Source organism: Aureispira sp. CCB-E (assembly GCF_031326345.1).
Classification (GTDB): domain Bacteria; phylum Bacteroidota; class Bacteroidia; order Chitinophagales; family Saprospiraceae; genus Aureispira.
In genome coordinates this window covers 5,299,361-5,357,031 of sequence record NZ_CP133671.1, presented here as the reverse complement: position 1 = coordinate 5,357,031, position 57,671 = coordinate 5,299,361, and the positions used below count along the sequence as shown (strand labels likewise).

The 57,671-nt window shown below is 35.0% G+C and carries 49 protein-coding genes and 1 tRNA gene (2 of these 50 running past the window's edge); 27 read left to right on the top strand and 23 right to left on the bottom strand.

Annotated features, from left to right (window positions below; all coding sequences use genetic code 11):
- A protein-coding gene (locus tag QP953_RS20975; RefSeq protein ID WP_052599812.1) for a YbhB/YbcL family Raf kinase inhibitor-like protein crosses the window boundary here: on the bottom strand, positions 1 to 424 show its 5' portion. It extends 119 nt beyond the left edge of the window; only the first 424 of its 543 coding nucleotides appear in the window; it begins with the start codon at positions 422 to 424; the stop codon falls past the left edge of the window.
- A 138-nt stretch (positions 425 to 562) separates the two neighbouring features.
- Positions 563 to 1,411, bottom strand: coding sequence for an AraC family transcriptional regulator (locus QP953_RS20970; protein ID WP_309552863.1), 849 nt, complete (start codon positions 1,409 to 1,411; stop codon positions 563 to 565).
- Between the two features lie 143 nt (positions 1,412 to 1,554).
- Here QP953_RS20970 and QP953_RS20965 point away from each other — a divergent pair, with 143 nt between their 5' ends.
- On the top strand, positions 1,555 to 3,018 hold the full coding sequence (locus tag QP953_RS20965) for a hypothetical protein (RefSeq protein WP_309552862.1): 1,464 nt from the start codon (positions 1,555 to 1,557) through the stop codon (positions 3,016 to 3,018).
- 17 nt (positions 3,019 to 3,035) lie between these two features.
- Here QP953_RS20965 and QP953_RS20960 read toward each other — a convergent pair whose 3' ends face one another.
- Together QP953_RS20960 and QP953_RS20955 are read right to left on the bottom strand one after the other, a co-directional pair.
- Entirely contained in the window at positions 3,036 to 3,671 is a 636-nt protein-coding gene (locus tag QP953_RS20960) for an ElyC/SanA/YdcF family protein (RefSeq protein WP_309552861.1), read from the bottom strand.
- 253 nt (positions 3,672 to 3,924) lie between these two features.
- Entirely contained in the window at positions 3,925 to 4,461 is a 537-nt protein-coding gene (locus tag QP953_RS20955; RefSeq protein WP_309552860.1) for a GNAT family N-acetyltransferase, read from the bottom strand.
- Between the two features lie 405 nt (positions 4,462 to 4,866).
- Between QP953_RS20955 and arsS the strand changes: the two genes are divergently transcribed.
- From arsS to QP953_RS20910, 9 genes are all read left to right on the top strand, one after another.
- Positions 4,867 to 5,919, top strand: a complete 1,053-nt coding sequence (arsS, locus tag QP953_RS20950) for an arsenosugar biosynthesis radical SAM (seleno)protein ArsS (protein WP_052599817.1) — start codon at positions 4,867 to 4,869, stop codon at positions 5,917 to 5,919.
- A 383-nt stretch (positions 5,920 to 6,302) separates the two neighbouring features.
- Positions 6,303 to 6,713, top strand: a complete 411-nt coding sequence (locus QP953_RS20945; protein WP_052599818.1) for a hypothetical protein — start codon at positions 6,303 to 6,305, stop codon at positions 6,711 to 6,713.
- Positions 6,714 to 6,958: 245 nt separating this feature from the next.
- A complete protein-coding gene (locus tag QP953_RS20940; RefSeq protein WP_063833215.1) occupies positions 6,959 to 8,359 on the top strand; it encodes a TlpA disulfide reductase family protein in 1,401 nt (466 codons plus the stop codon).
- Positions 8,360 to 8,467: 108 nt separating this feature from the next.
- The gene (locus QP953_RS20935) at positions 8,468 to 9,385 is read left to right on the top strand and encodes a hypothetical protein (protein ID WP_309552859.1); all 918 of its coding nucleotides are present in this window, start codon (positions 8,468 to 8,470) and stop codon (positions 9,383 to 9,385) included.
- 148 nt (positions 9,386 to 9,533) lie between these two features.
- Complete coding sequence (locus tag QP953_RS20930; protein ID WP_052599821.1) at positions 9,534 to 10,181, top strand: ATP-binding cassette domain-containing protein; 648 nt, start codon at positions 9,534 to 9,536, stop codon at positions 10,179 to 10,181.
- A 14-nt stretch (positions 10,182 to 10,195) separates the two neighbouring features.
- Positions 10,196 to 12,121, top strand: a complete 1,926-nt coding sequence (locus tag QP953_RS20925) for a leucine-rich repeat domain-containing protein (protein WP_309552858.1) — start codon at positions 10,196 to 10,198, stop codon at positions 12,119 to 12,121.
- Positions 12,122 to 12,317: 196 nt separating this feature from the next.
- A complete protein-coding gene (locus QP953_RS20920) occupies positions 12,318 to 12,797 on the top strand; it encodes a RidA family protein (protein WP_052599823.1) in 480 nt (159 codons plus the stop codon).
- Positions 12,798 to 13,089: 292 nt separating this feature from the next.
- Positions 13,090 to 15,936, top strand: a complete 2,847-nt coding sequence (locus tag QP953_RS20915) for a CHAT domain-containing protein (RefSeq protein WP_052599824.1) — start codon at positions 13,090 to 13,092, stop codon at positions 15,934 to 15,936.
- 44 nt (positions 15,937 to 15,980) lie between these two features.
- A complete protein-coding gene (locus QP953_RS20910; RefSeq protein WP_309552857.1) occupies positions 15,981 to 16,559 on the top strand; it encodes a Crp/Fnr family transcriptional regulator in 579 nt (192 codons plus the stop codon).
- Between the two features lie 5 nt (positions 16,560 to 16,564).
- Here the strand turns inward: QP953_RS20910 and QP953_RS20905 are convergent, their stop codons facing one another.
- The 4 genes from QP953_RS20905 to QP953_RS20890 form a co-directional block, all read right to left on the bottom strand.
- Entirely contained in the window at positions 16,565 to 17,254 is a 690-nt protein-coding gene (locus QP953_RS20905) for a DUF4386 domain-containing protein (protein WP_309552856.1), read from the bottom strand.
- A gap of 139 nt (positions 17,255 to 17,393) precedes the next feature.
- Complete coding sequence (locus QP953_RS20900; RefSeq protein WP_052599826.1) at positions 17,394 to 17,687, bottom strand: hypothetical protein; 294 nt, start codon at positions 17,685 to 17,687, stop codon at positions 17,394 to 17,396.
- Positions 17,688 to 17,744: 57 nt separating this feature from the next.
- Positions 17,745 to 18,626, bottom strand: a complete 882-nt coding sequence (locus tag QP953_RS20895) for an Rpn family recombination-promoting nuclease/putative transposase (RefSeq protein WP_309552855.1) — start codon at positions 18,624 to 18,626, stop codon at positions 17,745 to 17,747.
- A 174-nt stretch (positions 18,627 to 18,800) separates the two neighbouring features.
- A complete protein-coding gene (locus QP953_RS20890; RefSeq protein WP_309552854.1) occupies positions 18,801 to 20,387 on the bottom strand; it encodes an NAD(P)/FAD-dependent oxidoreductase in 1,587 nt (528 codons plus the stop codon).
- 294 nt (positions 20,388 to 20,681) lie between these two features.
- On the opposite strand from QP953_RS20890, the gene QP953_RS20885 reads away from it, so the two are divergent.
- Together QP953_RS20885 and QP953_RS20880 are read left to right on the top strand one after the other, a co-directional pair.
- The gene (locus tag QP953_RS20885; RefSeq protein WP_309552853.1) at positions 20,682 to 21,314 is read left to right on the top strand and encodes a nitroreductase family protein; all 633 of its coding nucleotides are present in this window, start codon (positions 20,682 to 20,684) and stop codon (positions 21,312 to 21,314) included.
- Between the two features lie 246 nt (positions 21,315 to 21,560).
- Positions 21,561 to 22,496, top strand: coding sequence for a tetratricopeptide repeat protein (locus tag QP953_RS20880; RefSeq protein WP_052599830.1), 936 nt, complete (start codon positions 21,561 to 21,563; stop codon positions 22,494 to 22,496).
- Positions 22,497 to 22,599: 103 nt separating this feature from the next.
- On the opposite strand, the gene QP953_RS20875 is transcribed toward QP953_RS20880, so the two are convergent.
- Both QP953_RS20875 and QP953_RS20870 read right to left on the bottom strand, forming a co-directional pair.
- Entirely contained in the window at positions 22,600 to 23,481 is an 882-nt protein-coding gene (locus QP953_RS20875; protein ID WP_309552852.1) for an aspartyl protease family protein, read from the bottom strand.
- 84 nt (positions 23,482 to 23,565) lie between these two features.
- A complete protein-coding gene (locus QP953_RS20870) occupies positions 23,566 to 24,195 on the bottom strand; it encodes an FISUMP domain-containing protein (protein ID WP_309552851.1) in 630 nt (209 codons plus the stop codon).
- 186 nt (positions 24,196 to 24,381) lie between these two features.
- On the opposite strand from QP953_RS20870, the gene QP953_RS20865 reads away from it, so the two are divergent.
- On the top strand, positions 24,382 to 25,347 hold the full coding sequence (locus QP953_RS20865; protein WP_309552850.1) for a hypothetical protein: 966 nt from the start codon (positions 24,382 to 24,384) through the stop codon (positions 25,345 to 25,347).
- Between the two features lie 68 nt (positions 25,348 to 25,415).
- Here the strand turns inward: QP953_RS20865 and QP953_RS20860 are convergent, their stop codons facing one another.
- A complete protein-coding gene (locus tag QP953_RS20860) occupies positions 25,416 to 26,990 on the bottom strand; it encodes a hypothetical protein (protein ID WP_309552849.1) in 1,575 nt (524 codons plus the stop codon).
- Positions 26,991 to 27,838: 848 nt separating this feature from the next.
- Between QP953_RS20860 and QP953_RS20855 the strand changes: the two genes are divergently transcribed.
- The 7 genes from QP953_RS20855 (at position 27,839) to QP953_RS20825 (ending at position 32,838) form a co-directional block, all read left to right on the top strand.
- Positions 27,839 to 28,375, top strand: coding sequence for a hypothetical protein (locus QP953_RS20855; RefSeq protein WP_052599835.1), 537 nt, complete (start codon positions 27,839 to 27,841; stop codon positions 28,373 to 28,375).
- 11 nt (positions 28,376 to 28,386) lie between these two features.
- Positions 28,387 to 29,436 (top strand): ankyrin repeat domain-containing protein, encoded by a 1,050-nt coding sequence (locus QP953_RS20850; RefSeq protein ID WP_309552848.1) that lies wholly within the window; start codon positions 28,387 to 28,389, stop codon positions 29,434 to 29,436.
- An 87-nt stretch (positions 29,437 to 29,523) separates the two neighbouring features.
- Positions 29,524 to 30,003 carry a hypothetical protein gene (locus QP953_RS20845; RefSeq protein WP_309552847.1) on the top strand — a complete coding sequence of 160 codons (480 nt, stop codon included), beginning with the start codon at positions 29,524 to 29,526 and terminating at the stop codon, positions 30,001 to 30,003.
- Positions 30,004 to 30,080: 77 nt separating this feature from the next.
- The gene (locus QP953_RS20840) at positions 30,081 to 30,494 is read left to right on the top strand and encodes a hypothetical protein (RefSeq protein ID WP_052599838.1); all 414 of its coding nucleotides are present in this window, start codon (positions 30,081 to 30,083) and stop codon (positions 30,492 to 30,494) included.
- Between the two features lie 145 nt (positions 30,495 to 30,639).
- Entirely contained in the window at positions 30,640 to 31,590 is a 951-nt protein-coding gene (locus QP953_RS20835) for an energy transducer TonB (protein ID WP_052599839.1), read from the top strand.
- A gap of 24 nt (positions 31,591 to 31,614) precedes the next feature.
- On the top strand, positions 31,615 to 31,938 hold the full coding sequence (locus QP953_RS20830) for a hypothetical protein (RefSeq protein WP_197043943.1): 324 nt from the start codon (positions 31,615 to 31,617) through the stop codon (positions 31,936 to 31,938).
- Between the two features lie 162 nt (positions 31,939 to 32,100).
- Positions 32,101 to 32,838, top strand: a complete 738-nt coding sequence (locus tag QP953_RS20825) for a hypothetical protein (RefSeq protein WP_309552846.1) — start codon at positions 32,101 to 32,103, stop codon at positions 32,836 to 32,838.
- 632 nt (positions 32,839 to 33,470) lie between these two features.
- On the opposite strand, the gene QP953_RS20820 is transcribed toward QP953_RS20825, so the two are convergent.
- The gene (locus tag QP953_RS20820; protein ID WP_309552845.1) at positions 33,471 to 33,908 is read right to left on the bottom strand and encodes a hypothetical protein; all 438 of its coding nucleotides are present in this window, start codon (positions 33,906 to 33,908) and stop codon (positions 33,471 to 33,473) included.
- Positions 33,909 to 34,763: 855 nt separating this feature from the next.
- Here QP953_RS20820 and QP953_RS20815 point away from each other — a divergent pair.
- Positions 34,764 to 36,281 carry a hypothetical protein gene (locus QP953_RS20815; protein ID WP_052599844.1) on the top strand — a complete coding sequence of 506 codons (1,518 nt, stop codon included), beginning with the start codon at positions 34,764 to 34,766 and terminating at the stop codon, positions 36,279 to 36,281.
- 107 nt (positions 36,282 to 36,388) lie between these two features.
- On the opposite strand, the gene QP953_RS20810 is transcribed toward QP953_RS20815, so the two are convergent.
- From QP953_RS20810 to QP953_RS20790, 5 genes are all read right to left on the bottom strand, one after another.
- Complete coding sequence (locus QP953_RS20810; protein ID WP_052599845.1) at positions 36,389 to 36,697, bottom strand: helix-turn-helix transcriptional regulator; 309 nt, start codon at positions 36,695 to 36,697, stop codon at positions 36,389 to 36,391.
- A gap of 77 nt (positions 36,698 to 36,774) precedes the next feature.
- Positions 36,775 to 37,113, bottom strand: coding sequence for a helix-turn-helix transcriptional regulator (locus QP953_RS20805; protein WP_052599846.1), 339 nt, complete (start codon positions 37,111 to 37,113; stop codon positions 36,775 to 36,777).
- A gap of 511 nt (positions 37,114 to 37,624) precedes the next feature.
- Positions 37,625 to 39,046, bottom strand: a complete 1,422-nt coding sequence (gene tig / locus QP953_RS20800) for a trigger factor (RefSeq protein ID WP_309552844.1) — start codon at positions 39,044 to 39,046, stop codon at positions 37,625 to 37,627.
- 97 nt (positions 39,047 to 39,143) lie between these two features.
- Positions 39,144 to 39,228, bottom strand: a tRNA-Leu gene (locus QP953_RS20795).
- Between the two features lie 112 nt (positions 39,229 to 39,340).
- A complete protein-coding gene (locus tag QP953_RS20790) occupies positions 39,341 to 40,042 on the bottom strand; it encodes a C40 family peptidase (RefSeq protein ID WP_309552843.1) in 702 nt (233 codons plus the stop codon).
- Between the two features lie 326 nt (positions 40,043 to 40,368).
- Here QP953_RS20790 and QP953_RS20785 point away from each other — a divergent pair, with 326 nt between their 5' ends.
- Complete coding sequence (locus tag QP953_RS20785; RefSeq protein ID WP_197043944.1) at positions 40,369 to 41,628, top strand: multidrug effflux MFS transporter; 1,260 nt, start codon at positions 40,369 to 40,371, stop codon at positions 41,626 to 41,628.
- On the opposite strand, the gene QP953_RS20780 is transcribed toward QP953_RS20785, so the two are convergent.
- The 4 genes from QP953_RS20780 to surE all read right to left on the bottom strand — a co-directional run bounded on the left by QP953_RS20780 (position 41,625) and on the right by surE (position 44,829).
- Positions 41,625 to 42,377, bottom strand: a complete 753-nt coding sequence (locus QP953_RS20780; RefSeq protein WP_309552842.1) for a hypothetical protein — start codon at positions 42,375 to 42,377, stop codon at positions 41,625 to 41,627. The genes QP953_RS20785 and QP953_RS20780 overlap by 4 nt on opposite strands.
- A gap of 130 nt (positions 42,378 to 42,507) precedes the next feature.
- Positions 42,508 to 43,497, bottom strand: a complete 990-nt coding sequence (gene hemB / locus QP953_RS20775) for a porphobilinogen synthase (protein WP_309552841.1) — start codon at positions 43,495 to 43,497, stop codon at positions 42,508 to 42,510.
- Positions 43,498 to 43,610: 113 nt separating this feature from the next.
- Positions 43,611 to 43,919, bottom strand: coding sequence for a hypothetical protein (locus tag QP953_RS20770; RefSeq protein WP_052599851.1), 309 nt, complete (start codon positions 43,917 to 43,919; stop codon positions 43,611 to 43,613).
- Positions 43,920 to 44,052: 133 nt separating this feature from the next.
- On the bottom strand, positions 44,053 to 44,829 hold the full coding sequence (gene surE / locus QP953_RS20765; RefSeq protein ID WP_052599852.1) for a 5'/3'-nucleotidase SurE: 777 nt from the start codon (positions 44,827 to 44,829) through the stop codon (positions 44,053 to 44,055).
- A gap of 362 nt (positions 44,830 to 45,191) precedes the next feature.
- Here surE and QP953_RS20760 point away from each other — a divergent pair, with 362 nt between their 5' ends.
- The 4 genes from QP953_RS20760 to QP953_RS20745 all read left to right on the top strand — a co-directional run bounded on the left by QP953_RS20760 (position 45,192) and on the right by QP953_RS20745 (position 48,128).
- The gene (locus QP953_RS20760) at positions 45,192 to 46,061 is read left to right on the top strand and encodes a DUF6089 family protein (RefSeq protein WP_309552840.1); all 870 of its coding nucleotides are present in this window, start codon (positions 45,192 to 45,194) and stop codon (positions 46,059 to 46,061) included.
- Positions 46,062 to 46,089: 28 nt separating this feature from the next.
- Positions 46,090 to 46,947 (top strand): endonuclease/exonuclease/phosphatase family protein, encoded by an 858-nt coding sequence (locus tag QP953_RS20755; protein WP_309552839.1) that lies wholly within the window; start codon positions 46,090 to 46,092, stop codon positions 46,945 to 46,947.
- A gap of 78 nt (positions 46,948 to 47,025) precedes the next feature.
- Complete coding sequence (locus tag QP953_RS20750) at positions 47,026 to 47,580, top strand: STM3941 family protein (protein ID WP_309552837.1); 555 nt, start codon at positions 47,026 to 47,028, stop codon at positions 47,578 to 47,580.
- 23 nt (positions 47,581 to 47,603) lie between these two features.
- Positions 47,604 to 48,128 (top strand): hypothetical protein, encoded by a 525-nt coding sequence (locus QP953_RS20745; RefSeq protein WP_309552835.1) that lies wholly within the window; start codon positions 47,604 to 47,606, stop codon positions 48,126 to 48,128.
- A 43-nt stretch (positions 48,129 to 48,171) separates the two neighbouring features.
- On the opposite strand, the gene QP953_RS20740 is transcribed toward QP953_RS20745, so the two are convergent.
- Together QP953_RS20740 and QP953_RS20735 are read right to left on the bottom strand one after the other, a co-directional pair.
- Positions 48,172 to 49,467 carry a DEAD/DEAH box helicase gene (locus QP953_RS20740; protein WP_052599862.1) on the bottom strand — a complete coding sequence of 432 codons (1,296 nt, stop codon included), beginning with the start codon at positions 49,465 to 49,467 and terminating at the stop codon, positions 48,172 to 48,174.
- Positions 49,468 to 50,602: 1,135 nt separating this feature from the next.
- Positions 50,603 to 51,883, bottom strand: a complete 1,281-nt coding sequence (locus QP953_RS20735; protein ID WP_309552833.1) for a transposase — start codon at positions 51,881 to 51,883, stop codon at positions 50,603 to 50,605.
- Between the two features lie 132 nt (positions 51,884 to 52,015).
- Here QP953_RS20735 and QP953_RS20730 point away from each other — a divergent pair, with 132 nt between their 5' ends.
- Positions 52,016 to 57,671 carry the 5' portion of a cadherin-like domain-containing protein gene (locus tag QP953_RS20730; RefSeq protein ID WP_309552831.1) on the top strand. It continues 830 nt past the right edge of the window, so only the first 5,656 of its 6,486 coding nucleotides appear in the window; its start codon is at positions 52,016 to 52,018; its stop codon lies off the right edge, out of view.

Below are 57,671 nucleotides of genomic sequence, written 5' to 3'. Positions count from 1 at the left end.
AAACAGTAAGAATATAGGTGTGAAAACCGTGACCTTCTGGCGGGCAAGGACCTCCGTAACCAATAGTTCCATAGTCTGTTAAGCTTTGAATTACTCCTGTTGGCAGCAGGTCGCTTTGAGCTTTTCCTGCTCCACTTTTTAGCTCTTTAGTCGTACTAGGAATATCAAAAGCTAGCCAATGCCACCAGCCACTACCTGTTGGCGCATCAGGATCGTACATTGTAATGGCAAAACTTTTGGTGCCTTTAGGGGCATTTTTCCATGATAATTGTGGTGAAATATTTTCTCCTGTGCAGCCAAAGCCGTTAAAAACTTGTTGGAGGGTAGCTTGTCCTCCTAAGTCGTTGCTTTCCAAAGTAAATGTTTGAGCTTTTAGATTGAATGAAAATAAAAAGATAGAGATGAATACTAAAAATTGATACATAAGATAAAAGTTTTAATGGTGCAACGTTTTGCAAACAGCATACAAGAGGTCTACAATGTTTGTTGCTAAATATTTTAACTAAGTACAAAAGTATTCTATAAGAAGATACTAAAAAGGTCAACAGGTATGCTAAAAAGCTCATTTGTTGGAAATACTCCTAGAAGGGAGCTGTTCACTGGGTAGTTGACCAAAATGTTTTTTGTAAGCTCTAGTGAAACTAGAAAGGGTTTTGTATCCCAAGTCAGTAAAAATTTCAGAAGGCCGTTTGCCTTGTTGCAACAATTGAAAGGCATTATTCATCCGTTGGTTTGTCATCCATTTGTGGGGTGAAGTGCGATAAAATTTGGCAAAATAACGCTTAAAAGTAGAGGTACTCATGTTGCATAAAAATGCCAATTCATCCAAACTCAAGTTGGAGTAAATATTGTTTTCAACACTATATCTAAAATGTGTTTCTATGTTTGTATGTCGTTGAGAAAGAAAAGAATCTAAGATTTGGGGCTCTCTGTGCAACAAATAGAGCATGATCTCTTGAAATTTGATGGTTAGAATTTCTTGAGATAATTGTTGATGGGGTAAAATTTCTAAAGAACGACGAAAATTTTGAGTGTAATTGTCATAGCTAAATTTTAAGACATTTTTGCAAAGCTTCTCAGAAGGAAGAGGTGTAATGGCATATTTTTGTTGAAAATCGTGCAAAATCTTGTCATTAAATGTCAACAAACAGCTTTCATAACTATTAGAATCCAGTCCCTTTTTTTCTGTCATCAAACAAACTGGGTTCGTAATGAGCGTAAATTCGTTGTTGTTGATGGATAAAATCCCATCGGTGTTGTGGATTTGTTTCTGACCCTCAATTAGAAAACTAAATACATATTGAGAGAAAGCTACTTTACTTTTTATTAACTCTGTCTTACTTTTGTAATGGATTAAATTAATATCCTGTGTATTGGTAAGTATGTCATTGGGAACAGATACTTGTTTCATCTGGTTGTAATCTTGTAAAGTTGATAAAAGGAAGCGACAGACGACGGATTTCTAATAGCTAGAAAGATAATTGAAAATTGAGTGTTTTACAAAATGACCAACTAAAAAAGCTTTTTTAGGTTAATCTTTTTTAAGAAAACTTTATGAAGACAGATTTATTGCAAGAATTGATACAGAGTTTGTCTAGTGCCGAGAAGCGGTATTTCACCCTGTATGCTACTCGACATATTACAGAAGAACCGAATCCGTATGTTTTGCTATTTCGTTTATTGGACAAGCGGAAAGCGATTAATCAAGCAGACTTTGAGAAAGAATATCAAGCAAAGGTTGGACTAAAAAAGTTCAAGAACATAAAAAGCTATTTGGGGAAATTGGTATTAGAGAGCCTAGAGGGGTTTTACAAAGAAAACGATATTGAGATCAAATTGGGTTCTTATTATAACCAAGCTAAGATAATGATCAAAAAAGGCTTGTACAACCAGTCAAGTACGTTGATCCAAAAAGGGAGTACATTGGCACAAAAACATGGCTACAATAATTATGTTGCTATGTTCCAATTTTTGCAGCTGAAGTATTTTTCACTCATTAAAATCAATTTTAACAAAAACAAGTTAATTGAAAATACAGAAAAATTATACGAAAGTATTCATCAATATTTAGACATTCAAAAAGAAGAGATAGATGTGTATGTTTGGTTGAACAAACTCTACCATTATGCTAGAAGCAAACCAAAGATTAGGGCGCAACTAGACTTTCCAACATTGACAGAACTCCAAAATAAGTTTGACCGTTTTGAATGTTATACAGTTGCAGGACAGATTGTTCACAGCGAGCTATTGGCTATTAGAAATAATCAAGAGGGGCGTATTGAAGATGGTTATAAGATTCGAGAACAAATGCATCAAAAATTAAAGCCATTAAAAATAAAAGGAGATGATAAAAATACATACTGTAATTTCTTACTCAATTTCGCTGCTGCTGCATTAATGTTGCAGCAATATCAACGATTTAATGAGTTATTGGATGAACTCTATGTTTTTTTTCAAGCAAATTACACCTCTGATTTAAGTATTTCAAAAGATATATTACTAAGGTTTTTTATTCTAAAGCTAGAACATTTAATCGTTATAGAAAAATTGATAGAACTAGAAAAATTACTTCAAGAAGCGGTTGACTATACGAGTAAATATATTGCGGCATTAAACCCTGTACTCTTAAAGGTGGTTCAGCTCTCAATAATAGAATCCTATCTAAAACTCAAAGATTACAATGCTTGTTTGAATAGCATCAATGCTTATTGGGATTGTTACAAAGATGATGCTAATATAGCAAGTCGGATTAAAGTAGATTTTATGATGATTACTTGTCATTATGAACTAGAAAACTTTCAATTCTTAGAAAATTATATCAAGACATTGAAACGAAAAAAATACAATGATGCTAATTTCTCAACCTTTTTAAATGCGATTCAGAAAGCATGCAAAAGTCCTAGTCGAACGGAGCGAAAACAGGTTTTTATCAATCTTAGAGCACATTTTATAGAAGCCTATAAGAATAGCCCATACGAACTCAACAAGCTTTTGACTTGGGTGGATAAGTACACCTAAAGTAGGGATTATCGCTTTTACCGAATTTCGATTTGTTTCCCTAGATATTTAGGTTGAACCCCAAACAAAACGTCAATCAAAACTTTGACTCGGGCTAGTTTTTCTCGAATTTGGACTTTCAAACCTGCTCGAATGGAAACATCTTTGGCTTCGAAGCCAATCGCATTGATGTGTTTGTGGTTGGCAATGAAGACCGCACGCTCATTGTGAAATTTTTGGGAAATAATGGTAATGTTTTTTTGTCCAAATATAACGTTGCTACGAACGACAGAATCTAAAGTTCTAAAACCTGCATAATCTAGAAAAATCTTGTGCTCAGGAATGCCTTTTTTTATTAAGTCTTCTTTCATGTCCGTAGGCTCATCATATCCTTTTCGGCTGTTGTCACCACTAACTAAAATAAAGTCAATTTTCCCAGCTTTGAATAGTGCTGCCGCAGCTTCTATCCGATATTTGTAATAGCGATTCAAATTTCCATTTTGAAGCAACTTTACAGTGCCAAGGACTAGCCCTACTTTATTGTAAGGAATGGTCTCAATATTCTTGTATAATTTGTTTTGAACAGAGGATTGAACATAATAATCTGCTCCAAGAATAAGTACAACAAGGAAAAAGAATGAAGAAAGTAGAATGGACATTAATTTTTTTTTCATAAGGTTTTAGTGTTCTTTTAAAATCTGCCTTCATCTATAGTATTAATTTATTGAAACGACACCATAGCAGCGAACCTAGTTTGCTAGCTCATGACCACAAGGAATAATAAAATTAACTAAAAACAAAGCGCTCACGGAGTACGACACAGCGTAGTAAAACTAATCAATGAATTACTACTATAATAGACAATATATTACGAATACTTATATTCAGAGCGTAGTAGAAGAAAAGAGTTTTAGTGTTTGGTTGATTTTATGATTGATTGGCTTTGTACAAAACATGTAGGGCTAATGGACTATCTTTTTCGAGAAGTGGATGGAGAAATGTATCGACTTTTTTGAGACCAATTTTCTGCATAACTCGTTCTGACGGTTTGTTAATTTCGGCGGTAAACGAATAGATTTCTTGAAAGCCTAAGGTGCCAAAACCATACTCTAAACAAGCCAATGCGCCCTCTGTTGCCAAGCCTTGATTCCAAACACTAGGATCCAACCGCCAACCTATTTCAACACAAGGAGTAAAATAACTCTCAAAACTAGGGCGCATAAAACCAATATACCCAATGAATCGTTTGTCTTTTAATAAATCCACAGCATAAACCGAAAAACCGTAATCGGCATATTGTTGCTGAATACGAGCAAGCATTTTTTGGGTAGCAGCTTTATCCAATGTGTTTGGGTAGAATTGCATTGCTTGAGAATCAGCATTAATTTTTGCAAAAGGTTCTAAATCACTTTCCTGCCAAGTCCTTAAACCAAGTCGAGGCGTTTCTAATAGGTATTTGCTCATAATTGAATGTTTTGATATAGCCAAACAACCAAAATAAAGAAAGGAGTGCTAAACAAAAATCTTTTTATTGTAATTTTTTAAGAATTTTTATTGTAGAGCAAATCAAAGCACAAAACCTTTTGAACAAATCGTTGTTTTATAGCTTTATTAATATTAAATTTGGTTAAATTGTATCAAATAGGCACGTATCTTAAACGTAGTTCATGTAACAAGGAATTGGTATAGCTATAGTTTCTTGTCAAGAGGCAACCTTATAGTATAGATGATGGACACCATCTAATACGCTGATTGAGTAGATGAATAGCATGAATTACAAATAACGTATTGAGGCAAACATTGAAACTGACAAAATAAAATCAATGCCCTTGTTTTTTTATCAAAAATTTTGTCAAATAACAAGCATACATGAAATTACAAACGCTAAAAAAACGTGGTAGTAAATTAGCTACTCCAAATGTTCAAATTGCTATCTTGGAAGAAACAACTCCTAAAATAACAAAGTTTGAACAAAAATTACAAGATATTAACTTGATGCCTTTCAAGCCTACTCAATTAGAAATCTTTCAGGTGAATATCGGCTATATGTGCAATATGACTTGTGAGCATTGTCATGTCGATGCGGGACCAACTCGTACCGAAATTATGACAAAGGAAACAATGCAATACTGCCTAAATGCCATCAAAGCAGCTAATACGACAACAATTGATATAACAGGAGGAGCTCCAGAAATGAATCCTAATTTTAAGTGGTTCATTGAAGAAATTCGTGCTATTAGTAAAGATATTGAGATTATTGTTCGAAGCAATTTGACCATTTTGGTTTCTAATAAGGAGTACAGAACTTATCCAGAGTTTTTCAAAAAACACAAATTAACAGTTATTGCTTCTTTGCCTTGTTATACAGCAGAAAATACAGACAAACAAAGAGGAGATAAGACTTTTGTGCGCTCTATTGAAGCCTTACGTGTATTGAATGATTTGGGATATGGAAAAGAAGGAACTGACTTAAAATTGCATTTGGTATTTAATCCTGGAGGCGCTAGTTTGCCAGGCAATCAAATGAGCTTGGAAGCAGATTATAAGCGTGTTTTAAAAACAGAGTACGATATCGAGTTTAATAATTTGTATACCATTACGAATCTACCTATTAGTCGTTTCTTGGACTTTTTGTTGAAGGAAGATAAATTTGACGACTATATGCAGTTGTTGCTAGAATCGTTTAATCCAGCAGCAGCAGAAGGTGTGATGTGCCGCAATACATTGTCTGTTTCATGGGATGGATATTTGTATGATTGTGACTTCAACCAAATGTTGCAACTACAGGTAGAAAAATCAGTTCCTCAACACATCGAAGATTTTGATTTGTCGGCAATGGAACAGCGCAACATTATGCTGGGACAGCATTGTTACGGCTGTACCGCAGGAGCAGGGTCTAGCTGCCAAGGAATTGTAAGCTAAACGATGAATGATGGTCACAAAATATAGTTCCTATAATAGTAAAGTTGCATAGCTTGCTGTGTGACTTTTTCTTTATTTGTTTGTTAACAGTAGTACTTCGTGGATTTTTTAGCTTTTTTGTGAAAAACTAAAAAAGCATCTTTGCATCAATTTACCGTGTGAGGGCTTCGCCGTTGATTATCAACCCTTTAAGAAATTAAGTAGCAAAAGTATACTCTATTGATAATCAAACTGATGCGATTTTCCCACGAAGTAATGTAACAGGCAAGTCGTATGTTGTTGAGTGATCGGTTAAGACGAATCACTTCATCTTATAGTCAATACAAGTGTAAGCAATGTTATCGTTGAAAATGCTGAGCGATTACTTAGATTCAATTAAAATTATGGAAAATATAAAGAAGAAAAATATCATGCCTCCAATGGTTCAAGCAGCAATATTTGGAGGAAGTGCCCTTGTAGGAATGTTAGGAGCAGCTATTGTAGCGCAAGAATCGTTGACTGTATGGATGATTGGTACTTCTTGTTTGTTGTTGTATTCTATTATGAATAATGGGATGAGTATGTTTGCTGAAGATTATAAGAAATATTTGGTCCATTCTATTTATGGATTTATGTTTATCATGATAGGGGTGATTGCATTGGCAACTCTTTTTTCGAAACTTAGTGTTTTTGAGGCAGGAGGGTACCGAATGATTTTGACAATTATTTTGATTGCGAACTTTATTTTTATAGCCATGATTATTACGGTTAAAGGCTTACTAAGCTTGATAGCAGAAAAAGATAAAAAACTATAAAAAAAAGATTGTAGTAATATTTTACGTTCTCTAAATGTCAAAGAAGAAACAGATATTTTTAATAGTTTTAACAACTTCATAAAGTTTTGTTTTCATCCAAGACTTTACCGCAAAAAATGTATCTTTGAACTCTCAAAGAACCTTATTAAAAAGACTTTAAAAGAGCGCAATAATTGGGGAAAAGTTCCTTTTTATTGACTGGTTCGCCAACTCTACTAAAAGTATATTTATAATTCCAAAAAGAAATGATGCGTACTTGGACAATTTTAACCTTGGGGTGTATACTAGCTTGGGCTTGTAACGATTCCAAAAAAACAACAACAAAATTACCTAAATCAATTACCTTAGAAGTAAAGGTTTCGGATACGACCAATGTAGTAGATAGCCTTCGTGTTTATGCATGGAAAGGCATTCAAGCAGAAGAAGTAGTCACCAAAGCCGTAACAAAAACAGATGCAGGATTTGGCTGTACTTTCGACTTAGGGCAAGTACCTAGAGGAATGTATTATGTTGGCGCTAGTTTAAGAGATTTGAAACCTGTTTTGTTGGGAACAGAAAAAGCAGTGATTCTGGAAGGTGTAACACCAAAATTAGCTGACTTGAAGGTTATCAATAGTCCCTTGAACAAAGAGTATGATCAACTAATGAAGCGAATTCAAGGTTATAACCAAACTTTTATGACTTTGATGACCGATTATAAAAATGGACAGGGAGATAATGCCACCTTGGAAAAGGTTAAGAAAAAAATGGCTAAAGAAGACAAAGAAAAAATGATGTTGTTGGATTCTTTGCGCCAAAAAAACTCTGAATTAGCTCGTATTATGGCTTTTAATACCTTTCAGAGTTATCAAAATAATGGAAAATCTGGGCAAGTAGAAGGAGCTTACTTTGCGGAGTCATTTTTTGATTATGTAGATTTTGAAGACTCTGTATATGCTAGATTGCCATTTTACTATGAGAATGTAAAAAATTATGCGACAGCACTTTCAACGGTAGGGTTAAAGAGTCCCGAACAAAAAGCAGTACTTGATAGTTTATTTGCAAAAGTTCCAGAAACGAGCCAACTACACCAACCTACTTTGGTAGCAGTTACTTTTGGAATGATGGGAAGAAACAATGAGGTATTTATGAAGTACAGCAAAGCTTATATGGATAAGTACACTGGAGATTACCCTATGTTAGATAAGTTTATGAAAGAACAATACGCCAAGCTGAAAGGTGCTGCTGGTGTAGGAGAAGCAGCTGCTAATATTACAGGGGCAACACCTGAAGGTAAAACGCTATCATTGACGGATTTGAGAGGTAAATACGTGTTGATTGATTTCTGGGCAAGTTGGTGTGGTCCTTGTCGTCGTGAAAATCCGAATGTAGTTCGTTTGTACAATAAATATAAGGACAAAGGTTTTGATATTTTAGGAGTTTCTTTGGATACTAATAAAGATAAATGGGTCGATGCAATCAAAAAAGATAAATTAACTTGGCATCATGTCAGTGATTTAAAAGGTTGGAGTTCTCAATTGTCTAAACCTTATGGCGTGCGTGGTATTCCGTATACTGTCTTGGTTGATAAAGAAGGTAATATTGTTGCCAAACGCCTTAGAGGAGCTACGTTGGAGGCAAAACTACGAGAGATATTTGGCTCTTAAATATTAATTGAAGTATAAAATGTTGTAATACAAGTCATTCAGTTTATGGATGACTTGTGTTTTTTTTGATCTATGAGTTGTATTGGCAAAAACTAACTACAAAATAAAATGAGATACGCAATATTAACACTATTACTTGGGCTATTATGGGGAGATAGTTATGCTGGTGGACCTTGGGCAAAAAAAAAGGGAGAAGGCTATGTACAATTTGCAGCGTATGCCATTCCGCCTATTAATAGACTTTCGATCAATGCGTATAGAACCAAGTTTTTGAATCGGTCTATTTTTGACGCTACAGCAGAGTTGTATGCAGAATATGGTTTGACAAAACGCTTCACCCTTTCTGCTTCATTACCTCTAAAAATTGTTTCATCTGGGCAAGAGGTGCAAACTGTTGACCCGAATCAATTGGGAACTAATGCTTTTGGTCCTCCAAGCATGGTATTGGATGCAGGAACTCTAGTCGACTTAGGAAATGCTCGATTAGGAGGAAAGTATAATTTTTTTAGTAAAACCATCCATTTAGCAGCTCATGCTTTGATTTCGGCACCAACTGCTATACAAGCTTATAATCCTAATACAGGGTTGAGAACAGCTTATCCTTGTTGGGGATTTCAACCTTCTTTATCTATAGGATATGGCAAAGAGAAAATGTATACGTATTTGGAAAGTGGTATGAATTTTAGAACCCACGACTACAGTCACCAGTGGGTTGCGAATTTTGAAATAGGATGGCGAGTAGGGAAGCGTACCTATTTAGCAGTAGCTTTGGATGCGATTGTTTGTTTGCCAGGGCAGTCGGATATTCCAAACTCAACCCAAGAAGTACAAACAGGTTTGTATGTTAACAATCAAAATTTTGTAGCATTCACTTTGAAGGCGATTGTACCTGTTTCGGATTACGTTGGTATGAATTTTTCTTTGTCGGGTGGTTTATGGGCAAATAATGTACAACAGGGACCCAATATTGGTATTGGGGTTTATTACAAATGGAAGAAAAAGAAAAAGTCAAGCGCTGTTGAGTAGTTCTTGGCTCTAACTTTGGCTGAAAATCAGCTTATAAAACCAAGTGAATCTACGGACTTAATTGTATATTGATGACAGTTGTTTGTTCAATAAGCTAGTTATTGGTGAACACGGCACTACATTTTAATTCTTAAATTATTTTCTATTCATGTTTTCTTTTAACAACCTAGTTCCTATTCCTTTGAGCGATCAATTAGAAACCTCTGATATTTGGGGGACTACATTTGCTTTTGATGCCGCTACTCGATATTTTGTAGAAGCGCCATCTGGTAAAGGAAAAACGACATTTCAACACATTTTGTATGGTTTGAGAAAAGACTATACTGGAGATGTCCGTATCAATGCATTGGGAGGGGAGTATGCTTTGACAGAATTGAGTTTGGATCAGTGGGCAGACATTCGCCAACGAGAATTGTCGGTTGTCTTTCAAGATTTACGCTTGTTTTTGGAATTGACAGCTTTAGAAAATATACAATTGAAAAATAACCTAACCAATCATCAACCCGAGTCGGCTATTGTCGCGATGGCGACAGAGTTGGGAGTAGAGCATTTGTTGGAGAAAAAATGCGGTCAAATGTCTTATGGGCAACGTCAACGTATTGCTATTATTCGTGCGCTTTGCCAACCGTTTAGATTCTTAATTATGGACGAACCTTTTTCGCATTTGGATAAAAATAATATTGAGAAATGTTGCCAATTAATTAGTCGAGAATGTCAAAAACAGGGCGCAGGTTTTGCGATTGCCTCTTTAGAAGAACGCTACTTTTTTGATTACGATCAAGAAGTTAAAATCTAGATAATGTATTTGAGATGGAAGTATACGACTTTAGCAATATAAAAGGAAATGAGGCAAAAATTGTTTCTGCACGGTTTAGAAAACTTGACCGTCTTCCTAAAGCAATATTTGCTTGTTCTAAATTAAAGTCGTTAGTTCTTATAAAATGCGATGTTAAACGTATTCCTCAAGCAATTACGAACTTTCAGCATTTAGAAACACTAGTCATTCGAGATTGTGGACTAGAACAGTTGCCAGAGTACTTGGCAGATTTAAAGCAGTTAACTTATCTAGAAATTACAGGTAATGCTTTGGAGGTTGTTCCGAAATCACTAGCATTTGGGGAACGAGATTTACAACTTCATTTGACAGGAAATAAAATCCAATCTATTTCCAAAGACTTTTTCGCACTCAATACACGTATTACCCAGTTAAGTTTGACGAATAATGCGTTGTCTGAATTGCCTGAATTGGACGAAGATTGTTTGCATTTAAGGGAATTGAGAATTGCGGGTAATCGACTAGAATCCTTGTCGCCAAATTTTATCAAAAAACTAAAAGCACTCACTTTTCTAGATATTAGAAACAATCCTTACAAACAATTGCCCTTAGCCATTCTTAACTTGGATTTAAATTCTAATGGCTGTCGTTTGTATGCCCAAGATTTGGGTTTGGATGAGGATTGGTTAAAAGGAACTTCCTTTTCTATTTTATTAAAAGCTTTCAAAGCCGTTTCTTTAGATTTTGAAGGTAGAAAAGTGGCTTATCAGTTATTAACTCAATCTTCAAAAAGAACGTTTGAACAAGACAGCTTACTAAAGTGCTTGACTCTAAAACATCAAGAGATTGGTGAACGAGCATTAGAGCAGCTATTGCTACAACAGCAAGAAGCATTGGCTAACAATCCACTAGATGAAAAAAGTGAACTGGCAATTTGGGGTAAAACGAATCTACCTAAGAAGTCGCTCAAAGAAAAAATAAAAGAAAAAGGAATTCAATATGTTACCAAAATAAAAGCTACAACAACGCATGTCGTATTAGCACCACCCATCAAACTACCTTCAATAAATAATGTTGAGCAATTGGTGTTCATCGACGAAGCAACTTTGTTGAATTTTTTAGAAATTGAAAAAGGAAGATATCTAAAAACAGAGGAAACGAGTCCAACAGATATAGAACATTTGACGACCTTGCTTTATCACAAAGATATTGAAAATAGAACCTTGGCATTGACTATTATGAAGGAAGGAGGGGTGCCGAAAGTCTTGTTAACAGATTTGTTTTTGATTTGGAGAGATACAAAAAATGATGCCTCTTTTCGAAAAAAGGTATTGAGTTTGTTAAAACAAAACGCAAGCAAAACGCTGCAATCTAAATTGGCGGCTAAGGTTCGTCCCATTATGCGTGCCACCTTAGATGAGTACACGTTGGAGGATAATTTACAGCATTATACCAAAGGGACGGAGTTGGATGCTTGGAGGATTGGTCGTTATGTTTTTAGGAATTTTAAGAATGGTTTGCGTTTTTGGTTACAGCATTTGTCAACAGAAGAAAAAAATACCTTAATTAATTTCTTGATAGACAAACGACCTGATTTCGTTTTGAAAAATTGTTACTTCCAAGCACTAGAGGAATTGTTTTTGTATAAAAATGCCAAACGAGTGGCTATCGAAAAAGCTAATCTAACGTCTTTTCCAAAAAAGTTACTAGATTTTCAGCAAATGTGGTATTTGTCTTTAGGCAACAATGAAATTTGCCAATTGCCAGATGATTTGGAGCGTCTACAAGGTTTGCGTACGTTAAATTTAAAAGGAAATAAATTAGAGGAATTTCCTGCCGTATGTAAACGAATGAACCGATTAAAAGTAATTGTCTTAGCAATGAATCCTTTGGTTTGGAATAAGAAATTTGTGGATACTGCACTGTATTCCTACGATGAGGTTGTAGCCAAACGGAAATAAATTTTAATACTTACCACAACTCATTTTTTAGCCCTTCTACAGAACAAAAATTAGCGAATTATTATTATATTATTGTTTACTATGAAACTTAAGCAAGGAAGACTAAGGAGCAATATATTTATTTCTCTTATCCTACTTGGTTCATGGTGAGTTGCCTTGAATAAAGAATATCTTATAAAACCTATTTTATTAACGTATGAACAGGAATTTAGTAGAAGAAAAACTGCGAGAATTAAAATTAAGTTTACCTAATGTGTCATTGCCAGGAGGGTCTTATGTCTCTGTCAATATACGTGGGGCAATAGCTTATGTGGCTATCCAATTTCCAATTATTAATCAAGCTCATTTTTATCAAGGTCGTTTAGGCGTAGAAATTTCTACCGAGGACGGTTACAAAGCGATGCAATTATGTGCTTTGAATGTCCTAGCTCAAATAAAAGCAAAAGTAGGTTTTGATAAAGTGCTTGGGTTGAACCACATTGATGCGTATTATCAATCTGGAGAACATTGGGACGAAGGACCCTCTATTGTCAATGGAGCCTCTGATTTGTTTGTCAATATTTTAGGTGAAAAAGGAAAACACTCTAGGGCTATTTTTGGAGTGCATAAGTTGCCTCGAAATTTTAGTGTAGGGCTAACGGCTACTTTTACATTGATTACGGATATGCCATCTTAAATAAATGAAATTTTAAATTGGAAAAATTCAATAATGTTATAACAAGTTCCTAATTAAAATTGATTACTTTATGGTACTTTTAGGAATAAAGTAATATGCTTTATGATATGTTATAACACTGCACTCACGCGCATTTTATTGGGTAGAATGAACTGCTGTTAGAGTCAGTTGAACGAACTATTGTGACAAGCATAAACAGTAGAATGAAAATTAATTAAAAATTAATCGGTCATCTCATAATAGAGTATATTTTGTTCTACTGTATCTCAATGATAAACTCAGGAACATTCATATGCCATATTTACTCTACATAATTTTATTTTGGGGATACTCAACGCTTACCTTTGGACAAAAAGATTGTGACAAAAGCATCTATCAGGTAGCTGAATCGGGTTGGATTAGCTGCTCGGTAACCTTAGACGCTAAAACCAATCAAGACTATTCAATTCGCTTTGTAAGTTCGATCAAAGGCTTAACAGCAACAATTACTAGTACATATTCTGGAGCAATCTTATCAAAAGGCGATTATTGGATTTTTATTACTAATAATGGACTTAAACGGGCTTTTTTGTGTCAAGATAAAACACGTGTTGTTTCTTTAGAAGGTAAGCAACAGTATGTGACAACGATTGTTGTCAACTGGAAAGGGTTAGAGTGGCTTGCTCAGCATAAAATTCATAGTTTTGGGGCAATGAATCAAGCTATGAAAAGTAGTCGATTATCAGAGGTGAAGTTATCTAGCCTTGCGGCACGAACATTTTGGAATCTCTCAAAATGTTTTTATTACTCTGTTGATCAGCAAATGACAACTCTTATAGAAGAACCAATTGTTGATAACAAAAAATTAGAACAAGTAGAATTATCTGCAACTAGCACGAATTCGGTGGAGTTTAGCAATATAGATATCAATGCGAATAAAAACCCTATTCGATATAGTGGCGTTGATCAACCCAATTATGCGAAAGGGTTGAGTCAAATGGCAGAATTATATCAAGCCGCAAATGATCCTGTTAAAGCAGAGCAGTATTATCTAGAAGCACAACAGAGTATTGTTCAGTTTTCGGGAATAGACTATGCGGATTATCCAGATTTATTAAATGATTTGGGCGCTTTTTATCAACAGGTAGGAGATGTGCAGAAAGCAAAACAGCATTATTTAGATGCTAAGGATTTGATTGAAAAAATATTTGGCAATCACCATCCCCAATATCCAATCACATTGAACAGTTTAGGAGCACTACATCTGTCGGTTGATGAATTGGAGAACTCTGAAGAGTACCATCAACAAGCTAAGGCATTATTGGAAGATGAATTTAGTGTCAGCCATCCAGAATATACAACTACTTTAGGCCACTTATCTAATTTTTATTTGGTTAAAAGAGATTATAAAAAAGCACTGGAAGTATTAATGGATTTGGCAAAGAATTTAATCCATCAATTATACAGTTATTATCCTAGTTTGAATGAAGCGGAGCGGTTGAAATTTTTAAAGAATTTAAATCAAACAGTTCATCAATTTTACTCCTCAGCAATACAACTATTGCCCAATATGCCTGAATTGAGTAATGAAATTGCGAACATCAATTTAGCAATAAAAGGTTTGGCTTTGGAGGGCAGTATTGCGACAAGGGCTAGCTTGTTAACGGCAGGGGATAGTTTATTGAGAAACCAATACTACAATTGGCTGGGAGTACGCCGCCAATTGGCACAAGCGGCGGTAATGCCCAAATTGGAGCGAGATATGTTGGGTATAAATTTGGAAGACTTGGATCAACGTGCTTTGGGGTTAGAGAAACAATTGAGTGCTGCTTCTGGAGCTTTATCCAATCAGTTTAAGTTACGCCGTCAACAGCTGACCGTAGATAGCATACGAGAACGTCTAAAGGCGGGAGAAGTAGCCATAGATTTTATTCATTTTAACTATCATAATGGCAAAGATTGGGAAGATTCCATTCTCTACTATGCGATGGTTATCCAAAAAGGAAAAAAGACGACTCAAATGATTTCGTTGAGCAATCATAAGGAGTTGCAGGCTATATTAAATATTAATATCACTAAAAATAGCCAAAGCTACATCAATAGCTCTTTAACCAATAAGGAACTTTATGAATTGATTTGGAAACCATTAGAACCGGAGTTGACCAGAGTTAAGCGAATTTATATATCTCCAACTGGATTGTTACATCAAATAGCATTTGCTGCGCTTCGAGACAAAAATGGAAAATTTCTTTTAGATTCTTATGAGGTGGTACAATATGGTTCTTTTAGAGACTTTGTATACCCTACCAATACCCAAAATATAAGGAAAGATATTGTCTTGGTTGGTGGGGCTAAATTTAGCGTAGATTCTGCTAAGTTGGTCAATTTGGTTAAAAAGATAAAAGATTCTACACAGGTTTTAACAACTTATGATTTATATGCTTATGCGAATACTGCGTTGCCGTTGAGTCGAGCATTGGCTAATAATTTTTCTAGAGGAAATCTATTTTTTAACTACTTGGTTGGAACGAAAGAAGAAGTAGAAACGATTGATGTGCTGTTTAATCAGAAGAATTGGCAGACGCATAAGTACGTAGGAGAGGAGGCTTTGGAAGATAAAGTAAAATTGCATTCTAGAAAAGCAGCACCTTATATTTTACACATCGCCACACATGGCTATTTTTTCAGACCTTTGACTCCAAGCCCTGTCGGTTCCAAGGAATTTTACAAACAAATTATTTATGCACAAAATCCTTTGATGCGCTCTGGTTTGATTTTGACAGGAGCCAACCGAGTGTGGCAAGGCAAACGCCCAATAGAAGGCTTAGACGATGGGGTTTTGACCGCCTATGAGATATCAAATTTGGACTTGTATAAAACAGACTTAGTAGTTTTATCTTCTTGTGAGACTGGACTGGGCGATGTATATGATAGCGAAGGTATTTTTGGCTTACAGAGAGCTTTAAAATCGGCAGGTGTACGCCAAATGTTGGTGACGTTATGGCGAATCCCCGACAAAGAAACAGCAGAATTGATGGGCGTTTTTTATGAGCATTATTTACAAACAGGCTCTGCTAAACAAGCGTTGAAATTGGCGCAAAAGGAAATGCAAGAAAAGTATAGCCCTTTTTACTGGGCAGGTTTTGTTTTGATTGAGTAACTTAGTAAACTGTATCTAGTTGTTTCAACAAAATTCTGGTAAAAATGAAGGAGAAAATTATAGAATACATGGCTCAATTTGAGTTTTTTACAACAACAGAAATGGAGGAAATCGCTGCACAACTTCATATAGAGGCTTTCCCTAAAGGCACATTGTTGTTAAAAGAGGGCGAAATTGCAGACAAATGTTTTTTTGTGTTAGAAGGCTGCATTCGCCAATATTACCTAGTAGATGGGGAAGAAAAGACGACTGCTTTTTATACAGAAAAACAAGCCGCCGTTTCTTTTACAAGTTACGCAGAACAAAGTCCTTCAACGCATTATTTAGTCTGTGTAGAAGCTTGTATCTTACTAGTTGGTAATCCAACACAAGAACAGGCAATGTATCAGCAACATCCTAAATTAGAAGCATTTATTCGACTGTTGTTGGAGCAAGGATTTGGTAAAACTCAAGAACAATTTGCAAACTTTATAAGTTCCTCACCCGAAAAACGTTACTGCGATTTGTTAAAAAATCAACCAGACTTGTTGCATCGAGTCCCACAGCATCAAATTGCAAGTTATTTGGGGGTGACACCAGAGTCTTTGAGTCGAATTCGAAAAAGGGTTGCTTCTAAGAAATAGCGCATCTAGCTTTTTTTATTGTTTTGAACAATAAGCCAAATACCGAGCCCAAGCTCCCCAAAAATCATTGGTAAACTAAAAATCATTTCTACAATTGGCTTGTAGTGTAGATAATGGTCGCTACTCAAACTGGCAATATTATTAAATAGATAACCAACAGCAGCAATTAACAAAAGCCAACTGATTGTTTTGGGTACAGGAGTTTCTCGTAGAGCAATAAATCCCAAAAAAAGCAAATGAAGACCAAAGATGATTAACCCAAATGACCATATGGTATAGAAGTTCTGAATTTGATCCAAGACCTCAGAAGCCGATAAGGTTGAATTTGGGAGGTGGGGCAGGATTAAAACCAAAGTTGTAATGGCAATTCCTAGAATGATCGTATAAACCAATCTAAATCCAGCCATCCACTTGGACCTAGTTTCGTCGAATCGCTTAAAATATCCCCATAGCCCCCAAGAGGCAAGTAAATCGCAAATGAAGATAAGGATTAATCCTATTATCCCTAATACAAATAGGCTTATGTCTTGTTGAATGTTATTCATGGTCATAATCGCATCTTCCAAGATAATTAATTGACCAAAGGCATAACCAATAGAAAAAATAGCAAGGATTGCCATGGTTATAATGGAAAGACCAGCTGTTAAGGCAGCAGAACGTTGTTGGGGTAAAGGCATTTTTAGTGCAAGTGTCATAATAAGCTTTGTTTGTAGTTTTTGATTGTTTTAAGGTTTATACAACAAAGTTAAATGACAGGACGGTCTTATTCATTGACTAAAGATAAGAAATGCTTTCAAGCCTCTTAAAAATGGGTAAGAAATATTTATGACTGTATTATAGACTTTCTGAAGGACCGAACCAAGACCATAATTCCCCGTCTTCGCTGAAGGTAGCAGAACAGGTAAAACATTCAAATTTATAAGTAGTTTGCCCTGACCAAACTTTTTGGGAGCTGGGTTTTCCTAAAATTCGGAGGACATTTTCTTGTGACATTCCCTTTTCTAAACTTGCCCATTTTTCACTACGAGTCATCTTACTTAGTGCTTCATCACTAGGACCTTGTGGCGATAGATCGCAGCTATGAAGGAATAGGAATAATAGAAATATAAAATAGATGGGTTGTTTCATTTGGTATGGAGTTTAGTTAAAAATAATATTTGGGGATATAACACCACAAGGAGGCTTTTATAGTTTTTGGATTTCCTCAATTGAGAGACCTGTATATCGGGCTATTTTTTCTAAGGAAAAACCATCTGCTTTCATTTCTTTGGCTACTTCTTTTCTACCTGTCTTGATTCCTGTCTTGATTCCTTCTTTAATACCCTTTTCTCTGCCCTCCTTAATTCCCTCTTCTTTAGAAGAATCAACAACATTTTTCAAATCGCGATAATATTTTAAACTTTCCTCGTATTGTTCTTTTTCTTTGGGAGTAAATTTAGCGATTTCAGCTGCTTCAAAGAGTTTTTTAAAAATTCTTTCTTGAAGCACAACAGGGCGGTTTTGCAGGTTGGCTAGATGTCTAAAAACATACAACCATTTATCAAACTTAGATTGCAACTCGTTATCGGACTTAGTGAATTTAGGAAGCTCAATATAGATGTAGGTTAGTTTATTATAAAATACATTGCCATTTTGATCTTTTAGTTTAACAGTATGTAATAACTCATTTTGAGTTTTGTGTTCATCAAAAATAAAGTCTAAGATACCAATTGTATAAACAGCTGCTAATTTAAAATTCCAATCCCCTTTTTTTGCTTGTTCCTGTATGGGGAAAGTAGAGTAATAGACCGATCTATCTTTAAAGAAATTTTGTTTAGCTTTTTGCACTTCTACAATAAATTTTTCGCCAGATTCACTCTCACAATACAAATCAAAGATGGCTTTTCTTTCATATTCACTGCTCCCTAAGTGCTCATTTTTAGTATAAGTAAGGTTTTTAATCTGATGGATAGAGGGGAGCAATTGATTGAGAAAATCAATTAAAAGCTCTTTATTAGGTTCAACTCCAAAAAGTTTTTTGAAACCAAAATCTGTAAGAGGATTTATATATTTATCTTTTAAAGTCATTTTTAATATTTTAGGCAATAAGAGCGTATCTTTTTAATAATCAAAATGATGTGATTTGGTCATGCAGCAAAGTATAAATATAACTATTTTTTAGTTCGTATAGTTTCTGAAGTTTGCTTTTTTTGAATGAGTTGTATTGTTTGAAAAGAAAAATCCAGCCTTAATTTTTTAGTCTCAAGACATCAATTCTTTTGCAATATTATCACCAGTAATAGTAGAAGCAGTTAACAGACCAGCAAAGGCTGCTCCACCAATGCCCGCTGTAGTGATATCTTGCCCTGTCAAGTAAAAGTTTTTGATAGGCGTTCTTGGGCGTAGAAACTTTTGTTCAAATCGTTCTGGAGTATGTTCCAAACCATATAACTCACCTTTTTCATAATTGACAAAATGCTTTGTTGTTAATGGACTAGACAACTCATAGTAATCGACTTTTCCTTTTAGTTGAGGTTCTTTCTTGTATAGTATCTCTAAGAGGCGTTGTGCAATTTTTTCCTTGCGTGCTTCATAGTCTTCACCTCGTTTTTTCCATCGTTTTCCATCCCAATTTTCAAATGTTTCATAAGGAACGAGTGTGATAATATCAATTGTACTTTTACCAGGATAGCGATTGTTCCAATCAGGATCTTTTGCGGCAGGAAAAGAAATATAAACAACAGGAAAAGGCTCGTTATGATCCTTTAAATAATTCTCAACACATTCATCATGACTCAGTTTGTCAGGGTAGAGCCAGTAGTTGGCTTTGGGCAACTGCAATTCTTCAGGGCTTCCATCTAAACCAATATAGAGACAAGCATGAGCTACAGAATGTTGTACTTTGTTAAGTTGTTGTTGCAAACGATGTTTTTGCACGATAGGAGCAGGAAGCAAAGTTTTGTAAGTAGTGTATAGCCCCGCATTGCTGATAATGTGTTTTGCTTTGAATACTTTTCCATCTTTCATTCGAACACCAACAGCCGTATTCTTTTCTATAACTACTTGGTCAACTTCAGCACTAATAAGAATAGTAGATCCCAAACGTTCTAATACGGGAGCAATCGTTTCTACAATTTGAGAAGATCCACCAATAGGAAAAAAGCCCCCTGAAAAATAGTGTCTGACCAAAGAGGCATGCATGGCAAAACTACTTTGTTTGGGCGGTAGACCATAGTCTCCATATTGACCTGCCAATACTTTGATTAATTCTTGATTTTGGGTTAGAGAACCGAGTACGTCATGGGTGCTTTTTCTAGCATATTCGAGATAGGGCTTTCGCAAGAACCATCCCAATAATTTGCTCCAAATTGGAGACATTGTTTTTTCAACAAAAAAATTGCGACTGGTAGCACTAACCTTAAAAATTAAATCTACGTATGCTCGAATTGCTTTTTCTTCGTCAGGGAAATAGCCAATCATTTTTTCTGTCCAGTTACCAACACCTTTGACGTAATCATAAGTTTTATCCCCAATGACAATGCGATCGTATACCGCTCCCATATCTGCCCATTTTAGTTGTTGGTCAGTGATAGAGTCAAATATTTTTTTGAGAATGCTAGATTCTTTTTCCATACTACCCACATAATGAATTCCAACATCCCATTCATAACCTTTGCGCTTGAAAATATGGGTAAAACCACCTGCTGTATAGTGACGCTCCAACACCAAGACCTTTTGACCTTTCTGAGCTAATAAAACAGCAGTAGTTAAACCACCTATCCCCGAACCTATAATGATAGTATCGTACGATGCAGCAAGTTTGTGTTTCTTTTTGTAAGACTGAACCATAGTAGCGTAGTATTTAAAATAGATTGAATAGTTATTCTACAATATACAATTTTAATATAAAAAAATGGCTAAGATTTAACAAAGTTCTATTTGTTGTAAGATCTTTCATGGTTTAGCCTCTTATCTAAGAATGGAAAAATTAGATAGATAATGGAGGTGTTATGGGGAATGGCAACAGGAAATATGAGTTAATAAAATGTTAAGTCTTTGTGCAAAATAATTTTTCTAGAACCAATTTAAGTTTTGCTTGTTTCGGAGTATTATAATTTAATCATTAAAGAACAAACAATAAAAATGGAATTATTAGACAAGTTAAATTGGCGTTATGCTACCAAAGCAATGAATGGTAAAAAGGTACCTCAAGAGAAAATTGATACCATTATAGAGGCCGCCAATTTGGCTCCAACTTCTAGTGGATTACAACCTTTCGAAATTATTATAGTTACCAACCAAGAGGTAAAAGAAAAAATCAAGGCAATTGCTTGGAATCAATCTGTTGTATCGGATTGTTCTCACTTATTGGTTTTTGCTGCTTGGGATACGTATACAGAAGATCGAATTAATAAAATGTTTGACTTGGTCAATGAAGTACGTGGATTTAAGAACGAAGGATGGGAGAATTATCGCCAGCAATTATTAAATATTTATCCTCAGAGAGATGCTGAAGAAAACTTTAATCATGCTGCAAGACAAGCCTATATTGCATTGATGGCAGCATTGACGGCAGCAGCTTTTGAAGAAGTAGATAGTACTCCGATGGAGGGATTTGATCCTGCTAAACTGGATGAAATTTTAGATTTGAGATCCAAAGGGCTTAGAAGCTGTGTGATGATGACAGTTGGATATAGAGATACTGAGAAAGACTGGTTGGTAAACCTAGAAAAAGTGCGCAAGAGTAAAGATGACTTGGTTACGATTGTAGACTAATAAAGACTACAAGCAGGATAACATTACTCCGTTGAAAAATCGTATTAGTTTGATTATCAGTAAGATGTATTTTTATTAACCTTTGCACTAAAAGACTGGTAATCAAACTAATACAAGATGCTTTTTTACGTTTTTCGTAGAAAAAATAAAAAATCAACGGAGTATTAGGATAAAAAATCCAAAAACTATTCTGAGTTTTTGGATTTTTGTCTTATTATAAGGAATTATCAAACTAAAACTAAAACAATGAAAACATTACTTTGTCTTTTTTACGTATTGCTTGCCAATATTGCTTTTTCTCAGACGGCAGCCGATTATTTTGAAAAAGCATTAGAACTTTATGATAAAGAGAACTACAAAGCTGCGTTAACTGAAATTGAACAAGCTCTTAAATTAGATCCTAACCAAGCCGATTATTATGCGGTTTGGGCAGAGTTAAAAACTCAGTTAAAAGCCTATCAAGAGGCTTATGCAATTTATGGTGTGGCATTAGAAAAATTTCCAGAAGAAGCACTGTTATACAACGACCGAGCTAATTTGTTGTTGCATTTGAGAGGCTTTGAAGATGCGATTAAAGATTATACAGAAGCCATTCGACTGGCAAAAACAGAAGAAATGCGAGTTAGTTATTTGTCGAACCGAGCAGGGGCAAAAACTAGAATTATGAACTATGAAGGGGCTTACCAAGATTTAATGGAAGCTTACGCACTAGATTCTACTAACTTAGCCGTTTTGACCAATTTGGGAATGGTAGCTGATGAAGTTGGGAAAGGGGAGGAAACCTTAAGGTATCTAATTAAGGTAGTTGAAATTGATAGCTTGTATTTTCCTGCATACATTAATATTGGCTTTAAATACCAAGGATTGAACAGACACAAAGAGGCTGTAGAGTACTTTGATCAAGCTCTCAAAATTTCACCCAATGAGCCTTTAGGGTATAGCAATCGGAGTTTTAGTAAATTAAAATTAGGGCAACTAAATGCAGCTATGAAAGATATTGATAAATCAATTAAACTCTTTCCTGGCAATCCTTATGCATATAAAATTAGAGCATTGATTTGGATTGAGAAGAAAAAAATAGCTAAAGCCTGTGAGGATTTAGACAATGCGCTCAAACAGGGATATACTGATATGTATGGCGATGAAGTTTTGCAACTGCAAGTAAAACATTGCCAAAAATAAAAATCAATTGATTACTGGGCAAACAACTTTTGTGAAACGAACATTAGATAGAATCTTCTTAAAGACTCTATCTAATGTATAGGTATATAAGGCTTAAGAAGGTCTATTGTTCAAATAGATGATTAGGTTTTAAATACACCAAGCTGTTTTCTATATCTAAGATCATATTATAGTGTTTCAATAACCCATTGCCAAGAACGCTTATTTTTTGCCGTCCAATGGAACCTTCAAAAAAGCTAATTGGGAGTGCTTTAAACTTAGTACGCCCAATCTTGAATGAGGGTAAGACGGCTTTTTTAGTTGTTAAGGTATTGCCATAAGCATCTTTTAGCGTACTTTCATTGGTAATCTTTAAGAGACGCCCTAATTGATGTTTTTGAGCAAAGGCATCGTCCAGTAAAATTGTTCCTCCATAGCCTGTGTGAATCATAAATTTTTGTTGCAACCTTTGTCGCCCAATGTTTAATTTTCCTTCAATAAATAACAAGCCTTTTTCTTGTGTTAATCGAAACTTTTGAAACTGTTTTAAATGTTGTTTTGGCGGGACACTTTCATAGATAACAAAATTTTTATCATGGTAGTTAATTTCAATCATTTTTCCCTTAAAAAGAAGTGGTCCAAACTTACCATCGGTTAGTTGTCCTGAATGTTTGTCCACCCATACGACTAGACTATCGAAACGATGATTCCCAATAGAGAATGTGTTGTTTTTAAAAAATTTAGCAGTCCCTTTTCCGCCCCAACTATTGGCTTCTGTACTGGTAGCATTTTTTTTAATAGCGATCTTGTTAAATACTTCTTCAATGATGGAGACACCACTCTCTCCTGTGTGAAACATCATTTTTAGACTATCTTTTTGATTTAAAAGAGCAGGAATATAAATATTGTTAAAAGAGGTCAATACAAATGAGATAGTATCTATTTGTTGCGCTTTTAGGTGTAAGCAAGTAGATAGAATAAAACAGGTCAGTGTGAATCGAAACATGTGTGTTGATATTGTTAGGTTACTTCGTGAGCGCTTTGCTTTTAGTTAGTTACGCTGCTATTCCGAAGTAATGATAAAAGTAGTTTAATTTTTTAAACAGCGACACGAATAGGCGAAATTCACATTATCTCTATAACGTGCAATTTGCTGTGTGTTATGAAAGAAAACTCTAGAGTAAGCAGTATTGGCGCCAGAACTTGTGTGGGACCAAAAACGGGCATTGTCCCCTAAGTTTTGAAAATTACCATTGTTATTAGAACCTGCTGGAAACGCATTAAAGCCAAAGTCATTCGTGCCATTCAAATCAGACCATCTAGAAGTAGATTTTAATAAGGCAGCTTCGTTATTGCCTCTATTAGAACCAACAAAATCAGCTTCTGTCTTAGACATTCCTAAAAAGCGTTCTAAGGCAATCCACTCTTCATCTGAAGGCAAGTGCCAACCATCAGGACAAACATTTAAGGCTTGATTGTACGTATACAATCTGCCATATTGGTTTGTCGGATTCATAGGGTTGATTAAGTCGCCCGTCATTTCAAAACGCATATTTTCTGTCATCCAACATTGTAGACCGATTATAGCTGTAGTATAAACTTTGCCATCTCTGGGGTCTGTAAAAGAACCAATGCAATCAGGATTGGTACTATTGTCTTTATTGCACGCCCAGCCCAAGCAACTAAGGAAGAGTAATCCTAAAATTTTAAATTGTTTCATGCTTTTCATTCTTTTTTGATTGTTGATAATGATATGCTTAGGTTCAAGCACAAGTTTATTAGACTTTTAAAATAGCAACTTTTTTCATTTAGTAAAAGTAAAAACTTAAGTTGTTGAAAATTCGAGAAATTATGAGTTCAAATTTAAGAAAGTGAAGAGGCGACAAAACAATAAAATCCAAAATTTATGATGAGTATTACTTGTAAAGGGGGACTACTTTTATTTTTATCAATCTTTATTTTTTCATGCAATCAGAATTCGGAAAAAAGTACGGAACAAGAGTCCAATTATTCGATAAAAGTAACTCCAAAAGAGGTGATTAAAGAGGAGCGTATTGAAGAAGTTATGGGGAAAGCTATTTGGGGATATCGTTTTAAAATTAGTGGTGATTTTGATGGAGATGGTAAGATAGATACTCTGACAGAAAAATTCGTCAGTCTTAAAACAAGAAAAGAAACCAATAAATTTTACGAAAATATCCCTGTTGGTAGTTATGCTTATTTTAGACATGAAATTGGCGAAAACTATTCATTTTTAGTAGATAACGCTTCTTTAGTTGATACCTTAAAAAATATTGGCGATTTTGGTCTTGCTTGGCTAGAAAAAATTGGAGATATGGATGGCAATGGAACTGATGAAATTGGTTTTGTTTGTTACCATGATGATAATTCTAGTATAAATACTTTTCAAATTTATACTTTCAATAAAAAATGGGAGAAAATGTATTCTTTTGAGATCAGAGATTGGGCTTTGCCTAAACTGCCTCAAGTCAATATCAAAAATAATCTACAAGGAGTCGATGAGGGAGTACCTTTAGATATTATAACGATTGAAAAGCTTGAAAAAGAAATTGAAAAAACAAGCTTAGTGAAATTACTTGGACAAAAAACTATATCTTATAAGGGAATATACAATGCCCCTTGTAGCGAAAAATATATTGGTCTGAAAGATCGAAGTGAAAAACAAGAATTTATTTGGGTAAAAAGTATAGGAGGAGGGGAGTCCTCAAAAGTAAGAGATAAGTGGTTAAAAGTTGAATTAAGTCGTTATCATAAAGAGAAAGCACAACAAGTAATTTCTGATGCCCTAAAAGGAACTCTTGAAATATGTGATCCAGGAATGACTTATGATTATCAGGTAGTTTTTAAGTAATGCATACTTTGATTTTGTTAAACAAGAAAGCCATCCAAGGAAATAATTCCTAGAATGGCTCTTTGTTTTTAATGTACTAAAAGAAGTTCGTCCCCTGTTAGCTTAAATTTTTGATCTCCGATTTTTATAGTGTTGCCTCCTTCTAGTTCGGATAAGGCTTCGAAATCATCGTTCATCGTATAAATGGCACCTTTGGTTTTTATGGCAATTTTTAGATAATCCGCATGAATTCGACCTCCAGAGCGTTCCACACCACAAAGAATAATTTGGATAGGAATATCAATTTTGGATAATAATTTAATATCTTTTACAGGCGCAAAATTGTCTGCAATCATAACAATGCCTTCATTGTCAGGGTATTTTTTTAAAGCCTTAATCACAGCTTCTAAATTGTTTTCTGGCGCATCTCGACCAGAACCTTTGCGCATGGTACTATAACAAACTTCTTCAACAACTTCGATATTATCGTCTTGAATATCGTAAATGCCTTTAATGTTACCAATGTGTTCATAACCATTAGGACCAGTGTCCCCATCGTTAAAAAAGACAAATGGAGGAGCGTTTAAACGCTCAAAGTTGTTGCGTCTCCAAATAAAAGTTTGTGCAATATAAGGATACATACTCCCTGTAACATCTTCCACAATAATATGATTTTCCCAACGAGTTTTTCGCTTTTCTAAAACCCTTAGTACAACAGTATCTTGCAAATGTTGGCGATAACTACTTCTGCCGGGGGACCAGCCACCAGAATATCCGCTTTTAGAAAGAGTACTAATTATAGACCGTGTTGTAGAGCCTTCTTCATAAATCTCTGATTCTGTAAAGGTAGTATCATAAACAGTTTTATCCAAAGCAGGATCTGGATCTAAAGACTCTTTTTTTCGAAGCTTGAATAGACCAGGTCTTTTAAATCGTTTGCCTTTTTCTAGCAAACGTTTATTTCTAGGGAGATAAAGCCCTGTGAAACGTCGAGTTGTATTTTTAATAACACGTTCACTAATAAGGGTATCTATTTTGATAATGGTTTTGGGAGCTTCATATGTTCCCCCTCCACCAGATAGCGGCGACTCACTTGCAAAAGTACCACTAGAGGAGCCAAAAGCTTCTTCGAGTATCTTCTTAATAATGACAATTTCTTCTTCTGTAGAAAGTTTCGAGCGACCATTGCTAGATTCAGAGATGGTTGATGAATTGGGTGCTGAAACTTCAGCAGGTTCAGTAGTATACACCATAAATCCATGAAATAAATCTTCTGCCATTTGATAATCGGTCGTTTGTTGTTCGATAAAATTCCACTGAATTAGGTTGTTATCAAATACAATGGGAAAGTGGCGCTTTAAGGTTTGAATTCTTTGCCGATTAAGGGAGTGTTGTTCAAACTTATTGGAACGTTTGTAGGCAGTGTAAATTAAATCAATTCTTGTAATGGTTTTTCGCTTAAGTTTTGTGATGATGTCAAGATTTTTAATCTGAGCACTTCCATAATGCATCGAAATGGGATACTGGTTTTTGGCTAGTGGAGTATTGGAAATAGGAGCAACCAGTTGGGGGACTGTCTCCATAAGGTAGTCTATACGTACTATTTGAGCATGGGGTTTTTCTAAAAATAGAAAGAAAATCAGGAGGCATAGAATGTATTTCATAAATTAAAGTGGGTTAATTTGTTCATCACTCCGTTGAAGCTACGAAGTAGCACCGTAGGTAGTCAACGGAATATTATTTGTTATAGAAATTTAATTATTCTTCCTGTTAATGCCTTAGGAGTAAAAAAGTAACCTTTTAATATTTGAAGAAATGATCAGAATGGGGATTGGCTTTTGAAAAATCATCAATTGGATTTAAAGGTTTTTTACAAACAATAAATAATCGTTTATAAAAATTTATAGGCAAAATAGAATCCTTTTTGCACTGTTCTTCATCAAAAAATCTCGTTTTAGCCCGCTACCACGAAGTAGCACCGCAGGTAAAACTTCAATTCTTTTCTTTGAACAGCACTAAAAACAATTACATTTTTAACTATATTTTTTCCTGTCCACTTACTTATAATTTATTAAACAGTATACCTAGTTGTTTTGATAATTTGGAGAAAGGTTATATATTAATCCTTGTTAAGGATAGCGTTGTATTATTCACGATAAGTAATCGTTTAAAAAAATAATAAGTACTATGTAGTAGTAGCACAACTAACTAAACAAAGCGATCTCACGAAGTAAACAGCCTTTTGTACTCTTTATCAGAAAAGCTTGTTTTAACCTGCTTGATTACTTAATTGTATTATTGAAATAGCAACAACATTTATTGAAGAGACTTATTATATTCCATTACTCCGTTGAAAAATCGTATTAGTTTGATTATCAGCAAGATGTATCTTTGTTGGCTTTTATACTAAAAGATTGATAATCAAACTAATGCAAGATGCTTTTTTACGTTTTTCGTAAGAAAACTAAAAAATCAACGGAGTATTAATATTCATAACCATAAAATTAAAGATATGCTAGAGCCTATTGATCCCAACACTGAATTTATCGGGCAATCTGCATTTAATCCTATTTTCGCCAAACCTAATTTTATTAAGAAAAACCTCCTAAAAATGCTCGAAGAGGAGGGGATTGCGGACCCTAAACTAGAGGAGTGGTATAAGCTAGATATTTTAATTCGATTTTATAAAAGAATTGAAAGAGAGTATGGTGTAAATACCATTTTTGAGCTAGGCAAATCTGCGGCAGATGAAATTGTAACGCCCGAAGGCTTGGAGACATTGGATAAGTTTTTAGAGGTATTAGGTCCAATGTATGATATGAATCATAGAAATGGATACGCAGGTTATTTCAAGTGTATAGAACACAACAAAGAAGAGAAAAAAGTAATTATAGAAACCTATACGCCTTATGTCAATGATGGTCTTAGAGGGCTTTTTATATCATTTATTCGTTTGTATAAAACTGGGGTAAGAGTGGTTCGAGATGAAGAAAAATCTACGATTGTGAATGGAGTGGAAAATAACTGGTATATTGTCTCTTACCATTAACGAATCACAATATGGCAAGAAAAAGAAAAACGCTTCCTAAAAATTTTGAGACACTCTTAAAAGAAGCAAGTATAGAGGAGTTAATCAAGGTATTTGATAAATGTGAATTGGATGCATATAGAGGTTATGGTAAAAAAACAGCACTGGCGTTTGACCAATGTCCACATGAGTTAGCGAAGTGGTTGGTCGAGCATGGTGCGAATTTAAAAGCAAGAGATACTTGGGGAAATACGCCACTTCATAATAGAGCTAAAAGTCGTTTAGGAAATATTGAAAGTTTATTAGAACTTGGGGCAGATATTCATGATAATGGAAGTTCAATAGGGACTCCTTTGCACGCAGCAGTTTCTTCACACCATGTAAAAAATACCCAAATATTAGTAGAAAGGGGAGCTTCAATTGATGCTTTGAATAGAGATAACTTAACTCCTTTAGAGTTGACCTTAAGGTTTTGTCAGAATGTTACTATCATTCGTGTACTTGAAATTGCTAAAATTCTTATCAATGCAAAAGCAACATTAAGCCCATTGACTAAAAAAATGGTTAGAGAAATCGGAGAACAATTTGAGTTTCACAGAAATAACTTTAATCAAGATCTTGTTGATGAGGTAAGCAATGCTCTCGACGAGCTATATATTTTATTTGATGTTACTCCTGTAAAAAGAAGAAGAATACATGACGGAAAATCACCTATTTCTGTACAAGCAACAACTTGGCAGCAACAGCATCAAGAGCTTTGGAATTTCTTAGTTCCCTCTAGTGGACCAGCTCAAACAATTCAAGGAGAAGTAATTCGAATTTCTGGTCGAATTGCCAATGAATTGGATGGAAATGGTGGCATAAATTGGGATAGTGATTATAAAAGAATGGCAGATGCTTTCTACGAGTTTGTTCAGTTTGGGCAAGAAATTGAACAAGATATTTTGAAAGAACTTACAGGACTGATTAAAGAGATTAAACGAAAATCGGGGAGCACAGCAAGGTTGTGTGAAGTTGCTGTGAAGTGGATTCGTTTAAATCCTACTCCAATTCAGCTGGAAACCATCAATTACGACCGATAGAACCCTTATAAAAGGATTAAGAGAGATATTGTAAATTCTTATTGGCGATAACATATTAATATCGAATGATCAAAGAATCATGATTTTATGAACGCAATTATAAAAAAAACTAGTTACGAAATAGATATAGTAGTAGAACGAACGCTAGCAGATGTTTTTAGTTTTTTTAGTGATTTGCAAAATCATGTGTATTTGCACCCTTTGCTCAAAAGTGTAAGAATTGCACAACAGTTTCGGGATGAAGAAGGGCAAAATGTGACGATATTTGAAATTCAAGAACGGGTAAAAGTATGGAAATCTATTTTTATCCCTAAAACTTATTTGGCACATCGCGTTTTATTAGAAGAAGAAAATACATGCATTTTTACAGTAAGAAGCTTTCCTAGTATTTCCCTATCTTGCACTTATCAATTCACAGCAAGTAATACTAATCATACTCATATCTTAGAACAAGTAACGATAAACGCCCCCTTAGGTCTATCAAGTTTTGTTACCAAAACCGCACGAAACGCTCATCTCACCTTGTTAAGACAATTAAAACAATACCTAGAAAAAAAGAATAACTGATCATCTCTTAAGGAGGTTTTCAGCTTTTTAAAACTAAGCTTGTGTTCACTAAGAGTCAAGCTACTAAAAAGTATTGTATGAAACGCAGAACTTGTTCTTATCAGCAATCTCGTATTGCTATGGCTGTATTTGGTGGTATGGCATTTATATTAGGCATAACAACGATATTTCACCCTAGTTATATGGTAGAGCGTTTGAACCTATTTTCGGTTGATACAACTGAGTTGAGATCAATTATTGTTTTGAGTGGTATTGCTTCAACAAATATGGGAGCTTACTATTTATACATGGCTTACCATAGAGTGATTATTTTTTTTAAGATAACCATTGTTTTTAGGTTATTGATCACAGTACCTGTATTGGTCTATTGGTGTGTCGTTCAGGATCAAGATGCACTTTTGTTAATCGCTTTGTGGGAAGGATTTGGGGCTTTATGGGTTTTATTGGCTTTGATTTATGATAACAATCGTCTGTTAACAAAAGGGAGCTAAGTGCCAATCGTTTCAAGAAGCAGGCTAAATACATGTTTTGTTGATAAATTAAAGGGCATAATTATTATCTTTGTCACTTTGTACTGACTTGTTGTCGGCACAAAACGATCTCTATTTTACTGAAACCAAAACTAAATCAAACAACATGAAACAATTAATGGCATTAATTGCTCTTTCTATTTTAGTTGTCAATTGTAATTCGACTCAGAAAGCAACTAAAACAACTGCTGAAAAAAATCCCTATGAAAATGCTTACGACGACTTTTTAGAACCAACGGAGACAAAAGTATATGCGTGGTATTTGGGGATAAATTCTGTCAGGGGAGAAGAAGCGTATATTGTAAGAAGTATTTACCCTGAAAAAAGGCAAATTACCTCTTTAAGTACATATAAATATGAGGATAGGGACGTTTTGCATGGTTCGTATATGAGTTGGTCAGATGATGGACTTAAAACTTCGGAAGGGAATTATAAGAACAATTACAAAGAAGGTATCTGGAAATTCTACAGTTATGGAAAGCTTTATTCTGAAGGAATATATACCAAAGGAGAAAAACAAGGACTTTGGAAGTATTATTACCAAAATGGAAAGGTGGAAAGTGAACTTTATTGGAAGGATGATTTGCGGGAAGGTGCTTTTGTGGAATACGATACGTTGGGGATGGTAGTGAATGAAGGTATGTATAAAGCAGACTCTATCATTCAACAAACATTGGAAGTAGAGGAAGCAGAATTGAGTGAGAATGATGTTATTGTAGATGAAATGCCACGATTCCCTGGTTGTGAAGCAGAAGAGGGCGACCATAAGGCTAAGAAAAAGTGTGCCGATCAAAAGCTATTGAAGTTTATTTATAGCAATATTCAATATCCTTCATTTGCTCGTGAAAATGCTGCGGAGGGTATGGTTGTGATTAGTTTTACGGTTATGGAGGATGGAAGGATTGTCGATGTTCGTGCGATTAGAGGAATCTGTGAACCATTGGAAAAAGAGTGTCTTCGGTTAGTTCGTCTGATGCCGCAATGGATTCCTGGGCGACAGAATGGGAAAGAGGTTCGTGTCAAGTATAATTTGCCTGTTCGCTTTAAGCTAAATTAGTCTTAAAATGTAACTAAGAGAATTATGAATATAGAACTGTTATATGTTCTTATTGCCATACTAATCTGGACTGTTGGCTATTGTCACACAGGACGATTTGTACGCCCCAAATGGAAGATACCTGGAAAGTTTATTTTTTATGTAAGTATTTCTTTTCTTCTGGCAAATTGGATTGGACACTGGAGTTTTTTATTTATCATAGGACATCCTTTGATTGGATTGTTGTTTCACATTAAAGTATGCAAAGCGAATAACATTGATTGGGTAACTTGTCATCCTCAAGAAAAATATCTTCAATTGCAAGAGCAATGGGCAAAAGGAGATTTTAGTAAATCGAAAAAACAATAGAATTCGTCGTATATATATATATATAGTTGTTTTGTTCCTGTTGAAACAGAAAAGTTGCTACATTTAGTCATAGCTAGAATAGCTTAAAAAATGAAGCCAAATTGGCTTTGTTAGAATAAATTGTCAACATCTAATTGCACATTGGAATAAAATAGTTAATCAATGAAATACACATTCTACGTTTGGCTAATCGTGATAGGTGCTTGTAGCCCTGCTTTTAGTCAAAAAACTCCTTTAAGTCCTTTGTATAATCCTGCCAAAAAGAACTTGATACAATCTGAGACATCTGAAATGGATTGGTTTATGCTCAATGATTCTCTAAAAATACCGATAGGAAACATTCAAACTAAAATTCAAAAAGACAACGAAAAGATACAGATTATCAAAACAATAAGCATGAAGCAATCCCCTGTACAATGGATCGATAGTACGGTTGTTGGGGTATTGAACTTTGAGCCCATTTATCATTCTTCTTTTAATGCTCAAAGAGATATGGTTTTGAATTTTGGAGAAAAGGTAACAGGGTATTATTTAGACAAAAAAACAGCCATTAAAACTCCTATTTCTGAGAAAACAAACGCCTCTTTTTTTGATAGTAATTTTTATCCTGAACTCGTAAGATTGTTGCCACTTAAAAACGGTTATTCTAATACCATATCGATTTTTGATTATAACCCTACTGCAAAAATTGGGGTTGTTAGAGCTACAATTAGAAGTGTGAAAAAAATGACGATTTCTTTTAAAGGAAAGAAAAAACAAGTTTGGGTCGTAGAAACAACAGATGATATTTCTAATAACTCAACAGTAAGCACGTATTATATCGATAGAACTTCAAGAAAAATACTGAAACAAGAAATAGATTTAGGGGGTAGAAAAATGGTCATGGAATCAGTTGAATAAGAAAATAGGGAGCATTGCTCCCTATTTTCTTACTATGAATTTGTTATAGATGCAAAAAGACAAGCATTACTTCTTTAGAGCAACTGGACAACCAACATCTAGAATAACTAATCGGTCTTTTTCTAATTTTAAGATAACCATTCTATCGGGTCTCGGACGGCCATGCTCCAAAATACTTAGTTCAATGTAATAACCTTGTTTTAGGATCGTGTCAAAGTCTGAGTGTTGTTTGAATTGTTCTAGCTTTTCGGGAGGAAGGTCTTTTTTCTTCAGACTCCAAGAAAATTTATTTTTCGTAGTTTTTTTTGCTAGAAGGGTCTGTTTCCCAGGTAATTAGAATGTTATTTTTTCTAAATTTGAATATGGTGTTCCATTTTTTGAGTGTTTTAATATAGCTTGCATTTTTCTTTTGACTACATAGACTTAGTGCTTGAGTTGCTTCGTAGTCAACAACCCATTTGCCAAGTATTGAATGAGCAATCTTACTAAGATCTTGCGCTTTGGAGGAATAAGAACCGATTAAAAGTAGTGTTAAAAATAGGAGGGAACGTGCAAAAAAAGTATTCATTAGAATTGATTTGTGAGAATAAAATGAGTGATTAATAATATCTATTATGGATTGCTTATGATTGCTATTTTGAGTCCATTAAAAAATCATCTAGAAGATCATCGTCTGGCAGAGCTCGTGTTTCAATATAAGAGGGGGAACGGATGATTTTTATGGTTTGATAATACGTGTAAATTCCAGCCAAAATATAAGGATATCCAACAAAAACAGCTCCTTCTTCTGGAAGAATTGCGGTGGTTAATATAGTTGTTCCTATAATTAAGCCTCCATTGACTAAAAACAAAAAAAACTTAAGGATTGTCCAAACAATATTGGGAGATCGAAGTGATGCCGAAGCAATGATATAGCCCATCGTTATTGGAACTGCTGCTATTAGGGCGAGTGTAAGAATAATGATAATGGCTTCTCCTTGAATACGTTTTGTGGTACTTGTATATGCAATGCCCGAAATAGCAAGTGCGACTAAAGTTAGTATAAAGGTATTGATTAATACTTTTCTCATAGAGTTCTTAAAATTTGAATGCCCTGTAGCAAAAATTAAAAGTAAGTAGACAAGAAAAATGATAATAAAAATAAGTCTATTTTTAGCTATATTTTTTTTCTAAACACTTGCTTCTTAAAAAACTATTTATAATCAATGTTGTCAGAGTATAACATTTTTACATGTACAGTTCAAAGAGGAAATAAAGGATTATAATAGTAATTTAGAAAATAACCATCAATTGTAGTATTTAATAATGAAGTTGTTTAAAACTGCGTCTTTTTTAATATGAGTATACCCCTAAAAGTAGCTATTTGACAAAATCCAACGCAAAGTAGGACAGAAAGTGATTTCATATTTGATTATTACTTAATTTTAAACAACTTCAAAACGAAAGACGTTCTATACTATTGCTAAGAAAGTATGTAAGGTTGATATCACCCATAGAATAATGGTTCAACCTTGTGGGGAAGGTTGAACCAGAGAAGAACTCACTCAATAATATTTGGAGGTTGATGTATTTTAATGATTTTGCTAAAAAACAAAATTTTGAGAAATTTGCTTTGTCTTGGATAGTGGCACTATCAACATAATAAAGATGAAATGAGCAGCACGGATAAAAGGCTCACTTAAAAATTATTAGATAATAATTTCACAGAGCACTAAGGTCGATATTTAGAAATATAGAAACAAATCTCTATTTGTATTTAATAAGTTTTCTTTTAAAGGTTATTTTTTATTAATTAATTGACTATTATTTAGTTAAAAGCATATTTTTTAGTTTCTTAACATGATAATTGAAGATGTTACTACTTCGTAATTTGGACGAACTATATTAGTAAAGAGGTTTTCGTAAAAAAGCATAGTATAAAATATATGAAGAAACTAGTTGACTTGATTCAATCTTTGTCTAAATCCGAAAAACGCTATTTCACACTAATGGCGGGCTTGCAAAAAGGAGAAAAAAATTACTTGGAATTGATGAATGCTATTTCAAAACAATCAATTTATAACGAAGCTCAGTTAATAAAAAAATTTAAAGGGAGGGCTTTTATGAAGAATTTTGGAGTGGCAAAAAGTGATCTATATAAGTTGATTCTGAAAAGTTTACGTCAATATCATAGTCAAAACTCTACCACAAGCCAGTTGGCAGATATGTTAAAAGATATTGAAATATTGTATCAAAAAGGGTTGTATGAACAATGTCAGGGAGTTATTCAAAAAGGAATTAACTTAGCACATAAATCCGACAAGTTTTTATTTAAATCGTTGTTTATTTTTTGGGAACGAACCTTGAATCAAACACATTATTATAGTTTTGATGAAAAAATCATTGAACAAAGTTGGGCAGAAGTAGAAGGAGCGTTGCAACAAGCTGCTAGTTATAACAATTATTGGAGAGTATCTAGCCTTTGTTTTCTGTATTATAAGAAATATAGTTTGTCTGGAGATAAATTATCAAAAAGAAAACTGGAACAGATGCAGTTGAATCCTTTGCTTCAAAAAGAGCAAGCAACTTCTTTTTTGGCTAGACAGCTTTTTTATAATACGCATATTTTTTTTTCACAAGTAGAAGGAAACTTAGATGACTCTTTGGTTTTTGCCAAGCAAATTGTCGACTTATTTGAGGCCAACCCAATTATTCTAAAAGACAATCTAAAATCCTATATTATTGTTTATCACAATTACATCAGTATCTTAATTGATGTAGGAGCATACCAAGAAGCAGAAGAAAAAATTGATTGGTTACCACAGATCTTTCAAAAATACGCCAAGCAAGCACCGAAAACCATTAAAATGTTAGTGTTTCGGTATGAGGCTTATTTAGAATTGACAATTGCCAACCGAACTTGCCAATTTGGTCGAGTCAAAGAGAAATTAGCTCGATTTCATGAGCAGTTAGAAGTATTTCGTGACGATATTGGTGCATTTGGCATTATGAAGATATACTATCAACTTTCTTATCTATATTTTTTGATGGAAGACTACAACAAATCACAAGATTGTTGTTATAAAATTCTTCAGAATCAAAACTTAGATTGGAACAAAGAATCGTTTCATATCAACTTACTTTATTTATTAGCCCATTATGAATTAGGGAATGTTGATTTACAAGAAAGCATCGCAAGACGATTGCATCGGATGTTGCGGACGGAGAAAAATTTTTCAGAATTTGAAGCAATTCTATCGAATTTCGTGCGAAAGTTGCCACTAGTTTACAAGGATCAAGCACTAGAAAAACTATACAAAGAAACGTACGAACAACTTGATCAACTACCAGAAGAAGCTAGGAATAAAATCACGTTGGACAACTTCAATATTTTAATTTGGCTCCAAAGTAAAATAGAGCAAAAAAGCTTTGCACAGATGATACAACAGAATACAGAATTGTAATCAGAGGATATACTTATTCGATTGTTTAGAAAGCAACAAGTATCGTAACGTAAAAAGCGACAGCCCAAAGGGGTGCCGCTTTTTGTATCCGTTTGCAATGATTGCAATTAAATTTTTGAAAGAAAAACACTGATGTCTCCTACGATATTATTAATGTAATCATAATTAACACTGTAAAAAATTTGTTTTCCTTTTCTTTCGTGTGTTACGATATTGGCTAGACGCAAAATACGCAAGTGTTGCGAAGTAATTGACTGTTCTAAACCAAGAGTATTGTAAATTTTATTAACGTTGATATTCTTATTCTTGTCAATAAAAGAAAGGATTTGTAATCTTAAATCATGCGTTAAGGCGCGCATAACTTCAGCTGCGAATTCCAGCTTATCCTCGTCTATGATAACGGTTTGTGACTCCATTGTAAGGGGATATGTTTTGATAAAATTAAAAAAAATTGTTTAATGCTGTTATAATAAATTTGTGGGACAACAAATTTCTAGGCAGCAAGTTGTTCTACTAAGACAGATACCTCAGCCAAACGCTCATTGTTTAGCGTATAGTAAATGAATTTTCCGTTGCGCTTGGTTAGGACGATACCAGCTTTTCGTAAAATAGCCAAATGTTGAGAAGCAACAGATTGTTCGATACGTAGTTTTACATAAATATCAGTAACATTCATTGTTTCGTTCTCACGAAGAAGATCAACGATTTTCTTGCGCAAGTCATGACCAATTGCACGAAGTATCAATACCACTTTGCGTAATTCAGGGTAAATAAGTTTGATTTCTTGTTTACCATTTTTGAGGGTAAAAACCTCCATTTTTGATTTTGCCATACGGTAAAGTATTTAAATAAGGTTAACAACTAAAACGTTCATTCACAATAATAAAAAGTAAATAAAACTGTTCAAATATAAATAAAATATTTTCAATTATCAATCAAGGATAATTTAAATGAGGGGATTCGTTGTTCCATTTGGGATTGTTATAGGACGTTAATCTATTTTGGGATGGGTGTTTCTCAGAATTAAAAAAAGGGAAATTATTTTAATAATTCCTAAAATATAATGCCAAAATTAATTTATGGTTAAGTATCAAGAATACTTTCATTAACATGGTATATATTTGAAGCTCTAAGATATGAAAAAAAACTGACTAAGTATAAAAATTATGTTTTATTTTTATACATTTTTTTTGCTGAATGTTAGATTCAAAACGTAATAAATTTAACTATATATATCAAAAAGCTCGAAAAATTGGAGGATACAAAAATAAAAAGGCGTTTCACAATTAACGTGAAACGCCTTTATAATATTTTAACATTGAGAAAATCTTTTATAAGATTTTTTATGCTTCAACTTCTGTTTCTGTATTTTCTTCTACAGGAGCGGGATTTTTGCTTGCTTGATAATCTTTCAAGATTTCTTCAAACTCCTCTCTAGAAACATCTTTCATTTCTTTACCCATATCTTCAGATGTTTTTTCTAGGATTCTTTCATCCATAATTGCCTCGAAGCGACGATTAACCTCTTTTCTATCCGACAATATTTTTTGTAACATATTGTCCATCATTTCACCATAAGGAGGGATTTGGTAGTTGAAATAGCGCAAGATTTCGCCACGAGTAGCATCTTCTACATCTTGGTAATTCACCTCAACCTTATATTTTTCAGCTAGTTTGTCGCGCAACAACGACCAGTTTGTATTCTTGATAAATGCCTCAAATTCTTTTCCTTCAAAGAATTCATCTGTAATACCTTCATTGGTTTCTTTCAACCATTTTTTCAAGAACTCAACAGGCAAGTCTAACTTGTTTTCTTCTAATAAAAAGTCAAAAACTAAGTTGCTAAAGTGATTTAAAGAGCTTTGTTTGTACCCTTTGTAGATTTCTGATTTTACTTTTTCTCTAAAGGCTTCTTCAGAATCAATTTCCTCGTTAGGGAATAACTGTTTGAAGAATTCTTCGTTCAATTCAGCTTTGTCAACACGTTTGATTTCTTTGATCGTCAAACGGAACATTTTATTGATTTCTTGATCTTCTTCAATCCCCAATACATGTTTGCGGATGTAAGTTTCATCTTTGTCCTCGATAGTGAAAACATCGATATCAAAAGAATCACTTAGAGTAGCACTCAACAAGTTATCTTTAAGTTCCTCATTGGCAATATCTCTCAAAGCCAAGAATGTTTCTTCTTTAACAACACCACCTTCTTTGATGTCACCGTTCTCGTTCAATTCTTCTAAGCTGATGGCCAACATGTCATCTTCTTGTACATCATTAATTCCTTCTTGGAATCCTTTGCTGTATTTTTTGCGAACGTTGTCAATTTCAGCCTCTAATTCTTCTTCGCTAACGCTAAGGTCGTAGAATGGAAGCTGATTATCAGTAGAAAGACCTTTGATCTCAAACTCAGGAGCCAAACCTAATTCAAACTTAAATGTATAATCAGAAGGTTTGTGGATACTCAATTTTAGATTTTTATCTTCAATTGCTAATGGTTGCCCCAAAACTCTAAGATTGTTATCCTTAAAATATTGGTTTAAGTTTTCACCAATTGCCTCGTTTACTTCTTCTACCAAAACAGTAGTACCAAATTTACGTTTGATCATGCCCATTGGTACTTTACCTGGACGGAAACCTTTGATTTGTGCTTTTTGGCGATATTCTTTTAGCTTAGAATTAACTTTAGGCAAGTAATCGTCTTGAGAAAGCTCAATAGTTACAATAGCATTCAGCTCATCAACATTCTCATGCGTTATTGTTGGCATAACTTGATTTTTTTTTTGATAAAAAGTAAAAGTGCAAGCTGAGAATCATGATGCTAATTCAGCGATTCGGCAACTTGCACTTTCCTGCGTATTCTGTTGGTGCGGGTGGAGGGACTCGAACCCACACACCTTGCGGCACTAGATCCTAAGTCTAGCGTGTCTACCAATTTCACCACACCCGCTTTGTTTAATGCGATGCAAATATACGAAGGAATTATTCATATCTGCAAATTTTTTGAACAAAAAAAACAATTTTTTTTGAAAGTTTTTTCCAACAGCTTTGTTATTAGATAATTAGCGCATACGTTTTATTAAAGATAATTCATGAGTGCAGATATTTTGATGAAAAATACCTACTGAATCAATTTTGTCAATACGTACCCAAGCCGAAGCGTGTAGTATGGTATCTGGACTCAAAAGCAATCCAACATGGGTGATTTTTCCTGTCTTGTCTTTAAAAAAGGCTACATCTCCTCGCTGGCGATCTTCCCAAGCAACTTTTTTTCCGACTTTGGCTTGTTGAGAGGCATCTCTAGGTAGCAAGATATTGCCCATTCTAAACGCAACTTGAACCAAACCAGAGCAATCAACCCCTGCACCTGTGCGCCCGCCCCAAAGATAGGGACTATTCAAAAATTGCTTGGCAGCATTGCAAACTCGTTCTATAGGAGGTACAATACTAGGAGCAAGATCATAAAAAGGGCTACCCATAAATAAATTGAGTTCCAATTGTTGGTCCCACTCAATTAAATCGGGGTTATATCGTTTGAATGGCGTGTCAAAGATTTCTTGAGAAATATAGTGCACTTGATTTTCAGCTATCCAACCTTTATAGCCGTCGTGCAAACATTCAATGTACAGCCAATCCTCTTCTTGTTTTAAGATGGTGTACGTTTCATTGTATAATAATTGGCTGACCATTTCGCTACTATGACTAGCATTGGCTCGAATAGGGATGATAGAAAGTCTAGCTTGACCGTAAACTGTTTTTTGCATTTACTTTAATTTTTTAGTTCTGAGAAATGATAGTCGACTAACTTGTTTGATAAACAAAATTTTTGACTACTTACTTCTTATAAGCAGACGGTGTAGGTGTATTACATTAGTCAATAATTAAAAGAAACTTTATGATGAAAAAACAGGGGACAGCTTTTTGAGGAATCATTAGATACAATAAATGTAATAAAAATAAAAATAAAGAGCATATTCCAAACTTTATTCAATTGAATAGTGTTTCTTCCATATCTTTCAGTAGTCGGTTCAAAATATGTTGTAACAGCGTAACTAACTACTAAATCTTTATAACAAACAAAATAATTTTAGTGGAATCTCAAATAACAACCGAACAAAAAACAGCAAAATCCTCAACTATCCCTAACACAACTCAAAAAATGAATTTTGGAGAGTTTATAGTTTTAATGGCCATGATGATGTCGTTGACAGCGTTGTCTATAGATGCCATGCTTCCTGCTTTATCTACTATAGGAGCCGATTTGGGCGTCACCAATCCTAATAGCAATCAACTAACCATATCTGCCTTGTTTTTTGGTCTAGCAATAGGGCAATTGATATATGGACCTATTTCGGATAGTACTGGTCGAAAACTTCCTTTGTATGGAGGATTAATCATTTTTGTGATAGGAAGTTTGATCTCTATTTGGGCAACTAATTTGACAACAATGATTATCGGAAGAGGCATACAAGGTTTGGGCTTGGCTAGCCCAAGAACTGTGAGCTTAGCAATGATCAGAGATCAATTCAAAGGTCGAGAAATGGCAAAAGTAATGTCTTTTGTTATGATGATTTTTATTTTAGTTCCAACCGTAGCACCAGGAGTAGGGCAATTGATTCTATTAGTGGCAAGTTGGAAAGCCATTTTTATATTTATTATGGCAATGGCTTTACTTATTTTGCTTTGGTTTGGTAGTAGAATGCACGAAACATTAGCCGTTGAAAATCGAATTCCTTTTTCATTCAAACGAATAGGAAGTTCATTGATAGAGATTTTTTCGAGCAAAGTAGCCTTAGGATATACCATTACAGCAGGATTGGTTTCGAGCGCTTTTATTGGGTTTCTCAATTCAGCACAGCAAATCTTTCAAGATCAGTATCATTTGGGCGATCAGTTTCCAATTTACTTTGGCATATTGGCGATGTCTATTGGTTTTGCCTCTTTTTTTAATAGCAAAATGGTGATGCGTTATGGCTCGCAAATGATGGTAAAAACAGCGATTAGTACTTTAGTCTTGATTGCAATAACTTTTGCGATTCTTGTGCCTAATTTAGGGACAGCAATGCCCTTATGGTTGACAATGGTTTATTTGATAACAACCTTGTTTTGCATCGGGATTCTTTTTGGAAACCTAAACAGCATGGCAATGGAACCTTTGGGGCATATTGCGGGAATAGGCTCAGCTATTGTCGGATCAGTATCTACCTTCGTAGCAGTTGTTATTGGAACCTTGATTGGGTTGCGTTATGATGGAACTCTTTTGCCAATTATTCATGGCTTTATGCTGTCAGGAGGATTAAGTTTGATTTTAATCTTTGCCGTAAGCTCCTTTCAAGAGAAAGCAACTTAATCCGTTTCGGAAGGAATGACCAAACCGCTTTTTTTTATATTGTTGAGTAATTTTTTATGAGTGTCTTCACTCATAAAAGGAGCGTAAATAGGGCGGTAAGGAAAATCGTTTGCTATGAGTTGTTGTAAGTCTTCATTTTGGACGGGTGTTCTTTGAAAATGACTCTGTTTTACAATGTTTAAATAGCTGTTTTCACGATGTATTAAATGTACCTCTTCAGAAGCATTTTTGTATTCGTACTTGTCGTAATAACTACGTGTTAGAATATCTAATTGATGGTTATTATCTAAATCAAGTATCCAGCTTTGAGTTGCGCCACTGCCACCTTCGGCTTGATAGTCGTGTGCTAATAAAATGCTTTCCCTGATGGTTTGTGTTGAGGTATTGTAAATGAGATTGTGTATTGTGTTGGATTGCATTTCTTGATCGTATACCCTAAGTATTAACCCTTCAATTTGAGGTGCAATGGAGTATCGAAAAATGGCAAAGCAATCATTGGTATGATCGACTTTAAGTACCTTTTTTAGAAGGGGAGGAGGGTTTATTTTCTTTCCTTTGAATGGATAACTACTATTAGAAGAATAGGAGGCTGTTGCTTGTAAGCCATCTGTGTATAAGTGTAATAATTCAAATTTAATAGAGTCAAAATTTTGGTAGAAGTTTGAAAGTTGTTTCTTTGTTTGAGCAAATAAAATATTAGTGTTCAACAAAATGAATAGAGCGAATAAAAAAGGCTTAAAATGAGTCATGATTGTTATAGTATACTAGGTCACTTACCAAGATTGGGAAAAAATTGAGCCAATAAAAAAAAGAATAAATACCATACCAAGTACTTATTCTTTCTCTTAAATGTTTTCTTTTGAACGTTTGCAGCAACAATTAACCTTTAAAACCTTTTCCTTGTACTAACATTTCAGCGTAAGCTTTGGCAAAATAGGTCAAAATAACATCGGCACCTGCTCGTTTGATAGACATCAACATTTCTGGCATGGCTTTGTCAAAGTCTAACCAACCATTTTGACAAGCAGCAATCAACATCGCACACTCTCCACTAACATTGTAGGCGGCAATAGGAACATCTGCATTTTCTTTTAACAAATGAATAATATCTAAGTAGGGCAAGGCTGGCTTAACCATTAGATAATCGGCTCCTTCTTGCATGTCTAACTGAGCTTCTAGCAGAGCTTCTTGCTTGTTAGCAGGATTCATTTGATAGGTTTTTTTATCACCAGCTTTTGGAGCAGAATCCAGTGCATCTCTAAATGGACCATAAAAAGCAGAGGCATATTTGGCGGTGTACGACATGATGGAAACATTCGTAAACCCTGCATCGTCCAGAGCTTCCCGCATAAAACCTATTCGTCCGTCCATCATATCGGAAGGACCTAAAATATCTGCTCCAGCTTGTGCTTGTGCCACAGACATTTTAGCTAAAATAGGTAGTGTTTCATCGTTCATAATTTCTCCATTCAAAACAAAACCATCGTGCCCATCAGAGCTATAAGGATCCATTGCTACATCTGTCATGATACAGCATTCTGGAAATTTTTGTTTGAGTGTATAAATAGCATGGAGGTAAAAATTATCTTCAGCATAGCTATAACTAGCGATGTTGTCTTTTAGATGTTCTTCTACCGCAGGAAACAAAACAAAGGTTGTAATTCCAAGTTTTAGACACGCTTCTACTTCAGGAATAAGTTGGTCCAAAGACCATCGGTAATTTCCAGGCAAAGAAGGAACTTCTTGCTTGATGTTTTTACCATCGTACAAAAAAAGTGGATAAATTAATTGTCCTGCGTGTAAATGGGTTTCTTGTGCATGAAAACGTACTGCTGCGCTTTTTCTATTTCTTCTTGGTCGAATGTACATATTTAAAAGATGTAGATTTTGTATGTTATGGAATTACTTTGACACAAACCTACTTTTTTTAGACAAAAGCAGGAAATTGTAAGATTCATAATCTAGTCAAAAAAAGCCTATCGTTAGAGAAAATTATCTTTGAAGTAAAAGAACCAAATAAAGCAATAGATGATTGTTGGTACCATAATTCCTCGAATGAATTCTTCTAGGTAGCGTTTGTTGGCAAAATAAGTAGGAATTAAGTTGCAACAAAAAGCCATGAGTACCAAAGTACTTGTTTTAAATCCTGTCCAAAGAAAATGATCATTGCCTGTTATATTAACAGACTCAGAACTAACTAAAGATTGGTCAAAGAGATAAATAATAGGAAAAGCAATCAATGGAATTACGATTCCTACCATAAGCCCATTAATAAATTTATTTTTTAACATAGATAATGTGTTTTTGTAAGGTATGTTCTGCAAAATTTGTTACTTGCAGAACTCCAGTTTGTAATTTGCAGACAATGAATTGTTGTTAAGTTATAATACGAAATTTTAACTTCGTTACAAGAAACAGCAAAAACTACAAATTGCCAAAGTGTTCTAAACTAGGTAAAGCTTGATGATGTGTCAAATCATGCATAACAGGAACAATAGAAACATAGCCATTTTCTAAGGCCCAAATGTCAGAATCTTCCCCTTCATCTTCGTAGACATACTTGCCTGTCAACCAGTAGTAAGCACGTCCCATTGGATCCATTCCTTTTTGGAAGTCTTCTGACCAATATCCTTTTGCTTGACGACAAATGCGAGTGCCTTTGATGGCTTCTAAAGGCAATTTAGGAATGTTGACATTCAATAGCAAGGTCTCGCCCAATCCTTCTGACAATGCTTTGGATACAATTTGTTCTACAAAGTGTTTGGCTGCTGTAAAATCAGCATTGGCTGCAAAATCTAATAAAGAAAAACCAATGGCAGGAATTCCTTCCATAGATGCTTCCATTGCTGCTGACATGGTACCTGAATAAATGACATTGGTAGAGGCATTAGAACCATGGTTGATGCCCGAAAGACAGAGATCTATGTCTTGATCTTTTAGGACAACATTTTTAGCCAACTTGATGCAATCAACAGGAGTACCAGTACATTCATAGGCTTGAACATTGGGACCAAAAATATCAGAACTGTGAATACGGATAGGGTCTTCAATGGTAATGGAATGCCCTTGTGCAGATTGCGGGCTGTCTGGCGCTACTACGACTACATTGCCAAATTTTTGGGCAACTTCGACTAAATTTCTGATGCCAAGTGCTGTAATACCATCGTCGTTAGAGATTAAAATGGTTGGTTTCTTTTCCATAGGAAGTTTGTTGTGTTTTGTGTATTATTTTGTAATCTGTTTTGTGCGTAAAGTTATAAAATCAAATGAAATCGACTTTATCTTTGTTGGCTTTTATAGGAATAAAAACACTTAAATTAACGTTGTAGTTTTGTGAAAAGGAAATAGCTGCCTCTAGAAGGTGATGTTATGTTGTTCAGAGGAAACTTATATCCTTGGCTTGAGTGCTGTTAGCATGGTTTTAGTAGATGATTAAAACATCGAAAGTATAAAAAGTAAACTAAAAACCATTGCTTTAAAGTGTAAGGAACTATCTTTGCAAGCTTTTGATACAACAGTATCTTGGATCAATAATTACCAAACACAAATACAAACACAAATACATGAAAGTAGTTTTACTATCTTTATTCTTATTGATAACAACATTAAGAATGAATGCCCAATATGGCGAAGTTGGCGTTCTAATGGGAGTAAGCAATTATTTAGGAGATTTAGTTCCTCCACAAGAATATTTTTTAGGAACCAGTTTTGCGCTTGGGGCAACGTATCAATATAACTTTACCGATCGGATTTCTGTTCGGGGAAACCTTATTTGGGGGCAGATTAGGGGAGATGATAGAAATTCTAGTTATGATTCTGGTCGTAGACAGCGAAATTTAAGTTTCCATTCTCATATTTTAGAATTTTCTGCTTTGGCACAGGTCAATATTTTGCCGTTTCATCCTCAACGAAATTTTAAACCTATTACCCCCTTTGTATTTGCGGGTATTGGCGTTTTTCATTTTAACCCTACCACGGTTTACAAATCAACAAAACATTATTTACAACCCTTGGGGACAGAGGGGCAAGGAATGGAAGGCTATGGTCCCAAGTATAGTTTGGTAGAGGTGGCTATTCCGTTTGGTTGCGGAATTAAATTTTGTGTAAGCAAACGGTTCAATTTTACCTTTGAATTTGGGTTAAGAAAAACTTTTACAGACTATTTGGATGATGTTAGTGGCGATTATGTGCCCTTAGATGAATTGAGAAATGGCAATGGTCTTTTGGCAGCAAATTTATCGAATAGAAGCTATGATGAGTCTGGAAATCAGATAGAAAAAGCATACACGCCGAGAGGAAGTTCTGGAAAAGATTGGTATACATTTATGGGCGTTTCTGTTACTTATAGTTTGCATAAATATATTTATTTTGAAAAAAAGAAAAAAAGAAAGAGAACAACACCTAAGAAAAAAAATTCTGGAAAGTGGATGTAAATTTTGTTTGTTGTGTCTGATTGGCATAATGGGAATAAAAACCAGCTTTGGACAAACAGATGCTTCTAACAAGGGAGTTGAGGTTCAAGTAGTATCTTGGAATATTCAAATGTTGCCCAATGCTTTAGGGATTTTTTCTAGTGCTTTGAGAAAAAAACAACGTATCCGAGCACCATGGATTATCGAGCATTGTTTAAATGCACCTTATGATGTGATTGTATTTCAAGAGGTATTTGATCGAGACATCAAACGCAAGTTAAAAAAGGGGCTAAAAGAAATGTATCCCTACCAAGTAGATACCCGTATTGAAAAAGGGCGGTTAACCAGTAATGGAATTTTTATCGTAAGCAAAATTCCAATGAAATATATCGACCATGTTATTTATGCAAAAGGAGCCCATGAAGATGTTTGGGCTGCTAAGGGATGTACGTTGGTAGAGGTCGAAAAAGAAGGTTTTTTGTTTCAAATTGCAGGAACGCACCTTCAATCTGGCGGTTCCACTGCTGCTGAAAAGTTTAGAGCATTACAATACCAAGATATTCGAACTTTGTTAGACAAGCATGCTAATGAAAAGGTTCCCGTGTTGGTTATGGGAGATATGAATACCCGAAAATCTAATGTCCCTAAATACACTCAAATGATAGAAACAATCGGAGTGAAGGATTACCCTTTGAATGAGGAAGAACCGTATACAATTGACAATAAAAATTCTTGGAACACTCATAGTCAGGGTATTCAGTTGGATTATGTCTTATTGCAAGCGAGGGCAACACAAACGAATATTTATGAACAAAAAGTGTTGAGACTTAAAGCCGATCACAAAGGAAAACAAATTGATTTAGCAGATCATTATGGTATTGTGGCAACGGTAGAACTATTACCTTGATAAATGCGTTGCTTTAAATGTCAACGGATCTCATAGAATTCAGTTGTATTATATTTAATATAGCTAATTGCCTACTTCATGGAAATTTTTGCCCTAAATTTTTATAGAAAAAAGAATAGCAATTTACTCTATATCCTACTTTTTGGATTTCTAACAGCTCTACTTGCCTATATAGGGATTACTCAAGAAACCAAAAATATTCTAGGAATCATTATAATTGCTGGGATGTTTTTTGACGGCTTTTGTTTGTTTTTTTTGTATATGACTTTGGATAATAGACCATTGGTAGCAATAAACGAAAACGGATTAAAAGCAATATACCATCAACCTAGCTTTATAAAATGGGAGGATATTAAAGAAGTGTTTGAACAAACAACGTCAGGACAATATTCAAACGATACATTTATTTGTTTAAATCTTAAGAATAAGCGTTTGCTGGAAAAACAAAACCTCTATTACAAATTTGGTACGTGGATAAATACTAAAACAGGTTTTGGTGAGATAAATATTTGGGGAAGTATTTTAAAGTTTTCTTCCCAAGAGCTTCTATTTATTTTGTCTTATTTAGCAACAGAAAAGGATGTGAAAAAACGTAGAAAATTTATCAATTCTTATAAAATGAAGGTTTTTTAAGAAAAGGTTTCAATAGAGTAAAAATGGATTTAACGATTAAATTGAAAGAACTAGATAAGGCAGGAGATAATGAAGCAATAAAAAATATTTTATCTCAAGAACTAAAACGGAATGCTCGAAATTTGGAGCTGTTGGATTTTTGGATGACCTACATGGAGGATTATGATATAATACAAAAATATGCAAAAGACTATATTGGTTTAATATATGAACATCAAGATGAATTTCCAGAAGCGTATCAAGCTAGGTTATATGCATTGTTGGGCACATTAACAGAAGTGTATGATTCGCCTCAAATTGCTTGGGAGACTTTAGTTGAGGGGCTTGTTCGTTTTCCCAATTCTAGTGAAATCATTGAAAAAATTGAATCTATTTTTAGTTGCCCTTCTGATGCGCCAGAGCCTTCCGATTGGATGGAAATACTCGGCAAACTAGTTGCACAAGGAGAATTTCCCAAAGATACCTTTGAATATTTATTGTTAATTTGCGATGATCCAGAATTTCCAGAATTATTTGACCTTGCCAAAAAAAATGCCTTTGGTCAATAGAGCTTGCGCAAGGGGCTATCTATATGAGCATTCAATTGTACAATTATTGTTCCCTCAAATAAGTAGCCAATAATTTTTCTAGCAATTCTTCTTTAGATAAATGTTGCAGTTCCTCCTTAAAAGCTTGTTTGTTGGCTTGATCTAGTAAATCTCCTAAGGGTTTTTCTTTTGCAATTTTTCTTCCCCACAAAATCGCCTTGTTGACCAATTGATCCTTGACAGAAGGAAGAGGCAGGTAGTTGATAGATAGCTTAAGTTCTTGTTCTATTAATTGTAATTTAGCCTTCTCTTCAGGAAAAATAAAAGTAAGGCTAGTCCCTTTGTTTCCTGTTCTCGAGGTACGCCCACTTCGATGTGTATAAGCAATAGCCGTGTCAGGCAAATGATATTGAATAACAAAAGAAACGTTTTCTACATCTAAACCTCTAGCAGCCACATCGGTTGCAATTAAGAGATTGATATGACCATTTCTATATTGATCCATGATTTTGTTTCGCAAACCTTGTGGTAAATCACCGTGCACAGCACCACAAGAAAATTTGTTGGCAGAGAGTTGTTTGTAAAGTTTTTGTACGCCTGATTTTGTGCGGCAAAAAATGGTGCCTTTTTGATTACCAAAACGTGTCAAATAATACAGCAAAGTATTTAATTTGTCGATTGCTTTTAATTCTACTGCCCAGTGCTGAATGCTGCTATTGGTTGTTATATGTTTATCAATACTAATTTTTTTTAGTGTTTTGTGGAGGTATTTTTTTATCAAACCATTGATTTCATTAGGCATAGTTGCAGAAAAAAGCCAAGTAGAGTATTGGCGGTCAGTAGTTGCCAATATTCGGTCAATATCATTTTGAAAACCTCTTAATAACATTTCATCGGCTTCGTCAAAAACAACGAATTTTAAGGTAGATAAATAAATAACCCTTCGATTGACTAAATCCATCAGTCGACCAGGAGTTGCAACCAAAACTTGTACCCCATTGCTCAATTCGTGTACTTGACTTTTTAGGGAGGAGCCCCCATAAATAGCTTTAATTTTTAGATTAGGAATGTATTTGCCTAGGGCTATCAGTTCGTTGCCAATTTGTTCACAAAGTTCTCTAGTAGGAACCAAAACTACTGCTTGAATTTTTCCTTCATTGGTATTAATCCTAGACAACAGAGGTGCTCCAAAAGCGTATGTTTTACCAGTTCCAGTCGCCGAACGCCCCACAAAATCTCCTTGATGTTCTAATAGAATAGGAATTGCTTTGGCTTGAATTTCTGTAGGTTGGTCAATACCTTTTTCTTGTAACATTTGAATAATCTGTGGAGATAGATTAGAAGAAGAAAAACGTTTCATATTGTATGCTTGCTTTTTAGTATTGATGACAGGTTTTTAATCAGAGATATATTCTGATCTGGTATAAAATAGAAGCTTTTGTCTGGATAACAGCGCAGCTAAATAATGTTGCCTAAAACTTGCAATTAATATAAAATTAATGTATATTATTAGGATGACAAAAGGTAGATGCAAAAAGAGTAGCACAAAAATAGAAATGAATACCAAACATAATTATTTTTAGTGATCAATCAACCATAACAAAATAAAATAGTGACTCTAGATTTTACAACTAGTTTCTTTTTTGAATTTTGCAAGTGCTAGAGATTTGATAAAAGTAGACAAAATTAATGACTACTGTATCATTTTATTAATACTCTGTTGGTTTTTAGTTTTTCTACGAACCCGCAGGCGCACGAAGTAAAAACATAAAAAAGTATCTTGCATTAGTTTAGCTTTGTTACTTCCTTCGGTCGTGAGCTCGCACAGCTCGGTTCGCTGCTACTTCGTGGTACTGTGTGAGGGCTTCGCCGCTGATTATTAGTCTTTTAGTATAAAGATTGATAGAGTGTATCTTTCTGATAATCAAGTTAATATGATTTTCGACGGAGTAATGATTTTATAGGATGTTGTTTCTATTTTTATAAAACCTCAAAATACGATATTAGGATACTTTTCCAGTACCCTATATTGATTCCTTGCAAAAGGGAGTACTTTACTACACTATATCAATCACACATTTAGCTTACTTCACAACACTAATATTCTTAAAATACCTATATTGAATTAGTTAAGAAAGAACAGTTGACATTGCTTAACGATCGATCAAATTTGTTAGAACATCTTTTATAAATGTTCTTGAAGCAACAATCATTTTTAGAATATTAGAAGTTAATTCTCATAAGATGGAGCCTACTATAATCTTTTGCTCCAATATTTAGGTCAGTTATAATTTGGACAAGAACCTCTGCTTGACAATGACAATTGGAATTAACTATTTTTTCCGCATAAATTAACAGGTATAATTTTTATATAACAATATTATTTATTATTATATGTGATAATGTTTTATATTATTATTGATGATGAATTATATTTTAACTCAGCAATTCTAACGATGTAAGAAAATATATTAAATAATAATAATATCAAATAGCTATTCTAATTGAGGTCGAATATTGACCTTTCTAGCGATTATTTGATAGATTAAGTTCATTGAAATAGTAGGAATAAAATCAAAGAGTACTCGAACTTTCTGCCTTAAATCACGCAATGTTTTTGCTTCTTTTAAGGCTTGTTCAAAACTTTCATCAACAGCCCTTGTAATCTGGTCAACAAAAAATGCTAATAGCATAATCAAAGCAAATACTGTTGACAAGTAGAATTTTCCATGACCATAATTATGTTCCAAATTGTAGTCTTGATTCTTCAAGGTGTTAAATGTCTCATTTTCAATTTTCCAACGTGCTCTTCCAGCTGTGGCAATAGATGAAACATTTGATTTAGTCAAAGTTAGGTTGGTAATCCACTTATTGGAATAAACCACTTTATCTTTTTCTAAATCATATTCTTCGTATTCTAAATAGTTTACGATAATATCTTGGTTTGCGCCATTTAGAATGAGGTTAGATGCCCACCTGTATCGACACAGAGTCTTTTCATTTTTCTGGTATTGACACTGATGCAAACTATCCTTTTTTCTAAGTTGCTTAACTTGTTCCAAAACATATCCTTCCTTGATTACTATGATGTAATCCATTTGGATATCTTGTGCTTGAAGTGCTTTAATAGTTGGACCATCAGCATATAAAGCATCTAAAAGAATTAAGATCTTTTCTTTTGGCAGTATGCTGCGTAAATGTGGAAATAATCGTTTACATGCCTTTCGTTCACAATCATTCTTTTTTGAACCATCCTGCCGCGTTATTGCTTCTCCAAAAACAGGAAAAACGGTCTTGAAATTAGGATGAACTACACTCGCTGCTAACAATTGGTGATGATGTTCTATTGTACCATTTTTTCTTTTCTTTGTTAAACATTGAGAACAACCAATCTTATTGGAAGAAAATGTACCTGTGGCATCAACACTTACTAGCAAATGTTGGTCTAAGTATCTTCTACTTTCGAGTATTTTGAGCCTTTCCAAATGTTCAAAGATTGTTTTAAAAGTAGGTTGAAAAACAGATGGTTGGACAGCATCTAAAATTTTTCGCATCCCATTATCTGTTGGAAGCTTACTAATTTTAAAGACTTGTTCTAAATTGTCCTTACGATGAATGGCATTATCTATAAAACTCAATAATGATGGATCTTTTAGACCAAACATAGCAAATGCTCCCATTAAACAATCATGTAGCAAATATTCTGTATGTCCTTTTCGATGGTCTGGAACTTGGTGAAACTCTTTGGATACTATTTCTACTAATTTGTCGTACATCGTTTACTTTTTAGTAAATGTACGTTCCTTTTTCAATGAACTTAAATCTTATTTTATCATATAATTCTGTTTATCGTTAGAATTGCTGATTTTAACTAAGGGAATAATTTTTACAGAGAAAAAAAGAAAATTATGAAAAAAAAGATACACTTTATTGTAGTACATTATAAGGTAATGATGTTGTGCCTTTGTTTTTTTCTTTTGTTTGAGAATCAAAATTTGAGAGCAGAAGGAACATCAGCTGTGATGCCCAACAATACTAATGGCACCGCATTATTTGTGCGATTTGATCTTGGCATGGGACCATATAGAGACGCTATTTCAGAAAATATTCTAAAAATAAGCATCAACGATCATACTGTAGAAAACCTTTATTTGGGACTCAATGCTTGGGAACGAATTACCAACCAACCTGTCACAGATGGTTTTTATAGAATTGTAGATCCGCTTGGGGTAGAGGTAGTTCCTCCCACACCAATCCCTGTAGCTGGACCAGGATTTATTGCAACCTATGCACAAGCGGTAGCAGGTCCCAATGTAAATGGGCTCAACCCAGCGGGATATCCTCCTATTGTTTTTAATCCAACTGTCAATGGAGATTATCGAGTAGAGTTGTACCGAAGTACTGATGGAGGAGCTACTACAGTAGTGGGGGGAGCCCCTAGCGAAATGTTTTTTCCCTACTTTGATTTTACCGTAGCGGAGGCAAACAATACCGTTTATTCAGGGCGATTGCATTGTCAACGGTGGTCTTTCATTACTTATGATCCAGCTGATCCTGCATTTGCACCCAATTCCGCTTTTTCTTACGAAGGAGATTATTATGCATATACTGCCGACAGTTCAGTTTTGAGGGTTAATTTTGAGCCAGGTTTTAGACCATTGGGGTATATCTTAGCAATGAATAAGTATGGAATTAGGAATACAGGCAACTTTGCTGTAGATAGAGTTAGTGAATATACAGGTGCTGCGGCTCCACCATTAACTAATGGATATGAAGTTTTTTTGACAGTGCCAGATACCAATATATTTGCTGTCGCTCCTCCTTCTAGTGCGCCAGTTATTCCTAGCAAAATTTATGGTTGCCCAGGCAATTATTTTATTCCCTTGTTTGTTCCTGATCCAGGGGATATTGCGATACTATTAGATTTAAACGGAACAGCTGGTTTTCAAGCTGGAACAGCCGATCGAATTATAGAAATTTATGACTTAACGTCAGGCAATCATGTAATCAATTGGAATGGATTAGATGGTTTAGGAGCTCCAGTCAATGGCAATATTAGCTTTAATATTACAGTCACACTGTTTAGAGGACGAACCAATATACCAATGCATGATGCAGAAGTAAATATCAATGGTTTTTCTGTAACGGCAATTTTTCCTTCCTTGGGTACCAGAAAATTATATTGGGACGATGCTACTGTGGCTGATTTTGGAACTTGTGGTGTCGAAGCTACCGACAATATCACAGGAATAGGAGTAGCTACAACAAATATGCTAGAGGGGGCGGCAGGCCCTACACATGCGTGGAATGGTGGAGCAACATTTGCCGTTCCTGGACCTACTTCAGGAAATGGAACAACTACAGCTCCTTTGTGCGATGATTTTGGAAATGCAAGAACAATCAATACTTGGTTTTGGTCTTATGATGTATCTTCTATCCCTTTTGCTAGAACGACGCCTAACTGTGATTTGGATGGTGATGGTATCGCTGATGATATAGACATTGATGATGATAATGATGGTATTTTGGATCTGATAGAACATCCCATAGACCCTTTACTAGATTTGGATGGTGATGGCATTCCTGATTATTTAGATCCTAATTTCCCAGGATTTGTGGATGCTAATATGGATGGTGTCAATGATAACTTTGATGCCGATGGAGATGCTGTTATCAATTCCTTTGATTTAGATGCTGATAACGATGGTATTGCCGATTTAGTAGAAGCTGGTGGGGTTGATACGGATGGAAATGGACTAATAGATATTACTACAGACTCTGACGGAGATGGATTGATGGATGTATATGATGACGAGTTTACCTATCCATCTAGAGTTCCGATAACAACAGGAACCATACAATACAATGCAGCCGATGATTGTCAAACTGTTGCTGCACCTACCCATAATATTGTTTTTAATTCTGGCAATATAGATGCAAGTTCTGATGTGTTTCTTGTATTTGATCTAGAAGGAGATTATGGGGCAGATTTTGAGGCGTTTACTGTAACAGGAGAAGAAGGAGTAAGTATTGGGGGTGTTTTTAATAGACAAAATTCTAATAATCCTGCTTATGTAGATTGTGATGTTAATGGAATGCAATTCATCATTACAATAACCCAAGCAAATTGGAATAGATGGAATGATGATAATGTTGTCAATCTAACGATTCAAGCCAATGTAGATGTCAACTTGTGTACCAATGTTTCATGTATTAGAAATGTGAGAGCCTTGCACAATTTCCAAATGATGAATTGTAATAGAATTCCTTCTCCTTCACATGTTATAGAAGTTAACTCTGGAACCGTTGATGTCACTAGTCCTGTTAATTTTACGTTCACATTGCAAGGTGATTATGGAGCAGATTTTGAACAATTTACATTGGCAGGAGAAGGAGGAACGCCAATTGGAGGCACTTTTAATCGTCAAAATTCAGACAATCCTACTTATACCGATTGCTCTAGTCCAGGGATGAACTTTACAGTTACAATCCCACAAGCTGATTGGAACCTTTGGAATGATGATGGAATTATCACAATCACTTTACAAGCCAATGCAGATGTAAACTTTTGCGACTTTACTTCTTGTATTAGCAACTTAAACTTTTTTATCCCAACGGCTTCTCTAGGAGTAGATATTGCTAATAATAATACAGACAATGACTTGCTGCCAGATTTCTTAGATGTAGATTCTGATAACGATGGCATTCCAGATGTGGTAGAAACAAGGGGGACAGATATTAATGGAGATGGTCGTGTTGATAATTATGCAGATTCGGATGATGATGGTTGGAATGATATTGTTGACGGTGATGTAGGAAATGATGGTAATTCTGAAAATCTTGCCAATGTATTGGTTATTACCAATGGAGATGGTAATGCCGATGGAATTCCCGATAGTTATCCAAATAAAGATGCCGATAAAGATGGCTTATTAAATCACTTAGACTTAGATGCGGATAACGATGGTGTTCCAGATGTGGTAGAAGCTGGTGGAACCGATGTGAATGGAGATGGACGTGCAGATAATTATGCCGATGCGGATGGTGACGGCTTTAATGATGTGGTCGATGGTGATCCAACCAATGAATTAACATTAGGAACAGATATAAATGGAGCGAATACAGCAAATGCACTGGTACAAACAGGCGTAGATGGGAACAGTGACGGAGTTCCAGATTCATACCCTACTGGAGATACAGATCGAGATGACTTATTGAATCATCTGGACTTAGATGCGGACAATGATGGCATTCCAGATGTAGTAGAGGCTGGTGGTACTGATGTAAATGGTGATGGTCGTGCTGATAGTTATGCCGACAGCGATAATGATGGTTTTAATGATGTGGTCGATGGTGATCCAACGAATGCTTTAGCGGCAGGAACGGATACGAATGGAGCGAATACATCAGATGCCTTGTTATTAACAGGGGCAGATACCAATGGTGATGGGAAACCAAACAGTATGCCTAACGGTGATTTGGATGGGGATAATGTATACAATCATTTGGATTTGGATGCCGACAACGATGGTATTTTGGATATCGAAGAAGCAGGCGGAACAGATGCGAATAGAGATGGTCAAGAAGATGCTTATGCCGATGCCGATGGAGATGGCTTTAATGATGTGGTTGATGGTGATCCAACCAATGCATTGGCAGTAGGAACCGATACGAATGGAGCCAATAGTGCGAATGCGACTACACGAACAGGAGCTGATACGGATGGTGACGGTGCACCGAATAGCTATCCAAATGACAACCAAGATGGTGATAACAATTATAATTTCTTGGACATAGATGCGGACAACGATGGCATTGTTGATAATACGGAAGGGCAAGGAACAAGGACTTATGTTGCTCCTGTTAATAACGATGCCGATGGAGATGGGATAGATGATATTTATGATAGCAACGATGCGATATTTGGAGGAGCGGGTTCTGGTATTATACCCAACAATCAAGATGGTGCAGCAGATAATCCAGATTATCTAGATTTGGATACTGATAATGATGGTATTCCAGATGTTATTGAAGGGCACGACACCAATGGCGATGGTGTTGTAAATGGTGCCGATAGTCCAAATGCGAATACAGGCTTATCAGGTGGTACGGCTGATGTAGATGGTGACGGCTTGTTGGATGGTTATGATAATAATACAGCGAATACCAATGCAACTAATATTGGTTTGAATCCAAACTCTCATCCAGATGCTAAAAATGAGATTACAGTTGAGCGTGATTGGAGAGAGGGCAATACAACGTATGCGACCAATGATATTAACACAACACCAACCAATGTAACCATTGTTGGTAATGTCTTAACCAATGATTACGATCAAGAAGAAGATAATCAAACATTGACAGGAGTTGAGATTGATGCGAATGGTGATGGTACTCCAGAAACAGTAATTGGGTTGGGAGTAGGAACAACAGTTGGTGGAATTAATGAAGATGGTACTCCCAATGTAAATGCAGGAACCTTGACTCAAAATGCGAATGGAACATATACCTTTGTACCAACGACAGGTTTTGTTGGAGAGGTGACCTATTTATATGATATTTGTGACAATGGACAACCGCAAGCTTGTACAGAAGCCAAAGTAACTATTGATGTAGAACCTGCTCCAACGACAGACAATGGAGAATTGGCTTTAGCACCAGATGTCAATACAACGTATGATGGTGTGTCGGTAAGCGGTCAAGTGATCTCGAATGACAATGATCCAGATGGTGATAATATTTTGGTAACAGGAAACATTCAAACAGATACAGACGGTGATGGCGTTGTTGATGCTACTGTAGGGATAGGCGCATTAACTACAATTGGAGGAGTAGATAGAAATGGAAATCCAGTATCAACAGCAGGTTCTTTAATTCAAAATGGAGATGGAACGTATACATTTAATCCTGTTGCTGGATTCATAGGTGTGGTAGAATATATTTACACGGCTTGTGATGACGGAGCACCCATCACCTGCGAACAAACAACGGTAACCATTGACGTTTTGCCAAGATTGTACAACAGTACCAATGCGATAGATGATGAAGAGTTTGTAGACAAAGGAACAACATTAAATGATAATGTTTTGACAAACGATACGGATGTAGAGGGCGATAATCAAGTTGGTGGGGTGTCATTAGTGACAGGTCCGACCAACGGTAGTTTGACTTTAAATCCAGATGGAACATATAGTTATACGCCAACTAATCCTAACTTTAGTGGCAACGATGAATTTGTATACAGTGTATGTGACAATGGAAGCCCTCAAGTATGTGATACTGCAACAGTTTACATTACAATACTAGATGTCAATAAAGATTATGGAGATGCTCCAGCAATATATGGAGAAGTGTATCATCGAGCAATTAGAGATGCGAATAGTGATAATGTACTGGATGGAACAACAGATGTTTGGTTGGGAGCCAATACCGACTTTGAAAACAACGCTTTAGGCGTGAATGGTGATAGTTTTGATGATGGAATGGAATTGGGAACGAATACACCCGGTGCTTTTCCAAGGACGGTGATGCCTTCAACGGTGTATAATGTAGATTTAGATTTAA

Excerpts from the sequence above, each read along its gene's own strand:
- QP953_RS20970 (WP_309552863.1), bottom strand. The coding sequence starts at position 1,411 with ATGAAACAAGTATCTGTTCCCAATGACATACTTACCAATACACAGGAT.
- QP953_RS20965 (WP_309552862.1), top strand. The coding sequence starts at position 1,555 with ATGAAGACAGATTTATTGCAAGAATTGATACAGAGTTTGTCTAGTGCC.
- QP953_RS20960 (WP_309552861.1), bottom strand. The coding sequence starts at position 3,671 with ATGAAAAAAAAATTAATGTCCATTCTACTTTCTTCATTCTTTTTCCTT.
- QP953_RS20955 (WP_309552860.1), bottom strand. The coding sequence starts at position 4,461 with ATGAGCAAATACCTATTAGAAACGCCTCGACTTGGTTTAAGGACTTGG.
- arsS (WP_052599817.1), top strand. The coding sequence starts at position 4,867 with ATGAAATTACAAACGCTAAAAAAACGTGGTAGTAAATTAGCTACTCCA.
- QP953_RS20945 (WP_052599818.1), top strand. The coding sequence starts at position 6,303 with ATGGAAAATATAAAGAAGAAAAATATCATGCCTCCAATGGTTCAAGCA.
- QP953_RS20940 (WP_063833215.1), top strand. The coding sequence starts at position 6,959 with ATGATGCGTACTTGGACAATTTTAACCTTGGGGTGTATACTAGCTTGG.
- QP953_RS20935 (WP_309552859.1), top strand. The coding sequence starts at position 8,468 with ATGAGATACGCAATATTAACACTATTACTTGGGCTATTATGGGGAGAT.
- QP953_RS20930 (WP_052599821.1), top strand. The coding sequence starts at position 9,534 with ATGTTTTCTTTTAACAACCTAGTTCCTATTCCTTTGAGCGATCAATTA.
- QP953_RS20925 (WP_309552858.1), top strand. The coding sequence starts at position 10,196 with ATGGAAGTATACGACTTTAGCAATATAAAAGGAAATGAGGCAAAAATT.
- QP953_RS20920 (WP_052599823.1), top strand. The coding sequence starts at position 12,318 with ATGAACAGGAATTTAGTAGAAGAAAAACTGCGAGAATTAAAATTAAGT.
- QP953_RS20915 (WP_052599824.1), top strand. The coding sequence starts at position 13,090 with ATGCCATATTTACTCTACATAATTTTATTTTGGGGATACTCAACGCTT.
- QP953_RS20910 (WP_309552857.1), top strand. The coding sequence starts at position 15,981 with ATGAAGGAGAAAATTATAGAATACATGGCTCAATTTGAGTTTTTTACA.
- QP953_RS20905 (WP_309552856.1), bottom strand. The coding sequence starts at position 17,254 with ATGACACTTGCACTAAAAATGCCTTTACCCCAACAACGTTCTGCTGCC.
- QP953_RS20900 (WP_052599826.1), bottom strand. The coding sequence starts at position 17,687 with ATGAAACAACCCATCTATTTTATATTTCTATTATTCCTATTCCTTCAT.
- QP953_RS20895 (WP_309552855.1), bottom strand. The coding sequence starts at position 18,626 with ATGACTTTAAAAGATAAATATATAAATCCTCTTACAGATTTTGGTTTC.
- QP953_RS20890 (WP_309552854.1), bottom strand. The coding sequence starts at position 20,387 with ATGGTTCAGTCTTACAAAAAGAAACACAAACTTGCTGCATCGTACGAT.
- QP953_RS20885 (WP_309552853.1), top strand. The coding sequence starts at position 20,682 with ATGGAATTATTAGACAAGTTAAATTGGCGTTATGCTACCAAAGCAATG.
- QP953_RS20880 (WP_052599830.1), top strand. The coding sequence starts at position 21,561 with ATGAAAACATTACTTTGTCTTTTTTACGTATTGCTTGCCAATATTGCT.
- QP953_RS20875 (WP_309552852.1), bottom strand. The coding sequence starts at position 23,481 with ATGTTTCGATTCACACTGACCTGTTTTATTCTATCTACTTGCTTACAC.
- QP953_RS20870 (WP_309552851.1), bottom strand. The coding sequence starts at position 24,195 with ATGAAACAATTTAAAATTTTAGGATTACTCTTCCTTAGTTGCTTGGGC.
- QP953_RS20865 (WP_309552850.1), top strand. The coding sequence starts at position 24,382 with ATGATGAGTATTACTTGTAAAGGGGGACTACTTTTATTTTTATCAATC.
- QP953_RS20860 (WP_309552849.1), bottom strand. The coding sequence starts at position 26,990 with ATGAAATACATTCTATGCCTCCTGATTTTCTTTCTATTTTTAGAAAAA.
- QP953_RS20855 (WP_052599835.1), top strand. The coding sequence starts at position 27,839 with ATGCTAGAGCCTATTGATCCCAACACTGAATTTATCGGGCAATCTGCA.
- QP953_RS20850 (WP_309552848.1), top strand. The coding sequence starts at position 28,387 with ATGGCAAGAAAAAGAAAAACGCTTCCTAAAAATTTTGAGACACTCTTA.
- QP953_RS20845 (WP_309552847.1), top strand. The coding sequence starts at position 29,524 with ATGAACGCAATTATAAAAAAAACTAGTTACGAAATAGATATAGTAGTA.
- QP953_RS20840 (WP_052599838.1), top strand. The coding sequence starts at position 30,081 with ATGAAACGCAGAACTTGTTCTTATCAGCAATCTCGTATTGCTATGGCT.
- QP953_RS20835 (WP_052599839.1), top strand. The coding sequence starts at position 30,640 with ATGAAACAATTAATGGCATTAATTGCTCTTTCTATTTTAGTTGTCAAT.
- QP953_RS20830 (WP_197043943.1), top strand. The coding sequence starts at position 31,615 with ATGAATATAGAACTGTTATATGTTCTTATTGCCATACTAATCTGGACT.
- QP953_RS20825 (WP_309552846.1), top strand. The coding sequence starts at position 32,101 with ATGAAATACACATTCTACGTTTGGCTAATCGTGATAGGTGCTTGTAGC.
- QP953_RS20820 (WP_309552845.1), bottom strand. The coding sequence starts at position 33,908 with ATGAGAAAAGTATTAATCAATACCTTTATACTAACTTTAGTCGCACTT.
- QP953_RS20815 (WP_052599844.1), top strand. The coding sequence starts at position 34,764 with ATGAAGAAACTAGTTGACTTGATTCAATCTTTGTCTAAATCCGAAAAA.
- QP953_RS20810 (WP_052599845.1), bottom strand. The coding sequence starts at position 36,697 with ATGGAGTCACAAACCGTTATCATAGACGAGGATAAGCTGGAATTCGCA.
- QP953_RS20805 (WP_052599846.1), bottom strand. The coding sequence starts at position 37,113 with ATGGCAAAATCAAAAATGGAGGTTTTTACCCTCAAAAATGGTAAACAA.
- tig (WP_309552844.1), bottom strand. The coding sequence starts at position 39,046 with ATGCCAACAATAACGCATGAGAATGTTGATGAGCTGAATGCTATTGTA.
- QP953_RS20790 (WP_309552843.1), bottom strand. The coding sequence starts at position 40,042 with ATGCAAAAAACAGTTTACGGTCAAGCTAGACTTTCTATCATCCCTATT.
- QP953_RS20780 (WP_309552842.1), bottom strand. The coding sequence starts at position 42,377 with ATGACTCATTTTAAGCCTTTTTTATTCGCTCTATTCATTTTGTTGAAC.
- hemB (WP_309552841.1), bottom strand. The coding sequence starts at position 43,497 with ATGTACATTCGACCAAGAAGAAATAGAAAAAGCGCAGCAGTACGTTTT.
- QP953_RS20770 (WP_052599851.1), bottom strand. The coding sequence starts at position 43,919 with ATGTTAAAAAATAAATTTATTAATGGGCTTATGGTAGGAATCGTAATT.
- surE (WP_052599852.1), bottom strand. The coding sequence starts at position 44,829 with ATGGAAAAGAAACCAACCATTTTAATCTCTAACGACGATGGTATTACA.
- QP953_RS20760 (WP_309552840.1), top strand. The coding sequence starts at position 45,192 with ATGAAAGTAGTTTTACTATCTTTATTCTTATTGATAACAACATTAAGA.
- QP953_RS20755 (WP_309552839.1), top strand. The coding sequence starts at position 46,090 with ATGGGAATAAAAACCAGCTTTGGACAAACAGATGCTTCTAACAAGGGA.
- QP953_RS20750 (WP_309552837.1), top strand. The coding sequence starts at position 47,026 with ATGGAAATTTTTGCCCTAAATTTTTATAGAAAAAAGAATAGCAATTTA.
- QP953_RS20745 (WP_309552835.1), top strand. The coding sequence starts at position 47,604 with ATGGATTTAACGATTAAATTGAAAGAACTAGATAAGGCAGGAGATAAT.
- QP953_RS20740 (WP_052599862.1), bottom strand. The coding sequence starts at position 49,467 with ATGAAACGTTTTTCTTCTTCTAATCTATCTCCACAGATTATTCAAATG.
- QP953_RS20735 (WP_309552833.1), bottom strand. The coding sequence starts at position 51,883 with ATGTACGACAAATTAGTAGAAATAGTATCCAAAGAGTTTCACCAAGTT.